The sequence below is a fragment of the Chloroflexus islandicus genome, assembly GCF_001650695.1.
Taxonomy (GTDB): domain Bacteria; phylum Chloroflexota; class Chloroflexia; order Chloroflexales; family Chloroflexaceae; genus Chloroflexus; species Chloroflexus islandicus.
Genome location: NZ_LWQS01000060.1, coordinates 1 through 57,671, shown reverse-complemented (window position 1 = coordinate 57,671; position 57,671 = coordinate 1). Strand labels below are relative to the sequence as shown.

Here is a 57,671-nt window from a genome sequence, read left to right as displayed (position 1 = left end):
AGCGTGTGCGTCCGTTGCAACTACACAATAGTACGAGGTCTGAGGAGCTAAGGCATGAGTGAAGCCGACAAGATTCGAGTCATGATCGTTGATGATGTCATCGACACGCGCGATCAGCTCGAGAAGCTGCTCTTCTTTGAAAAAGATATCGAAGTTGTTGCGAAAGCGAGCAATGGGCGCGAGGCGATTGCTTTCGCTCGCCAGTACCGTCCGCAGGTCATTTTGATGGATATCAATATGCCCGATATGGACGGGATCGCTGCTACCGAAGCGATTCTGACCCAAGATCCGGGTATTCAAGTCATCATTATGAGCGTGCAGGGCGAGACTGATTACATCCGGCGGGCGATGTTGGCCGGCGCGCGCGAGTTTCTGATCAAGCCGATTAGCGCCGATGACCTCTACCGTTCCATCCGGCATGTTGCTAAACTGGCGGCGATGCGTCCGGTGGTAGCGGTTGCCGGCGGCGCAGCGGCTGGCGCAGCAACAGACGGCAAACCTTCGGTTGATGGTCAGATCTTTGCCGTGTTTAGCCCGAAAGGCGGGGTGGGTGTCTCGTCGATTGCTGCTAATTTGGCGATCGCGATCCGGCAGCAAACCAATAAGAAGGTTGCCCTCGTTGACGGGAATGTGATCTTTGGCGATCTGAGCGTTATTCTTAATCTGCGCGCTGATAAGACAATTGTTGACGTCGCGGCGCGGATCGAAGGCCTTGATCGCGATTTGCTCAACGATGTGATGGCCACCCATCCCACCCAAGTGAAGGTGCTGCTGGCTCCACCCGACCCGCAACGCGGCGAAATGGTGACGGCTGATCATATCCGTGCCATTCTTGAGGTGTTGCGGCAAGAGTATGATTACGTCGTAGTTGATACACCGGCCTCGTTTCAAGACCGCTCGCTGGCCGCGCTCGATATGGCCCAGCGTATCGTGACCCTGATGACGCTTGAGATGCATTGCATCCGCAATGTCAAGCTCTTTCTGGAAGTGGCTGATTTGTTGAGTTACCCTTCCGAAAAGGTGATGTTGGTCTTGAATAAGGCGACTAATCGCACCGGGATTCGCGCTGATGAGGTAGAGAAGCATCTACAACGCAAGTTGGCGTTGCAGATTGGTGATGCAGCGCAGGACATGACACTGGCGATCAATCAGGGAGCGCCAATCGTGATGGCGAAACCTAACCATCAAGTGGCGAAGGATATAATGAATCTGGCGCGCGAATTGGTCGCGAAAGCGAGCAAAGAGGCGACTGCCGAGAGTGGGGCGAAGTCGCGCAGTTTGTTTGGTGGTCTGATCCCCCGCCGCTGATGCGTGTGGCATTGACTGGTGGTTGCGGTACCGATAAGGGAGGTGAGCGCGATGTCGTTGCTGAAGCGAATTGGTGGGAACGTCCCTACCCCGGTCGAACCGGCGGCGTCGCGTGCGCCGATGCGGCCTGATACGACCGGCCGGTTGCCGGCGGTTGGTGCGCCAAGTACAGAGGAGACGTTCCGTGAGCTGCGTTCGCGCGTGCAGGATCGCCTCATTAACGAGTTGAATCCGCAAATGGATCTCAACAATCCGGCTAAGGTGCGCAAGCAGGTCGAAGAGATCTTTAACGCGATTCTCGATAGCGAGAGCATCGTGTTGTCACGCGCCGAGCGCCAGCGTCTGTTTGAGAGCATTACCGCTGATATCATCGGCTTGGGGCCGATTGAGCCGTTGCTCGCCGATGAAGATGTCAGTGAGATTATGGTCAACGGCCCGAAACAGGTCTATATCGAAAAGAAGGGCAAGTTGATCAAAACCGATATTACCTTCGCCGATGATGACCACGTGATGCGGATTATCGATCGAATCGTGGCGCCGCTGGGCCGGCGCGTCGATGAGTCGTCACCGATGGTTGATGCCCGCCTCAAAGATGGGTCGCGCGTGAATGTGGTGATCCGCCCCTTGGCGCTGAATGGGCCAACCATTACCATTCGCAAGTTCCGCAAAGATAAGCTGACGGTGCAAGATCTGGTGCGCTTTGGCTCGATGTCGCAAGATATGGCCGATTTTCTGGCGGCATGCGTCAAGGCGCGGCTGAATATTGTGGTGGCCGGCGGTACCGGTTCAGGCAAGACGACGTTGCTCAACGTGCTATCGTCGTTTATTCCAGAAGACGAGCGGATTATTACCGTCGAAAACGCTGCTGAGTTGCAACTACGACAGGATCACGTTGTAACGCTCGAATCACGTCCGCCAAACGTCGAAGGCAAGGGTGAGGTGACGATCCGTGATCTGGTGATTAACTGTCTCCGTATGCGCCCCGAACGAATTATCGTTGGTGAGTGCCGTGGCGGCGAGACGCTCGATATGTTGCAGGCGATGAATACCGGCCACGATGGCTCGATGACGACGATTCACGCCAATACGCCGCGTGATGCCATCAGCCGTATTGAAACGATGTGTTTGATGGCAGGCATGGATCTGCCCGCGCGCGCTATCCGTGAGCAAATCGCGTCTGCTATTCACGTCTTCGTGCAACAGTCGCGTCTCAAAGACGGTTCGCGCAAAGTGACCCAAATCACTGAAGTTGCTGGGATGGAAGGCGACGTGGTCGTCTTGCAGGATATTTTCGTCTTTGAACAGACTGGTATGGATGAGAAGGGCAAGATTGTGGGCCAATTGCGCCCCACTGGGGTGCGACCGCGATTCCTCGAGAAGTTCGAGGCGCTTAACATCTTCTTGCCGCCAACCATCTTTGGTTCGTCGGAGCGTTTCAGCTTCTAAGCATCCCGCCCACCGCCGGCGCTAGAGGGAGGCGTCGATCCTATGGATGTCTTGTTCTCACCGGAGATGATGCCGGTTACGTTAGGCGTATTAGGCCTCTTGCTGGTCGTGCTGCTGGCCGTGGTGGTGGCGCTGATGCGGCAGTCGGCCACGGTTGATGTGGCGCAGCGCCTTGAGACGTATGCCGGCGGCAAAGCGCAAGAACGGCCCAATGAGCCTGTCACGCGCCAAGCGATTGAACGGATTGATGCCGTTGTTTCGCGGAGTAAACAGGGCAGCTCGATCAAGAACGAGCTGGCGCGGGCCGATCTGAAACTTACTGTGGCTGAATTTATTGGCCTGAAGCTGGGGGCGGCACTGCTTGGCGTGGTGTTTGGCTTTATTCTTGGCCGGGCTAATTTTCTGGCCCAAGTCGCGGCAGCCATCGTGTTCGCAGTGGTTTTCTCCTTTCTGCCCAACCTGTATGTGAATCTTCGTGCCGCCCAGCGCGTGAAAGCCTTCAATAACCAGTTGGGCGATGTGATTACAATGATGGCGAATGCCCTGCGCGGCGGCTATAGCTTCTTGCAGACGCTCGATATGGTCTCGCGCGAGGCGCCTGCCCCCGCTTCGACCGAGTTTCGCCGGGTGGTGCAAGAAGTTGGGCTCGGTCGCTCTACCGAGGAGGCGTTGCAAAACCTGCTCCGGCGCGTTCCCTCTGATGACCTCGATCTCTTGATTACCGCCGTCAGTATCCAGATGGAGGTTGGTGGGAATTTGGCCCAAGTTCTTGATACTATCGGTCATACGATCCGGGAACGTGTTCGTATCAAGGGTGAGATTTCTACCCTCACTGCGCAAGGCCGGATTTCGTCATGGATTATTACCGGTCTGCCGGTGGGACTAGCGATGTTTATCACCGTCGTTAATCCTGATTATATGGCTCCCTTGTTCACATTCGGGATGCCGCCGCAGGCGTGGTGCTGCATGCCGGTGACGTCGTTGGCGATGATCGCAATGGGATATTTTGCGATCCAGAAAATTATCGATATCGAAGTGTGAGGTGCAGCAATGATCGATATCTTGATTATCGCCGGGATCGTATTGGTCGGAGCTGCGCTGATCATCGTTGCGGTTCGCCAGATGAATCAGTCGCGGGCAATCAGCGAACGTCTCGATCAGTATACCGATGTGTCGTTATCACTCGAAGAGCTTGAGCTGCAGCAGCCATTTCGTGAACGGGTGCTCATCCCGATGTTTCGCGCTCTCCTGAATACGCTAGGCCGGTTTGGTCTTAAGCAGAATCAGGAACGGTTGAGGACGAATCTGCAATTGGCTGGCAATCCCGGTAATATCTCGCCCAATATGTTCATCGGCTTGCGCATGGCGCTGGCAATCGTGTTGATGATGTTGATTGGGCTCTTGGTGATAGGCCGTATGCCGTTCATGCAAGCCTTGATGGGGACTCTGATCGCAGCGGCGATTGGGTATATCTTGCCCGGTATTTGGCTCGACCGCAAGATTAAGCAACGGAAGAAGAATATTCTGAAGGCGTTGCCCGATGCGCTCGACCTGCTGTGTATCAGCGTCGAAGCGGGATTGGCCTTTGATTTGGCCTTGCAGCGGGTAGCGCAGAAGTGGGATAACGAATTGTCGCATGAATTCCAGCGCGTTTTGCAAGATATCCGTCTGGGCCGTACCCGTCGCGAGGCGTTGCGCGATCTGGCTGCACGTACTGGCGTCGATGATGTGCAGACCTTTGTTTCAGCGGTGATACAGGCTGATCAGTTGGGTGTGTCGATGTCGAAGATCCTGCGCATCCAGTCTGATCAGTTGCGCGTGCGCCGCCGCCAACGCGCGGAAGAGGCAGCGCAGAAGGCTCCGGTGAAAATGTTGATCCCAATGGTGTTTTTGATCTTCCCTGCACTCTTTGTCGTCATCCTTGGCCCGGCGGTGCCGAGAATTATGACGGCATTAGGGGTGATGAACAGTGGGGCAGGTAATTAGGCGGTGATGGTGCAGATCGTGAATCAATCTCGGCGCGCTGTCCTTGCCCGTCAATGCGAAGTGGCGCGCACGTTTCTCAGCCGTGGCCGCGGTTTACTTGGCCGATCATCATTGCCGCCGGGCAGCGGTCTGTTGATTGAACCGTGTAATAGCATTCATATGCTCTTTATGCGGTTTCCAATCGATGCCATCTTCGTTGATCGGCAGGGGCAGGTCGTGGCGCTCTATCCGTCATTGCCGCCATGGCGGCTCTATGCTGGCCACCGGCGCGCTCGCTATGTGCTTGAACTACCGGTGGGGGTGATTGGCGCAACTCAAACCGCCATCGGTGATCAGATTGTGGTGCAACCGGCAGAATAAAGTTCTGTTGCGTTATGGCATCGGTTAGCGGTGAAAAAGACCGATGCTGTTGCGGGGAACATGATCCGGTTCGTTTGGACTGGCCTCTCTCGTGTATGGAGTGCGGCAGTATCACTGCCGCACTCTGTATATCCTAAATCATAGCTTTGCTCGTGATGAGAGGTTGCCGGTATAGCGAAGTTAGCTCATCTGAACGTCACCCATGAACCATTCCCAGATGTATTCGCGCTGGCTGGCGCCGTTGCTCGGCGTCGTTTTTGTTGCCCTCTATCTGCTTACATTAACCAAGGTGCATACGTATGATGCCCTCTCGTATGTCCTTGATGTGGATCGTAAGCCATGGCCAGAGTTGTTTCATCCCCATCACCTCCTCTACGGTCCGCTGGGGGCGTTGATCCGGTGGCTGGCGACCGGCTTGGGTTGGCAGGGTAGCGCCGAGCTGTGGCTGCAAGCGGTGAATGCGCTTGCCGGTGCGGCCGGTGTAGTGTTGCTCTTTTTGCTTGGGCGCGCGGTGACTGGCTCGACCATTGCCGCGCTGGCGGCGGCGCTGAGCGTTGGCTGGAGTTATGCCTATTGGTATTACGCCGTTGAGGTAGAGGTCTACACCCTTGCCGCGGTTGCCCTGATCGCTGCGTTGTGGCTGCTGGCTGCCATTGCACGCCGGCCACGCTGGCAGACGGCCTTTTGGCTGGGGGTGGCGCACGGAGTGGCGGTGTTGGGCCACCAGACCAATGCCTTATTAGCGGTTCCGGCGCTGGTGACGCTTGGGTTGGCAGTGAGCGATCACCGTGACCGCCTGCGCTTGGCAATGGCCTATCTGCTGCCACTGGGGTTTATCGTGGGTGGCGCGTATCTGTGGGTGGCGTTTGGTGTAAGCGGGATGCGCCGTTGGGATGAGGTGTGGGCATGGTTGACCGGCTATGCCCGCACCGGATTTTGGGGGGGCGCGATTGATGGCGCGAAGTTGGCCGGTTTGGGCAAGGGTTGGAGTGAAACGCTGGCCATGAACGGCGGTGCGATCATAGGCGCGCTGGCATGCGCGCTGCTGCTGGCTGGGTGGCGAGGGATTGCCCGCTTGCCGCGCTCGTTGCTAGCCGGATTGTTAAGCTGGCTGCTGGTGTATGGCTTGTTCTTCCTCTGGTGGGAACCGGATAATATCGAGTTCTGGATCGCTAGCCTGCCGCCGCTGGCGGTGCTGCTCAGTGCAGCGTTGGCTACGCGCCATCCGCTCGATCGTTGGCGGGCAGGGTTGGCAGGTGGAGCTGGCGTTGCTCTGGCAGTGGTGTTGCTGGCGCTCAATTTGCCGGCGATTGTGGAACGGGGTGATGCCAATCGCGATCTGCAACGCCGGATTGCAGCAGCGCTCGCTGAGTTGAGCCAACCCGGCGATCTGATCATTGTGCCTGACGGCGTGCTCGAACTCTATCTGCCGCATTACTGGGGGCGCGATACCGTCTATGGCCTTAATCAGGCAATGACTGCGAGCGGCGGCGATTGGCCGGCGGCTTGCACCCTCATCCACCAACGGGTCGAGACTGCCTTGGCGAGCGGCTATGCGGTACTGATTGCCGATGAAGCGCAGCATCCGGCGCCTGCCCCACCCGGCCAACCGCCAACTCCGGCTGAGCGGTTTGGCTTGACCGCCGAGCAGGTAGCGGCTTGCTACGCCCCCCTCCAAGCCAAGTTACGACCGGTGGCGTTGGCCGCCGATCTGCCGTCGTATCGCATGATCCCGCGTGCGAATGCGTTATTGTGGACGGATGGCTGGGATTTTCGCGCCGGACGCTGGGGTTGGCGCGCTACCGGCGTAGTGGCTGAAGCCATGACGGCTGCCGGTTGGCAGGTGAAGCCGGCCTTCGATCCGGCGCTGATCAGTCCGCCGTTGCTGTTCTCGCTGGCTGATGTAGCGGCGATTGAGGTGCGTTTGGCGGCGACAACCACTGCGCGCGATGCCCAACTCTTTCTCCTTGACCCAGCCGGCCAGACCAGCGAAGCGTATTCGCTCCGCTTTACCCTCACGCAGGGGCCGGCGGTGGCTACTTACCGGCTCGATGTCACCGCCTTGGCCGATCGGCTTGATCTGGTGGGCGGGTTGCGCTTCGATCCGGTCAGCGCCGGTGATGGCGGCACGGTGATTGTGGAGTCGATCCGGCTGGTGCGGCGACCGGTAGGAGGCGGTGAATGATAGGTACCCGCTCATCTTGGCGCTTTGCTGCTCTGTTCCCTATTTTGCCCGCTGAGCAGCAGGTATGCGTAGAGGAGGATGCCTGAACTGATCGAGACGAACAGTTTTAGGGCCAGCGGGAGGGTAGTGGGTGAAATAAAGGCTTCGATCAGACCGGCGGCAACCAAGATCAAGGCGCAACCGATCAGCAACACTACGGCGCGCCGGGCAGCTACGACTAGGGCGCCGCGCCGGCTCAACGTGCCGGGCCGGAGAATCGCCCAACCAAGTTGCAGGCCAGCGCCGCCGGCGATAAAAATGGCACTGAGTTCGAGGGTGGCATGCGCGGCGACAAAGCCCCAGAGGTTGGCCGCAAAATCGAAACGTTGGGCAATGCCGGCAATCGTGCCCAATAGCAAGCCGTTTACGAGCAACACGTAGAGGGTGTACAATCCTAACGTGACCCCGCCGGCAAACGCTCTGATCGCCACTGTGATATTGTTGGTCATAATCTCGGCTGAAGCGGCAGCAGGGCCTTCATTGATCCGCAACCACCACTCTTCACCGTTGCGAATCTGATTGACGATGAAATCAACGCCGGGCACGAAGGTTTCACCCAAGGCGGGATCGCGGAAGGCAGCGATAAACGAGGCGATCGCCGGCAACAGAAACACCAGCGCTGCGGTCAACGTCATCGGCCACGTGGCGCGGAAGGTGTGCGGCAAGGTATAGCGGAAGAACGTGACGACCCGATTGGGTTCGGCAGCGCTATAGCGATAGATCACCCCGTGAGCGCGCGTCACGAGCTGGTTGAGGTAGTTGGTAAGGGTATGATCGGGATAATCGCGGCGGGCAATGGCGAGATCGGTGCAAACTTGCCGGTACAGTTGGCCCAGCTCGCGCAATTCGTCCGCCGGTAATTGGCCGATTCCGCCGTTAGCGCGGGCAATCAGCTCCTCAAGGCGTTTCCACGCCTTATGGCGCTGGCGAATCTGGTGTTCAGGCGTGGTCATTGCCGGATACATGTGCCACTGGCGAGCGGTTGGCCAAGCAATGCCGCGGTCAACAAGGCGGGTTGCGGCCCGATGAGGTAGACTTCTAAGCCGGGCACGGTCTCGACCAAGCGCCACATCAACTCAAGCTTGCTCCGCATGCCACCGGTGACATCAGCGGCGCGCGATTCGCCGGCGCCGGCCAACACCTGCCCAATATTGGCGCGATTGATCAATGGAATTGGCTGGGCCGACGGGTCACGGTGCGGATCAGCGGTGTAGACCGCCGCCTCACCGACCAGCACGATCCGGCGCGGTTGCAGCGGACTGCGGAGCGCCAGAAAGCTCAGCAGTGCTTCGGTAGAGATGATCGCGGTGCCTTGAGCCGTATCAAAAGCGACATCGCCGTGGATCACTGGCACCAACCGGCGCTTGAGCGCCTCGCTGATCGGCGTCGTTTCCCAATCGGTAATCTGGCCATTGGCGCTGCGCAGCGCAGCCGACGGTTGCAAGCTAACCGCCGGCACGCCAGCGGCGAGCAAGGCGTCAACCACGATCCGGTTGAGGCGCAGTGCCGCGGCGGCGGTGAGGGCAAAGCCGGTATGATCGGCGTCGAGCGGCGTGCCGCGATGGACGCCGTAGCGCGCCGCGTAGTGGTGGCCAAACGAACCGCTGCCATGGCCGAGCACTAACGCCAGCGATGGATCGGCAGCGCGGGCCGCCGCGACTGCACTAGCCAGCGCCTCGATCACAGGCACATCAGCCGCTTCGCGTCCAGTCTTATCGGTAATGACCGAACCACCAAATTTGACGAAGGTATACACGGCAGTTACGACGGAAAGATGATCAAAACACCCAACACGGTCAGACCCCACAAGATAATGCTCAGCGCCAGCGGGCGATCTTGCAGCACCAATTCTTCGGGCGCGCCGCCGCCATCGCGTTGATAGATCAGGTACAGATAGCGGAAAATAGCATAGACCACAAACGGGATGGTGATCATCAGCATGGGAAACGGCTTTTGTGGCGCAACCGGCGCCGAGAAGGCCGTCATACTGTACGCCATCACGATGCTGGCGGTAACAATCGCCTGCATCTGATCGAGCAAGGGGATCGAGTACTCTTCGAGGATGCGCCGGTGGTTGCCGGCCCCGTCTTCGAGCAGTTTCAACTCGTGGCGACGCTTGCCGATGCCAAGGAAGAGCGCCAACAACCCCATACAGACGATCAGCCATGGTGTGATCACAATATCGATCACCGCCGCACCGGCAACGGCGCGCAAGATAAAACCGGCGGCAATAATGAGAATGTCGAAAATCACGACATTCTTGAGCCAATAGCTGTAGAGAAAACCCTGCACCACCACGTAGATGGCCAGCACCAGTGCAAAATCAAGATCGCCATCAAGCCAGACCGCAAACGGAAAGACTGAAACGATCAAAACCGCTGCGGTCACGGCTGCGACAGTGGGGCTCAGCAACCCAGCCGCTAACGGGCGATGCCGTTTTTTCGGATGCGCCCGATCTTTCTCGATATCAACCAGATCGTTGATCAGATAGATGGCGCTAGCCGCCATGCTAAATGCAACAAACGCCCCGATCACGCGCAGGAGTTCAAGCGGTTGATGATACCAGAGACGTCCTTCGGAAAAGGCGATCGCGGCAAAGACGAAAACATTCTTGATCCATTGCCGCGGGCGCATCGTGCGCACGAGGGCGCGCAACGAACGGATGCTGAGCGGTGCGGCGCGTTCGATTGATTGAGTCCCGGAAAGATTGTTCATGCCTGCCTGTCAATGCCTTGGTACGATTCACTTGTCTTGATTGTACTCGACAAGGGCGACAATCGTCAACGAATGAGGGAGTAGGGATAGTGGGCTCAGCGTATTACAGCGCTTCTTCCCTGCCTGCCTATTCCCTAGTGCCTGCTCTGTACCTTGGTTGCCCGCGCCTCTACATTCGTGTACAATGACTGCCAGCTTTAGCGTGGGCATCCCGACGAACAACGTTATGCACGAATTACTTATCGCCACCCACAATCCGGGCAAATTGCGCGAACTTGCCGCGATCTTCGCTGATCTCAACCTGCGCCTCTATTCGTTGGCCGATCTCGGCATTACGACGGTAGTGGATGAGACCGGGCAAACCTTTGCCGAGAATGCGCGGCTGAAAGCCGAGGGGTACTGCGCACTCAGCGGGTTGCCAACCTTGGCCGACGATAGCGGTTTAGAAGTAGCGGCGCTCGGTGGCGCGCCGGGGGTGCATTCGGCCCGGTATGGCGGCGTGACCGGCCCGGCCCAGTTGCAGTATCTGCTCGACCAGATGCGCGATGTACCGTGGCATCAACGGTTGGCCCGCTTTGTGTGCGTGATTGCGCTCGCCCATCCCAATCGTCCGACCGAGCTGGTTGAAGGGACGTTGCCCGGCGTGATCGAATTTGCCCCGCGCGGTAGCGGTGGGTTTGGCTATGACCCGCTCTTCTACGTGCTTGATGAAGATGCGACCTTGGCCGAGCTGAGCGCCGAGCGCAAGAATCAGATCAGCCATCGGGCGCAAGCGGCGCGGGCCGCGCGCGAGGTGTTGGCGCGCTGGCTGCATGCATCACCATAGCACGACCATGCTCGGCATAGCGGAGTGAATGATGAGGACGATATTGCCGGCGCAAAGAATTGGGAAAGCGGGTTGGAGGATCGTGTGCTGGTCGCGTCGTTAGCTTCAGGCAGCGCCGGCAATGCGCTGTTGGTGCAGGCGGGTGATGAGGCGTTGCTGGTCGATGCCGGCATCTCACTGCGCTCACTCGAACGATTGCTTGCCGCGCGCGGTGTTGCTCCCGCACAGGTGCGAGCTGTGCTGCTGACCCACGAGCACGACGATCATGCCCTAAGTGCAGTAGCGTTCGCTCGCCGGTACGGCGTTCCGGTGGTGGCCAATGCGCCGACGTTGGCGGCGCTCGGTGACACGGCGACGACGGCGCCAGTCGCGGCTTTGCCCGTTGGCGAACGGGGCGCGATCGGCGCATTTAGCGTCGAGAGTTTTCGCGTGCCGCACGATGCTGCCGACCCGGTTGGGTATCGCGTACAGGCGGCAGGTGTGACGATTGCGGTGGCCGTTGATTTGGGCAGTTGGGATGCGACGACGGTAGCCGCGCTCAGCGCGGCGGATCTGATTGTGATCGAAGCGAACCATGACCGCGAGTTATTGCCGTCTGCGCCGTATCCGCCGGCGGTACGCCGGCGAATCAGCGGGCCGCGCGGCCATCTCGATAACACGCAATGCGGCCAGTTGCTAGCCCAAATTGTTGCTACCGGCGCGCCGAGCGATGTCTGGCTAGCCCACCTCTCGCGCCATGCCAACACGCCGCAGGCGGCAGTGGCCGGGGTCGGGCGGACGTTACGGCAGGCTGGCGTGCAACGGATCCCGCGCTTACACCCTCTGCCGGCGCGCGCGCAGCCGATCGCGGGCGGCATCCCGATCTGGCGCGCCGGTGAACGATGGCAGCAACCGCATCTGTTTGCGTTTGATGAATCATGAGCTTGAATACCAGCAAAGGAGACGATCAATGCCGATCCAAAAAATGGATTACATCTGGTTCAATGGTGAGTTGGTGGAATGGGATAAAGCGACGATCCATGTGATGTCGCACGTCGTTCATTATGGCACCAGCTTCTTCGAGGGCATCCGTTGTTATGAGACGCCGCAAGGCCCGGCGATCTTTCGCTTGACCCCGCACATGCAACGGTTGATCGACTCGGCTAAGATTTATCGTACCACCATCCCCTACACCCTCGATCAATTGGTGGCGGCGGTCAAAGAGACGGTGCGCGCTAACCGGCTGCGTTCCGGCTACATTAGGCCGGTTGTCTTCCGCGGCTATGGCGAAATTGGCGTCAACCCGCAGAATAATCCGGTCGAAGTGGCGATTGCCACGATTGAATGGGGCAAGTACCTCGGCGCCGAAGCGATGGAGCAAGGGGTTGATGTGTGCATCTCGTCGTGGAATCGCTTTGCGCCGAATACGATGCCGGCGTTGGCCAAAGCGGGCGGCAATTACATGAACTCGCAGTTGATCAAGATGGAGGCGCTGGCGAACGGCTATGCCGAAGGCATTGCGCTCGACGCCGACGGCCACGTGAGCGAAGGCAGCGGCGAAAACCTGTTTTTGGTGCGCAATGGGGTGGTGTACACACCGCCATTGACGTCCTCGATCCTCAGCGGGATTACCCGCGATACGGTGATGACCCTCCTGCGCGAGATGGGGGTCGAGGTGCGCGAGCAGATCTTGCCGCGCGAGATGCTCTATTTAGCTGATGAACTCTTCTTTACCGGCACTGCCGCCGAGGTCACGCCGATCCGCTCGGTGGATCGCATTCCGGTGGGCGCTGGTCGCCGCGGCCCGATCACGGCTGCTGTGCAAGAGGCCTTCTTTGGCATTGTGCAAGGCGAGCGGCCCGATCGCTACGGCTGGCTTGAATACGCCTAGGATGAATCGCGTTGGCGCCGGTAGCGCATCGTTTCTCATTCCCCCTGTGGAGTGCGGCAGTCCCCCTGCCGCACTTCTTACCTAAGACACATAGCGTCATTACGCAATGCGTTTGCCATTCTCACTATGGAGTGCGGCGGTTCCACTGCCGCACTTCTTACCTAAGCCAGCGCAGTGCTATGACACAATGCGTTGCATGTTCTGGGCAACATGCCGTATAATACTACTATATTTGTGCAAAACGTTGCGATAGGCAATGCAAATGCTTGACAAAACTGTCATCCGGTGCGAGCAGGTCACGAAATCATACCTTGAGGGTGATCAACAGCGCACCGTGTTGCACGATATTACGATCACTGTCGCTGCCGGCGAATTTGTGGTATTGCTTGGCAAAAGCGGGAGCGGCAAGAGCACGCTGCTCAATCTGGTCAGCGGGATTGACACGCCGAGTTCGGGCGCGATCTGGGTGGCTGGCCAGCGGCTTGACCAACTGAGCGAACGGGAACGCACGCTCTTTCGCCGCCGGTCGATCGGGTTTGTGTTCCAGTTCTACAACCTTGCGCCAACGTTGACGGCGCTAGAAAATGTGCTGTTGCCGCTCGAGTTAAACGGCCAGCGCGGGCCGGCGGCGCGCGCAATGGCGTTAGAGATGCTGGCGGCGGTAGGGTTAGCCGATCGCGCCAACACCTATCCTGATCGGCTCAGCGGCGGCGAACAGCAGCGGGTCGCGATTGCTCGCGCCCTAGTCCATAACCCCGATCTCGTGTTGGCCGATGAGCCGACCGGCAATCTTGATAGCGATACCGGCGCGCAGGTGCTTGATCTGCTCGACCGTCTCACCCGGCAGGTGGGCAAAACGCTGCTAATGGTGACGCATAGCCGCGAGATGATCGGTGTTGCCGATCGGGTGTTCCAATTGCGCAATGGCCGGATCAGCGAAGAAACCGTGCTGGCAACGCGATGAGCAGGTTGTTAGCCGCGAGTGACGCTTTATTCAGCCGGTCGCAAGAACAAGTTGTTACACTTGACTTGTGACTGGCATCTATAAGATAGTGGAGTTGTGTCTTACTTGATTGATGAGGAGGTAGACGAAGCATGATGCAAACCAATCACCATGCAACCCCCAAGGCGCCGCGCTGGATCAAGACCGCTGCCGGACAGTGGGCGTGGGCTATGAATGAAGAGTGGCGCCGCTTTGCCGATCGGGCGCTGAGCGTCAGCGAGCGCCAGCAATTGTTGGCCGAAGCTGAACGGTTGCATGCCCAATACGCACCGACCGCTGACCACGCCTAAGCGGCGCGTTCTAGCGTTCAATGATTGCGGGTGGCAATGACGCCACCCGCGTTGTTGTTTTTTGAATGAAGTTGTGGCGCGCTGAAGAGTAGGGGCATCGCAGCGCTATGCCCCTACTCTTCGGCGCGCACGCCTAACACGATGCTGCTGCCGCGAGGGATGTAATCGCCGTTATTGATTCCGATCACCTCATTGTTGCCGACGACCCGCGCAGCGCTGACCACTTCGTTGGGCGCGTAGCGGTCGAAATTGGGCAACCGGTCGCGGCCCTGCACATCAACAAACACGAGCGTTAATCCCGGCGTATTGGCCAAGATGGCTTCGGCCTCGGCGCGGCTGCGTCCAATCACCTCAGGGAAGCGCACGACATCGCCAAGACTGACGTAAATCGTCACCGTATCGCCTTGCGGGATGCGCAGCGTTGCGCTTGGCGATTGGCGGATCACAAAACCTTCATCAACCCGCTGGCTCGGCTCTTCCACCACGTTCACCACCAGACCGGCGGCAGCCAGTTGGTTGCGGGCAATATCTTGGCGCGTACCAGTAACATTCGGCACTTCCACCAATAATGGCCCTAGGCTCACGGTATACGAAACCGGGCTATTCTCTTCGACGATCGTGCCGGGTGGAATGGCCTGCGTGATGACGATCCCCTGTGGCACGGTGCGGTTATGCTCGCTGCTAGGCATGGGAACAAGCTTATTTTGCTGCAACAACGAGCGCGCTTCGCCATCGCTGCGGCCCACGAGTTCGGGTACCGTAACGGTTGCCACCACGGTCGGCGACGGCGCGACCTCGGTGCTCTGGCCATTGGGCAGTTGGGTGGTTGGTGGCCGTGAGGGGTTGCCGAAGAGATTGTTCAGCATTCCACTGCTAACGACAAACACGACCGCCAGTACGCCGGCCAGCGTTAGCATCCCGACCAGAAAGACACCGCACCCCAAGCCTTCTTGCCGCGGGGCGCGGGCAGTGGTTGGGCGTGGGCTTGGGATTGCCGCCGGACGGCTCGCCGTGACTTGAGCGGGGCGTGGCGGCGCGGCGGGCCGCCCCTGCGCCGGTGGCTCGACGCCGGGATTGACCACCGTAGCTTGGGTCACTAGTTGCTCATACGAACGCAACTCCTCGGCCAATTCAAGCGCGCTGCGCTGGCGCAGGGCCGGATCTTTAGCCAGCGCGCGGAGGATGATCGCCTCAAGTGCAGCCGGGATATGCGGGTTGTAGCGGCGCGGCGGCGGCGGCGGTTCACTAATATGCTTCATTGCCACCGCGACTGGTGTGTCGCCGGTAAAGGGCAGCCGGCCAGTGAGCATCTCGTACAAAACGACCCCCAGCGCGTAGATGTCAGATTGCGGTGTCGCCGGGCGGCCCTGTGCCTGTTCGGGGGCGATATAGTCAACGGTGCCGAGCGTGATGCCGGTTTCGGTCATCGCGGTGGAAAGATGGCTCTTGGCGACGCCGAAATCGGTAATCCGCACCTGACCGTCATCGGTAACGATAATATTTTGCGGCTTAATATCGCGGTGGATCAACCCGGCGCGGTGGGCGGCATGTAAGCCGCGCGCAATCTGCTCGCCGATTCGTACTGCGCGCGGGATGGCAAACGGCGCTTCGCGGTTGATCAATTGTTTCAGCGTTGACCCCGCGACATACTCCATCACGATATAGTGCTGGTCGCCATCTTGGCCGACATCGTAGACATCGACCAGATTGGGGTGGCTCACCATCGCCGCCGCGTGCGCTTCGTGGCGAAAGCGGGCCAGAAAGTCGGGATCGGTCATCAAATGGGGATGGGGAATCTTAATCGCTACCGGGCGATTCAGCCGCAGATCGCGCCCCAAATAGACGCGGGCCATGCCGCCATCGCCGAGCAATCGTTCAATTTGGTAGCGACCGTCAAGTAGTTGTGGTTGCATTGGTAAGCGATCTTGCACAGGCATCCAAATCAGTGACGAGTTACCACAATTTCACCGTGCGGGCGGGATTGGCCAACAGCGGGCCATTCGCATCAAGAATGGCTTCCAGCAACGCCAAATTCACCACATCATCGCGGTTGTAATCCAGCAAGGTTTGCAAGGCGGCGTGATCGGCATACTGCTCGTAGCGATCCCACAGCCGTGGCGCGTCACGCCCGCTGAGGCCGGCAGAGGCGCGGGCAATGCCAAGTTTTTCTTCCACGCCTTTCAGACCGCCGCGCAATCCGCGCCGGCGGCATTCGTGCAACAAATCGCGATGGGCGAATTCGGCGCGCAGATCGGCGTGCAACTGGCGCTTGATCACCGGCAGATCAAAACTGCTGCCGTTAAACGTAACAATGGTCGTCACATGTTCCAACGCATCGTACAGCGCAATATCACTTATCCCGCCGCCGACCAACTGAATAATGCCCCGGTCTTGCCGGTAGATTCCCAGCACGCTCATGACGCCGTTATAGGCCGTTTCGATATCGAGATAGGCGCGCATGCCAACTCCTCTTGCAGCCGTCTCGCGCTCATTATGGCACGCCCCTTGCAGGGCGTCAATGCGCGCTACATCCTATGCTATAGTAATCAACGTTTCAGTAGTGCGATTTGTTTCTGATTAAGGAGTCGCTATGAGTGCCTCGCCCCACCGCATCATTCTTGATACCGATCCCGGTATTGATGATGCGTTAGCTATTTTACTCGCGCTTGCTTCACCCGAAATCGAACTGGCCGATTTGAGCGTGGTGCATGGCAACTGCACCTTAGCCGAAGCGGTGGCGAATGGTTTAGCCGTGCTCGAATTGGGTGGCGGCCAGCAGGTGCCGTTGTTTGTGGGTTGCGACCGGCCGCTGCTGCGGCCGCTGACCACGGCTCACGACACCCACGGCCAGCGTGGATTAGGCTATGCGCGGCTGCCGGCAGCGCAGATTCAGCCAGCGAATGAGCATGCGGTTGATTTTATCATTCGCACCGTGATGGCTGCACCCGGCGAAGTGACGTTAGTCGCCGTCGGGCCGCTGACCAATGTGGCGTTGGCGCTCCGCAAAGAGCCGCGGTTGGCCGGTGCGTTGCGTGCGATCGTCATGATGGGTGGTGCGTTGCGGGCCGATGGCAATGTGACGCCACGCGCCGAGTTTAATGTGTATGCCGACCCGCATGCGGCCCAGATTGTCTTCTCCTCGGGTGCGCCGCTGGTGATTATGCCGTGGGATATCACCCGGCTGGTGCGGCTGCACGAGAGTGAGGTCAACCGGTTGGCGCAGGCCGGCAAGCCAATCGGGCGCTTTATCGCCGATGCGACCCGTTTTTACATCGAGTTTCACCAGCGGTACTTCGGTTACGACGGGTGTGCGATCAACGATCCGGCGGCGCTGGCGTTGGTCTTTCTGCCCGATCTGGCCACGTATGCCGATGTGCATGTCACCGTCGAGACGTGCAGCCCGCTGACGATGGGTTTCACTGTGGCTGATTTCATGCTCCAAGATGGCCGCCAACCGAACGCGCGGGCAGTCGTAGCGTTTGATACGCCGCGCTTCCTATCACTCTTCGTCGAGCGGATGCAGGCGCTTGAGGAACGGTTGTACGGGACGTCATAGCGCCAGTGCTCTCCCCTATGACGACGGCGTCCGCCCCAACCGCGCCCGGATGATGTTGAGCAAAAAGGTTGCCGCTTCCAGTCGCAAGGCGATGGCGAGGAGCGTATAGATCGCGATGCCGGCGCTGCCCGCCACCGCCACCTGCGCGAGTGGCGGCCAGCTCTGGCCCAGTGCGGCAATGCCGCTCACGGCCAGCGCCATGATGCCGCTGGCGATAACGCCTTTCATCGTTGCTTCACCCAGCCGCAAGCCACCCAACGGCAACGATCGCTGCAACAGCCATGCGGTAATGATTGCATGGCCGATCCATTGAGCCGAATTACCCAGCACTAACCCCAAGAAGCCAAGCGATGTCCCTTCAGCGAGCGGCACAGCAACTGCCAAATAGCAGAGAATGGCTGCTCCTTGGATCAAGTTGGGGGTGAGAGTGTTTTTGCGCGCGTAGAAGGCAAACAACAGCATCTGATCGATCGCGGCTGCCGGCAATCCCGGCAGATAACCAAGGAGCGCGAGCGCGGTGATAGCCGTATCTTCGGCGCCAAACGCGCCGCGCTCGAAGAGGGTGGCGGTAATCGGCTGGCTGAGCGCGGCCAGACCGGCGGTGGCTGGCAGGATCAACAGCAACACAATCTTAAGACCCATCGCCAATGTGGCCCGAAACGCCGGCTCATCACCAGCGGCGCTCTGGCGTGACAGGGTTGGCAAGACGGCCAGCGCCACCGCCGAAGCGACTAACCCCAACGGAAACTGGATCAAGGTGGTGGCAAAACGCATGGTCGAAAGCGCCGCCGGGAATCCTGACGCCAGCCAGCGGTCGATCACCGCGCCGATCAGCGAAAAACCGATCCCAAGCGTAACCGGCGCATAGAGGCGCAAAATGCGCCGCACAGCCGGATGGCGCAGATCGAACCGGATGCGCAATTTGGCGTCGCGCAAGCCCGGCAACTGGATCAGGAGTTGGGCGCTGGCCCCCAACAATGTGCCGGCGGCGAGACTCTTGATTCCCACCAGCGGCGCTAGCGTCACAATCCCGATAATCATGCCGGTGTTAAAAGCAGCCGCCACAAAAGCGGGCAACAAAAACCGGCGTTGGGCATGCAGCACAGCGGTAACGATCCCCGAAATCCCCATGAGCGTCACCGCTGGCAGTAGCCAACCAACCAAGGCTACGGCTTCAGCCTGCAACACTGACTCGGTGGGGCGAGCGAGCAGCGCCACCGCAAGCGGCGCCTGCCATGCCAGCAGTGCGCTGGCGATGACCAGCATCGTAAACGCGAGGGTGATGACCGTGGAAACGACGCGCCAGAACTCGTCGCGGTCACGTTCGGCGTATTCGCTAAACACCGGCACCAGCGCTGCACTGACCGCGCCGCTGATCAGCAGCTCGTAGAGGGCATTGGGCAGCGTCCACGCCAAGGTAAACGCATCAACTTCCAGACCGCGGCTGAAGTAGGCGGCGATAATCGGCTCGCGCACCAACCCCAACACGCGGCTGGCGACGTTGCCAAGACTAATCAGCAACGCCGCCAGCGCAATGCTGCGAAAGACGCTGGTCGAAGCGGAAGGCTCGGTCACAGGAATGCACTACTCGCCGCCAGCCGTTGAAACGGCTTCACCGGTGAACTGGGCGACAATCCGCCGTAATGCTTGTGGTTGGACGCGGAAGGTTGCGCCGCCGCCAAGTTCGACAATCGATGACGAGTCAATCGCGTAGCGCAGAATGTTCTCGCTATCAATTGTGCGGGCAAAGCTGGCAAGTTCGAGCATCGTGCGGCGGCTGAGATCCGTGGTCACGTAACCGCGCAGGGCGCCGGTATAGTCATCGAGGCTGGTCAATTGCTGGAGTAGCCCCCGGTCGCGGATACGGTGGAAAATAGCCATCAACACCTGCTGCTGGCGCTGATTGCGGCCAAAATCACTATCGGCGTGGCGAGTGCGAGCATAAATCAGCGCGCGCTCGCTATCCATCCACTGGCGACCAGCCTTGAAAGAGACCTCGATGGTGCCGTAGTCTTCGGTGGGGTAGGCCGGATCGTAGATGGCGCGGGGAACGTCGATCTCAATCCCGCCAATGAGATCGATGATCTTCTTGAACCCTTCAAAATTGATCAAGATGAAATGATCAACCGGCAACCCCAACAGCTTGCTCACCGTCGATTTGGCCAGCGCCGCGCCGCCGCCGGGGCCGAAGCGATTCTCGCCAATCGCATAGGCGGCATTGATCCGGCCTTCGCCGCCGGTGGGGTAACTCACCCAGAGGTCGCGCGGAATCGACAGCATGCTAACGCGCCCGGTATCGCGGGCGATATGCACCAGCACGATCGCGTCAGTGCGGGTGGGGCCGGTATCATCAGGCCGGGCGTCGGTGCCCAACAAGAGAATGTTCATTTCGGGCCGGCTGAGCCGCAGCGCTTCAGCGGTTGCCGTTGCTGCCGGCGGGTTATCAACCGGTGGCGGCGGGACTACGGTTGGCTGCACCGCTAGAGGGGCCGGTGGCGGGCCATAGATCTCGCTGGTAGAGGTGATCGATTGGGGAGTTGGCGCAACGCTCGCTTCAGTGGGCAACGTTACCGGCGTGACAATCATTGCGTCAATATCAGCCAGCGCCTGACGCCATTCAAAGGCAATGCGCAGCATCATGGCTACGGCAATCAGACTTATGATGAAAGCGGCGCTGGTCAGAATGCGCCTGCGCAAAGCCAACATAACCTCCTGCTCCGAATTTCAGATGCCGTTCGCTGTAGCTGTGCGACGTGACAACACAGAACCCACCCCACTTGTTTGTCACCGTCGCGCATTGCGGCGATCGGACGCGGATCGGGCATCTTTGTGATAATCTTCCGCACCGAATGTTACTATACCATATCACGCCAAATACGTGAACAACCGTTAAAATGATGTAGGGCTGAAAAATGGCTGATGTGAGCGCGAATCCAGAGCGGCAGTACGTTTATTGCGGTTGCATTGTGGGATCGATCGGTTAGTCTCGTTTTGAAGACGTCAGTTTGGCTGCTAACCGCCAATCAAGCCTACATCGCCGCTCTCGACCACGCTGACTGCGCCGGAGGGTTCGCGCACGAGCAACGCACCGCTGCGCGTGACATCTACTGCCTTGCCGTGGATCGTGCCACTACCGGTCGCGATCGTGACCATCTGGCCAAGGGTGAGCAACCGGCTGCGCCACACCTCCCACAGCCGATCGCTGTCGCCGGCTTGCAACTGGCGGAACCAGAAGTCATACCGGCGCAGCAATGCCTGCAACAGCCTGAGCCGGTCAACGTCCGGCGCACCAGCAATTGTTAAGGCCGTTGTGGGGTAAAGGGTGGTTTGTGGGTCAGGCGCGGCGCTCACGTTGATCCCGCAGCCAATAATGGCCCACGCCAGCGTGCCGTTATCCCACCCGCCTTCGAGCAGGATGCCGGCGGTTTTCGCCCAGCCGGCCGGTGTTTGCACTAACACGTCATTCGGCCATTTCAACCCAACGCGCAGCGGCGTTTCTGCTTCGATCGTTTCGAGTAACGCTACGGCTGCCAGCCAAATCAAGGCGGTGGGTGTCGTCGTGACGGCAGCCGGTGGGCGGAGGCCAAGCGAAAAGAGCAGCGCGCTGCCCGGTGGGGCGACCCAACGCCGGCCAAGCCGGCCCCGGCCCGCCGTTTGCTCTTCAGCGACGATCAATACCGGCAGGGCGCTTGGTGGCAGGGTCGCGATGGCCGTACGCGCCAGATCCATCGTCGAGCCAACCTGTTCGTAACAGTGAATGGTGGCCGGCAGGGTTGCGCCGGGAGCTAAACCGGCCCGAATAGCGTCCGCATCCAGCATACGTTGCTCTTGCCCGTGATGGCGAAAATGAAAAATCGCTAAAAATCCACCAAATGGTATGGACGTGGTAACAATTTTTCGTTATACTACTCACTACTGAAGCTATGTACGTACCCCTGCGGGTGCTCACCTCTTCGCAGCGGAAAGGATTCGCGTATGACCACACTCATCCTACTGGCGGCATTCATCCTCATAGCCGGAGGATTGTTCATTTCGCTGCGTCGGGTGCAGCCTGAGCCGATCCGGGTTCGGGTCCGCGATCGCAATCTGCCGCGCCGTCTGCGCCGCTAGCCGTTCCCTATTGTACCGCAGCTTTGCGCGCCGCGCCTCCCCTCGCGCTGAGGGTTGGCGTGGTTGTGTTTTTAGGGAACTTTTTCCTTACCGGGAACGTCCTTGAACCGGAATGCCAGTGCAGGTGTTGCTGGAGGGAGGATGCCGCATGCAGACCAAGCGTGCATGGCGTTGGCTCGTAATGGTGATGGTTCTAGCGGTGATAGGGCCGGTGTGGCTGGCGCCAGTGGCTGCCCAGAATGCCGATGTAACGCTGACTGTGCGGCCCGCATTTCAAGGCTTTGCGCGCGCTGGCACATGGCTGCCGGTTGTGATCGAGGTGACCAATAATGGGGTTGATCGCACGGCGGAAATTGTGGCCGGCACTCCGAATGGGCCATTCCACAGCGCTATCGTTGATTTACCCGGCGGCAGCCGGAAAGGATTGACGCTCTATATCCACATACAGGGTGCGCCGCGCCAATTGGGGGTGCGCGTACTGGTCAATGGCGAAGAGATCGCCACGGCTTCAGCGCGCTTGCAACCGGTCAGTGAAGGATTATTGGTAGGTGTGGTTGGCGAGCGGGACGTGCGTCTCCCGGTTCTATTTACCGATGGGATAAAGGTCACGAGTGTAGCGTTTGCGCTAGCCGATATTCCGGCAGAGGGGTTAGGCTTATCGCCGTTTGATGCGCTGATCTTGACCGATGTCGCAGCCGCTGAATTGGCGCCGGCGCAGCGCAGCGCCTTGCAAGCATGGGTCTTGCGCGGCGGCACCTTAATTGTGAATGGTGATGCCGGTATCAGTCGCACACTGGCTTCGTTGCCGGCTGAGCTCGTTCCGGTGACGCCGGGCAATCTCTTGCCGTCGATCAGCGATCCGCCACTTACGCCACTGGCGCTCACGCCACGCAATGATGAGCAGCACCACGTTTATCCACTCACCCTGCCAATGCTTGATAGCCCAACACCGCTGGCTTTTGGCCAACGGTACGGCGACGGCAATGTCGTTGCGATCGCGTTCGATCTGGCGACGCCGGAATTGAGCAATTGGCCCGGTTGGCGTGAACTTTGGCAAACCCTCTTGCCATCGCCAGCGTTCATTCCGTCGGGGATGGCGCTCGGTGCGAAGCTCTACGGGGCGTTTGTCGAAGAGAATCTGGCAAGCGCATTGACGAGCTTGCCGGCGCTTGATCTGCCTTCCATGAACCTGCTTGCCTTGCTGCTCGGATGCTATCTCATCATGGTAGGGCCGGTCACCTATCTCGTTTTGCGCCGGTTCGATCGGCTGGCGCTCGGTTGGGTGGTGGTGCCGGCGATGACGGTGATCTTTGCCGCAATTGCCTATGGCGCTGGCTTCAACTTGCGCGGTGGTGATGTGATCGTCAGCCAAATCTCGTTGATTGATGCCGCTGAGCCGGGCTTGGCGCGCGAGCGTGATTTTATTGGCATCTTTTCGCCCGATCGTTCCACCTACCGGTTGCGCGCGGTTGGTGAAGCGCCGTTGGTGCGTCCGATTACCGTACAGGGGCCGTGGAGTCCGGGGCCGACGGTTAATGGCCGCTATGTTCAGATAGCGCCTGATGGCCGGGTGGTAGAAGGGTTGAATGTGGCGCAATGGTCGTTGCAATCCGTGATGCTGGATCAGATCGTGCCTTCACCCGGTCTCCAAGCGCAGATTACCGTCAATGGCGATCAGGTGCAGGGTGAAGTCATTAACCGCAGCGGCCAAACGCTCGCAGATGTGGTCGTAGTGTATAACGATTATCTGGCGCTGATCGAGACGCTTGCGCCGGATGAACAACGTACAGTGCAGCTCGAGCGGCCTAAGCATACTTTTGAAGGCATCATGTTGGGCTATCTCATTTATGGCCCGAAATTTGAAGAGAGCGGGCGGATGGGCCAACCGATCCCGCCGGAGTTGCAACTGCGTGGCCGCATCCTTGATGCGTTGTATGGGTATGGCACGGGTACGCGCGGCGCGCAGCCGTTGGTGCTAGGTTGGTACAGTGACCAAAGAGCGCAGCTCGAACTAGTTGATCGACGCGCAACGATACAGCGGCTGGCACTGGTGCGCGGTATTGCCCAGCTCCAGATCGTAGGCGAGTTCACGTTGCGCAGTGGCTTTGCTGCTACGATCGAGCAGATGAGTAATATGAATAGTCCCTGCTATGCTGGTAATCAAATTGGCGTGATGCCTGATATGCAACCGGCAGTGATACGCTTTACCTTGCCGCGATCGTTACAGGGCTTGCAAGTCAATAGTTTGCAGGTTGCTGTCCGTTCCGATGTCTTCTGGAATGGCCGGATCGAAGTGTACGATTGGAGTCAGGGCCAGTGGGAGGCGTTGTCGATCGATCCGATGATTCAAAACCTGTCCGCTGGCCTTGAGCAACCAGCGCGTTTTCTCAACGGTAATGGGGTGATGCGGGTTCGTCTGCAACGGCTCGATCAAGGTCAGAGCTTTTCGTGTGTCTATGTTGATCCGGTCATACAGGGGCGAATGCCATGACGCTAGCGATCGAGACGATTGATCTCACGCACCGCTACAACAAAAAGCTGGTTGCACTCGACCGGCTCAACTTGCGGGTGGAACAGGGCTGCATCTACGGCTTTATTGGCCCTAACGGCGCCGGCAAGACCACCACGCTGCGCATTTTGGCCGGCTTGTTGTCCCCAACCAAAGGCGAGGTGCGCCTGCTGGGCGAGCGGTTGACGACGCGCGCCGCGCAACGGCTGGTCGGCTATATGCCTGACTTCTTTGGCGTCTACGACGATCTGCGGGTGTGGGAATATCTCGACTTCTTTGCCCGTTGTTACGGGTTGCGTGGTGCGCGGCTGCGGCAGGTGGTTGATGAGTTGCTCGATCTGGTCGATCTGGCCGGCAAACGTGATGCTTTTGTGCAGACCCTATCACGCGGGATGCAGCAGCGGCTCTGTCTAGCCCATGCACTGGTGCATGATCCACCGGTCTTGCTGCTCGACGAACCGGCCAGTGGGCTTGATCCGCGGGCGCGGGTGGAGTTACGCGAACTGCTGCGCACCTTGCGCGATATGGGCAAGACGATTATGCTCAGCTCGCACATTCTTAGCGAATTAGCCGAGGTATGCGACGCGATCGGGATCATTGATCACGGACGGATGATCATCAGCGGGCCGTTGGCCGAGGTGCAGCAGCAGTTAGCGACCGGTGCGCGGGCGCGGTTGCGCATTGCCCGCGAGAGCGATGTGGTCTTGGCGCTGGCGCTGCTGCAACGCCACCCGCTGGTGAGCGCCGCCAGCGCTGCCGCCGCCGATCCGCGGGCGCTGATGATCGACTTCAGCGAGCCGCTCAATGAAGAGCAGTGTGCTGCGATCCTCGCTGAGTTGGTCAATGCCGGCGTCGCGGTCAGCGAATTCAGCGCACGCAGCGAAAATCTGGAAGAACTCTTCTTGCGCTTAACGGCCACCACGGGCCAAACCAACAGTTAAAGCCGGAGATAAGTATGCCGGCAAGACCACTCTGCACCATTGCAGCAGGTAACGGCATCGCTGCCCTTGAGGCGTTTGTCATCATGAGCTACTGGTGAGAATGCGTATGGCAACCCACATTCGCCGGCCACTGCTCAATCCGATACTGGTGCGGGAAGCGCGCACACGCATGCGCGGGTTTCGCCCGTATCTGATCCTGACCGTCTTTTTATTGTTGCTGATCCTCAGTGCATTTGGCATCTACCAGTATATGGTATTTCAGGCCCGCACCGGCATGGTAGTGCTCAGCTCGCACATTGGGCAGGCGCTCTTTAAGGGGTTGGCGTTTACCGAGATGCTCTTTATCGTCTTGGTGGCGCCGATCCTCACCAGCGGCGCGATCAGCAGTGAGCGGGAACGGTTGACCTATGATATGCTGCTCGCCACCCCGCTCAAACCCGGCCAACTGCTGGCGGGCAAGCTGATTGGCGCGCTCAGCTATCTCTTGCTGTTGATTGTGGCGTCCATTCCGGTGTTTAGCACGGTGTTAATCTTCGGCGGGATCGAGCTGCGCACGTTGATTTGGGTGGTGTTGCTGTTAGGCAGTGCTGCGCTCTTTTTCGGCACGATCGGGCTCTTCTGTTCATCGCTGTTTGGCCGGACGACGCCGGCAACGATTGCGAGTTATACGCTGGTGCTGATCTTGTGCGGGGTACCGTTGCTGGTGGCGTCAATTTGGCCGCAATTCAGCAACCCGATGGGGCAAAGCCCGCCGCCGTGGCTGCTCTACCTCAATCCGTTTAGCGCAATTGTAGCAGTGACAACCGTAACTCCAGCCGCCTTTCAGCCCGATGTGCCGTTTTTTAGCGTGAACGATCCCTTTATGGTTGTGCCCTTCTTGTCGCAGTTTAGTGTTGGTATTATCCGGTATGCGCAAGAGGGGCCGGTGCTCATGCCGGTCTATCGGGCCACCTTGTTAGGTTTCTGGCTGGGCACCTTTATCTTGCTCTGGCTTAGCTCACACCTTGCCTTGCCGGCGCGGCGCTGGCGACCACGCTGGAGCGATCTGGGATTTGTGGCGGCGGTAGGGGCGATTGCACTGTTGATCTGGATGCGGATTGACTGGTGGTGGATTGTGCCGCCGGTGGATCCGTGGCTGATGCCGGTCGAACCGGTACCGATGCCGGTGCCGATCGATCCAGCGCCGGTGCCGTAGCGGATGTGGTCGAGATAGGATGACGTACAGGCGGGTGGTACGGGCGGGTGGTGACGTAAGGGCGGGTTTCAAACCCGCCCTTACGCCCTTACAAGATCCAACCCTGACGCACTCTCGGATCTGCTGGCGTACGCCGTGTATGTGCTTACTCGCACTGTGATAAGCCGCGCGGCAGTGTGGCTTATCAGTGGGGACGAGTAGGCTACACCAGACTGCGCAACACGCCGATCACGCGACCTTGGATGCGCACATTATTGGGTGCGGTATAGATCGGCTGCATCGTCGAGTTGGCTGGTTGGAGGCGAATGCGGCCATCTTCGCGATAAAACTTCTTGAGCGTGACCGCATTTTCGTCGATCAACCATGCCGCAACCATCTGGCCGTTTTCGGCCGTCTCTTGCCGGCGCAGCAACACAATATCACCATCGTCGATCAAGGCATCGATCATTGATTGGCCGCGCACCTTCAGCGCATAAACCCCGTCGAGACGGGTGGGTGGCACCACGTCGGCCGGAACCACGATCTGCTCGGCGCGGCTGTGGTCAATCTCTTCGGGGTCGGGCAGGGGCGAACCGGCGGTAATGGTTCCCAGCAAGGGCACGCGCCCAATCTCTTGGCTCAACAGCGCCGGTGACAAACCCGGAATGCTGATCCCGCGCGAGATCTTGTCGTTGCGCACGATCTTGCCCAACTTTTCAAGCACGTCGAGATTGTAGGAAACGACCGAGGTCGATGAGATGTTCAGATCGTGCTGAATATCACGGATCGATGGCGAGATGCCGCGCGCTTTGATGAAGTTGACGATGTATTCGTAAATATCCGCTTGTCGATCAGACATCTCGCGTCTTCTCATGGCCGCTATCCTTTCATTAGGCCGCGGCCCCGGCGGACTGCGGCAGACAAAACTAGAACTGATGTAGCAATTATAGCTTCCGAACACTTGTTTTGTCAAGTACGTTTGTTCAAGTTTTTGCGATCCGGCTGGTATGAGGACGCTTGCCGGCAGGCAGGTCGCTTCGAGTATAATGCACGGTATGGGAACAACAACTGTGCCAGATGATCGATTAGTTGCTCAACGCCGCACCCTCCGCATTGCGTGGCTGACCTTGTTTGCGTTTTTGGGGTTGTTTCTGGCCCTTGTCACGCTGGTAGCGCTGAGTGTGCGGCAGTGGTACCTTGCGGCGACTGATACGCAGAAGGCGACATTGGTCGTGCGGAGTCTGAATGAGAGTATTGTATGGCAGCCGGCAGGCCGGACGATCTTTCAGGGTACGCGCGATCAGCAAGAGCTTGGCGAAGGCGATGTGTTGCGCGCCTTGCCGAATGCCGGGTATGGGCAAGTGGCCTCGTTGCGCCTCTTTGAAGGCAGCCAGCTCGATTTGTGGGCTGGCGCTGAATTGCGCTTGATCGAACTGCGCACCACCCGCTGGCATAGCGGCGTCTTGCAGGTCACGCTGGAACAGACCGGCGGGTATGTGCGGTACGACTTGCGCGCCGATCAGCCGTTTCAAACAGTGCGCTTTACCGTGTTGGTTGGCGATGCGCGGGTTGAGTTCACTCCCGGCGGCAGTTATAGCATTGGCCTGTACCCGCCGGAACGGCGCGTTATCCGCAGCGATGGCCGGCCAGCCCTGATCGCCGATATTGCGGTGCGTACCGGCAGCGCGATCGTGCATGGGGTGGTTGGCCAGCCAGTACGGATAGCTTCCGGCCAGCGCGTTGAGGTCGATCCGGCGGGCTTGCCCGGTCTGCCGGTGCCGGCGCGCTGGGAGTTGATCCGTGATGGCGGGTTTTCCCTCTTTTCCGAGGCGGAATATAACAATACCACTCGCACCGATGATCCGACATTACCACGCGCGACAACATGGCAAGTCTCAGGGACGCCGAACCTGCCGTTGCCCGAACGGGGCTTTTTCCGCTTGGCGACGATTTGCCGGCCACCGAATCCAACCCTCACCTGCCCGCTGGAAGACCGGCGTACCGCGGCGTGGTTTTACCGGACGGGCGGGCAAGTCAACGGGTTTGTGACCAGTATTCGCCAGTCGTTGGGGGTGAATGGCGCCGGTGTTGATGTGTCTGAGTTCCGCTCGCTGGTCTTTTCACTCTGGGGGCGAATTGATTATCAATCCTTGTTGGCCGCCGGCGATCGCGGCACCGAATGCCCGATTATGATCCGGATTGTGGCCCGCCGCAGTAGTCCCACTGACCCTGACGAAGAGCGGGTGGTGTGTCTCTACACGGCAGCCAGTGATCAGGAGTTGCGGGTGCGCGCCGATGGCGTCTTTTATCAGCGGGTTGATCCAGCAACGTGGACGCGCTTCCGGGTCGATCTGCGCGATGAGGGGTGGTTGCCCGATTACCGCTATTTGCGCAGCGTTGAAATTTATGCCAATGGGCATGATTACGATGCGCGGGTGGTCGATGTGTCGTTGGTCGGGACGCAATAACGCAAGATGATGCTCTATCACGGCGTTGATGTGGTTGAAGTGGCGCGCATCCGGCAAGCGGCGCTGCGCTATGGCCAGCGCTTTCTCGCTCGCGTCTATACGGTCGCCGAGCAGGCCGATTGTGTGTCCGTTGATGGCACGCTGCGTTTTGAGGCGCTGGCGGCGCGGTGGGCAGCCAAGGAAGCGTGTGCTAAGGCCCTAGGAATCGGCCTGCGTGGCTTAGGCGCGCTAGCCGTTGCCGATCGTCCGCGTGCTGGGTTGCTTGAGATTGAGGTCGTGCGTGAGGCGGCGGGACGGCCTGCGTTACGGCTGACGGGGATCGCGGCGCAGACGGCGGCTGACCTGCGGATTGAAACGCTGGCGGTGAGCCTGTCGCATACCGGTGATCTGGCGCTGGCTAGCGTGGTCGCATGGGGTTTGTAGCGAGACCTGTGTGGTGGAGTGGCGCATGGAATCTGCTTCGCCGTTTGTGGTGACAGCGGCCCAGATGCGCGCCGCCGAGGAAGCGGCGGTGGCCGCCGGCAGTGATTGGGCCGTATTGATGGAGCGTGCCGGTACCGGGGTGGCGGAGGCTGCGCTTGCTCATTTCGCGCCGTTGGCCGGGCGCACCGTGCTGGCGCTGGTTGGCCCCGGCAACAACGGTGGCGATGCGCTGGTTGCCGCTCGCCATTTGGCCGATGCCGGCGCGCAGGTGACGCTCTATTGCTGGCGGCGCAACCGGGTTGATGATAACCTGCTGGCATGCCGCGCGCGCGGCATCCGCGAAGTACACGCCGCTGACGATGCGGATGGGGCGTTGCTGAGGGCTATGCTTGCCGAAGCAACACTCGTCATCGATGGTCTGCTCGGCACCGGCGCTCGTCCGCCGGCAGACGATCTGGCCGCGATCATTGCTGCTGCCAACACTGCCCGCGCGCAGCGCGCTGATCTGCGCGTTGTAGCGATCGATTTGCCGAGCGGTGTGGCTGCCGATGATGGGCAGGTGGCAACCGTCGCCATCCGGGCCGATCTGACGGTGGCGACCGGCTTGCTCAAGCGTGGTTTGTTGCTCTGGCCCGGAAGAGGCTATGCCGGCACGATCGTGGTCGCGCCAATTGGTTTAGGCTCATTAGATGAGGCATTGACAATGAGTGAATTGTTAACGGCAACGCAAGCCCGCGCATTTCTGCCGGCGCGTCCGGCTGATGCGCACAAGGGCGTGTTTGGCAAGGTGCTGGTGCTGGCTGGTTCGATCAATTACCCCGGCGCCGCGGCGCTCGCATGCGCCGGCGCGCAACGTTCGGGCGCCGGTCTCGTTACCTTGGCGACTGGGCGCAATGTGTTGGCGCTGGCCAAGGTGCCGCCGGAAGTGACGTTGCTGCCGGTGGCCGAAGGCGATTGGGGGGCGATCGGGCCGGCGGCGGTCGATGAGCTGGCCGACGATTTGCCGCGGTATCAGGCGTTGTTGATCGGGCCGGGCTTGGGCCAAGCTGAGGCGACCCGCCAGTTGGTGTTGCGCCTGTTTGGTCTCGATCAGGTACGCAGCCGGGCGCGGGTGGGGTTTGTCGCGGTGGGGGATGCGATAGCGCATGTGCCGCAGAAAACCGTCGAATTGCCGCCGACGGTGATCGATGCCGATGGTCTCAATCTACTGGCGAGCGCCAGTGGCTGGTTCGAGCGGTTATCTCCCGAACGCTGTGTGTTGACGCCGCACCCCGGCGAGATGCGCCGGTTGCTTGGTGTGACCGAGTTGCCGCCGGATGCGGTGGCGGTGGCAACGGAGGCGGCCCAACGCTGGCGGCAGACGGTGGTGCTGAAGGGGGCGACAACGGTGATCGCGGCGCCTGATGGCCATACCCTGATTCACGATGGCGCTAATCCGGCTTTGGCGACCGCCGGTTCGGGCGATGTATTGGCCGGTATCATCGCCGGGTTGATGGCGCAGGGGTGTGCGCCATTTGCGGCTGCGGCGTTGGGTGTCTATCTGCATGGCGCTGCTGGGGCCAAGGCCCGCGCAGCTATGGGTGATGCCGGCGTGGTGGCCGGCGATCTGTTACCATTGGTGCCACAGGCGATCCGCGAGTTGCGCGCAGGTTGAAGCGCTGCGCAAGGTGGGAAAGGAATGGCCGCGATGCGCATGGTTGATATTATTGCCGCCAAACGTGACGGCAGAGCATTGACGACGGCTGAAATTGATTGGGTTGTCAAAGGATATGCTGCCGGCGAGATTCCCGACTATCAGATGGCGGCGCTAGCGATGGCAATTGTGCTGCGCGGCATGGACGATCGCGAGACGGCTGATCTGACCATGGCCATGGCTCGCAGCGGCGATATGCTCGATCTACACGATATTGCTCCGCTGACCGTCGATAAGCATTCGACCGGCGGCGTCGGCGATAAGACCACGCTGGTGCTGGCGCCGTTGGTGGCGGCAGTGGGGTTGCCGGTGACCAAGATGAGCGGGCGCGGCCTCGGGTTTAGCGGCGGCACCATTGATAAACTAGAGAGCATTCCCGGCTTTCGCACCAACCTGAGCGCCGAAGAATTTCGCCGCGCCGTGCGCGAGTTGGGTTTGGTCGTTGCTGCGCAGAGCGGCGATTTGGCCCCGGCGGATAAGAAACTCTACGCTTTGCGCGATGTAACCGCCACGGTTGAGTCGATCCCGCTGATTGCTGCCAGCGTGATGAGCAAGAAGCTGGCGGCCGGCGCCGATTGCATTGTGCTTGACGTCAAATATGGGCAAGGCGCATTTATGCGCACGCTCGATGATGCGCGCCGGCTGGCGCAGACCATGGTGGCGATTGGCCGCCACGCCGGGCGCAAGGTGGCCGCCGTGCTGAGCAGCATGCAGCAACCGCTCGGCTTTGCGGTCGGCAATGCGCTCGAAGTGCGCGAAGCCGTCGCCGCGCTGCGCGGGACGGGGCCGGATGATCTGGTTGAGTTGTGTCTGGTGTTGGGTAGCGAGCTGGTGCAGATGGCTGGGGTGCGGTCCGATGCTGATGCAGCGCGGACAATGCTCGTCGAAGCGTTGCGCAGTGGTGCGGCGTGGGCGAAGTTTCGGGCCATGGTGGTTAATCAGGGTGGCGATCCGGCGGTGCTTGACGAGCCGGAGCGGCTGCCTACGGCGCCAGTGCAGGTCGAGCTGCCGGCGCCACGGGCTGGGTTTGTTGCCGCTATTGACGGGCAGGCGTTGGGGTTGGCGGTGAATGCGCTCGGCGGTGGCCGGTCGCGCAAAGAAGATACGATCGATCATGCGGTTGGGTTGGTCTTGTGGGCGAAGGTCGGAACGCGCGTCGCTGCCGGTGATCCGCTTCTCACCATTCATGCGGCGCGCCAAAGCGATGTTGAGGCAGTTGCCGATCAGTTGCGCACCGCCTATACTATTCATGACGCGCCGCCGCCGCCATTGCCGTTGGTTGAAGCGATTATTCGCTAAGGTTATGGTTTAGCAACGGATGTTTGAAACCGGGATAGGCTATAATTTGAGCAGTTTGTCGAGGACAATGCTCATGTCATTGCGAGGGCGCGGAGCGCCCGAAGCAATCCCCTGCTTCTACGGGAAGTATGCCTGTGCGCATCCCTCCCGCTGACGCGGGAGATTGCTGCGCCGCCTGCGGCGGCTCGCAATGACAAGCGGGAAGCGGCGAGTGCGGTGAGGGGGCGATCCCGCTGACGCAGGAGATTGCTGCGCCGCCTGCGGCGGCTGGCAATGGCAGGTGGAATGTCGAGCACAACCGTTGATCGTTGTGCGATGCCTGAGGGCTTGGTGCTGCGCTCCCCTCTCCCGCGTCAGTGGGAGAGGGGCTGGGGGGTGAGGGCCAGCAGCCCGCGCAGCGGGCTTGGTACCCTAGCCCGGCCCTTCAGGGCCGGGGGCCGGATCAGATGGTCTATCCGTCCTTGATCCCGCTGTCGCAGGAGATTGCTTCGCCGCCTGCGGCGGCTGGCAATGACATATCTATCACGAGGTTGGCTATGCCGATCTATGAATACTTCTGCCCGGCCTGCAATGGCCAATTCCAAAAGTTAGTGCGCGGCTTTAGCGATCCACCCGGTTTGGCTTGCCCGCGCTGCGGCAATACCGAGGTTCGCCGCGCCATTTCGCGCTTTGCTACCCTGAAGTCGGAAGATGACCGGATCGAGTCGTTAGCCGATCCATCTAACTTTATGGGGCTAGACGAGAGCGATCCGCGTTCGATTGCCCGCTGGGCCAAGCGCTTGGGCAAAGAGCTAGGCGAAGACGCCGGTGAAGATTGGGATGAAATGGTCGATCAGATGCTCGAAGAGGAGCTGAGCGGCAAACAGGACGATGAGGAGGGTCGTTCGCCAGCGAAGCCTGATGATCTCGGTTGGGCGTGACCATCCATTTGCATAAAAGACAATCTAACGGTATTATAAAGCAAAGTCGCTTCTAGAATGAACGGTCGAGTATGCGCATCCTCTTCTACACCGGCAAGGGCGGCGTCGGCAAAACCAGTGTGGCAGCGGCTAGTGCCCTCCGCTGCGCCCAACTTGGGTATCGGACTATCGTGCTCTCGACCGATGCGGCCCACTCGCTGGGCGATTCGCTCGGGGTTGATTTGCGCGCCGAACCGATTCAGGTGGCGCCGAATCTGTGGGCGCAAGAGATTAACGCCCTCCACGAGCTTGAGTCGAGCTGGGGGGTGGTGTCTCGCTATTTAGCCGATCTGCTTGCGTGGCAGGGGGTCGAAACGATCGCCCAAGGCGAGCTGTCGGTTATTCCCGGCACCGAAGAACTCTTCAGCCTGCTTCAGATTAAGCGCCATTACGATGAAGGCAAGTATGACGTGATCGTGGTCGATGCCGCTCCCACCGGCGAGACGCTACGTTTGTTGTCATTGCCCGATGTGATGCGATGGTGGATTGCTCGCCTCTTCCCGATTGCGCGGGCGCTGCTGCGGGTGGTGCGTCCGGTGGCGCGGCGAGTGACCGATATGCCGATCGCCGATGACGATGTGCTCGCATCGGCGCAGCAGGCGATCGATGCGCTGATCGATGTGCGCCAGTTGTTGACGAACCAGCAGATTTGCACGGCGCGGATCGTGATGAACCTCGAAAAGATGGTGATCCGCGAGGCGCAACGTTCGCTAACCTACCTGAGCCTGTTCGGCTATGCGGTTGATGCGATTGTCGTCAACCGGATTCTGCCGCCCGAAGTGGATACTCACTTTGGCCAGTGGCGAGCGATGCAGCAGCAATACGCGCCAATGGTCGAGGAGATGTTCGAGCCGTTGCCGATCTTGCGCGCGCCCCATTTCTCGCAAGAGATTGTCGGGGTTGAGTTGCTTTCGCAGTTGGCCGACCATCTTTTTGGCAAGCACGATCCGGCGGCCTTCCTCTATCAAGGCCCCACCCAACGGCTGGAAAAGACTCCCGATGGCTACGATTTGATCGTGCCGCTGCCGTTTGCCTCTGAGGATCAAGTCCATCTGGCCCAGAGCGATGACGAGCTGCTGATTTCGGTTGGCTGGCACCGCCATCGCATTGTGTTGCCGCAATCGTTGGCTCGTTTGCGCGCCCAAGATGCCTTCTTTGAGGATTCGTCGCTCCGGGTGATCTTCCGGCGCGAGGCGGCGGCGTAGAAAGGGGTTAGCCTCGCTAAACCCCTCCTATGCCGCGGTGTAAGTTGCTCGCATGCCGTTGGTATGGTATACTAACCGCTAGTGCGCCCCAAGGGCGCAATTTCGTGTGTAGTTCTGGGAAGAGGGATCACTATGGCCAGCAAGAAGGGTAACCGCATCGTGATCAAGCTGAAGAGCACCGAGAGCGGCCATACCTATACGACCGAGAAGAACCGGCGCAACGATCCGAGCCGTCTCGAGTTGCGCAAGTATGATCCGATTGTCCGCCGTCACGTGGTGTACCGCGAGACCAAGTAGGGGCAGAGTAGCGCTCTGCGAACAAGCTGGGCAGAGTAGCGCTCTGCCAATAAGCTGGGCAGAACAGCATTCTGCGAACAAGATGGGCAGAGCACTGCTCTGCGAACAAGATGGGCAGAGCACTGCTCTGCCCATACACATTTACGTTTACATCCATGATCCGCCTGTTGCGTATTGTTCTCCTTGCCGCCTTTGAAACGACACTGGTCGCGTTATCGTTGCTGGTGCTGGCAGCGCTCACGTTGCCGTGGCCGGGGTTGTTTAGCGCCGTGCTGCTTGGTTGGCTAGCCGATGGCGCGGCCCGCCGGCTGCGCCGTCCATTCCACTATCTGCCGCTGGCGCTGGCGCCGCTGCTTGCCGCCACCGGCTTGCTGTGGCTGGTGATTGGCGGTGATCCGCTGGCGCTGTGGCCAGCCTTGCTGCCGGGCCAACCCCAAAGCGGTCTTGCATACATAGCGACACTGGTTGCGTTTTTTCTGACGTGGCGGGGAGCCGGCTTGGAGAGCCACGATAGCGCCACCATTCTCACCCTTGCCGGCAGAGGGATGGCTGCCGTGATCGCGTCGCTGCTGGTTGGCCCGCTGCTGCGCGCCGGCGCTGCCTTGCCCGATGATCTCCTATTCTCGTATGTCGCAGTCGCGATCGGCTCAGGCTTAGGATCGCTGGCGCTAGCCCACCTCGTCGAAACGGCGGCTGATCGCGCGCGGGTGTTCGATCTGCGCTGGACGCTCTTGCTCTTGGGGGTGATCGGCGGCGTGTTGGCGATTGGGGCGGCGCTGACTGCGCTGCTCAGCGGTGAAGCGGCGCTCGATGGCGTGGTCAATCTGCTGCGCTTCTTGCTGTTGCCGTTGGCGCTGATTGGAGCGGCGCTGGTCTATCTCTTCACCGTGATCTTTGGTGATCTGATCCGGGCGCTCTTGGCGCTGTTGGGGCAGGCGCTGGCCCAGATGAACCTTCGCCCTGAACCGCCGCCAGTGACCGATACGGCGCCGATCGACGATGCCGCCGTTGAGACAGTGATCGCTTTGGCGCAACAGGCAACCTTCTGGCTGGCGTTGATCCCGCTGGCGGTGTTGCTGGTCTTGTTGGTCTGGTGGCGGCGGCGCGCGCGCCGGGTTGCAACTGATGAAGAGCGCGAGTCGCTCGATGTCGGTCAAAGTCTTCTGGCCGATGTGCGTGATCTGCTCGGTGCGCTCCGCAATCCGTTTCAGCGCCGGTTGAGCGGGTTGCAAGCGGCGCTGGCAGCTCTGCGCGGCGCCGACCCAGTGACGCGAGTGCGCCGCGCCTATATTCAGGCGCTGCTGGCGCTGGAGGAGCGCGGCTTACGCCGGCCTCCAGCCCAGACACCCGCCGAGTGGTATGCGACGGTAGCACCCACTTTGCCCGACCCCGCGCCGTTTGCCGAGCTTACCGCCATCTACGAGCGGGCCCGGTACCAACCCGCCGGTGTCGAACCAGCCGAGGCCGCCATCGCCGAACAAGCTTCCCAGACGGTACGCCCATCGTCGTAGGGGCGCACTACTGTGCGCCCCTTGCCTCCTTGGTTATTCCACCGTCACGCTTTTCGCGAGGTTACGCGGTTGATCAACGTCGCATCCGCGCAATACTGCAACGTGATAAGCGAAGATTTGCAACGGGATCACGTTCAGCACCGGTTGCAAGAGCGGCAGGGTCGCAGGGACGCCGATCATGTGATTGGCCTTTTCGGCCAGCAGCGTATCGCCGGCGTGACCGATCGCGATCACCTGCCCGTGGCGGGCGCGCACCTGCTCGACGTTGCTGATCATCTTTTCGTAGATGTGGTCACGCGGCGCAATGCAGATCACCGGCATGTTCTCGTCGATCAGCGCGATCGGGCCGTGTTTCATCTCGCCCGCCGGGTAGCCCTCGGCGTGGATGTAGCTAATCTCTTTCAACTTAAGCGCGCCCTCAAGCGCGATCGGATAGTTGATCTGGCGGCCAAGGAAGAGCGCGTTGCCGGCCCGGTGATAACGTTCGGCCAGCTCGATGCAGATCGGCGTCGCCAGCTCGATCGTCTGCGCCGCCTTGCCGGGCAGCTCGATCAACGCCTGAATATGCTCGCGGATCTGGGCCGGCGTGAGCGTGCCTCGCGCTTGCGCCAGCCGCAGTGCGAACAGGTAGGCAACGACCAGCATTGAGGTAAAGGCTTTGGTCGAAGCCACCCCAATCTCAGGGCCGGCATGCAGGTAGAGCGGGCCGCCGTCGGCCACGCGGGCCGCTTGGCTGCCGATCGCATTGACAATCGCCACGCTCGGCGCACCCTGTGCGCGCGCCTCTTCCATCGCCGCCAGCGTATCAACCGTCTCGCCGCTTTGGGTGAACGCCAGCAATAAGGCATCGCGCTCACCATCACTCTGCAAGATCGGCCCGCGATACCGGAACTCGCTAGCGTAATCGACTTCAACCCGCACCCCGGCGAGATTCTCAATCAAAAATTTCGCCACCAGCGCCGCATGCCACGCCGTACCGCAGGCGGTAGCGTAGATCCGGCGCACCCGGCGCAGATCGTCATCGCTCAGGCGCAGATCCTCGAGCTCGATCCGGCCTCGCTCTTGGTCGATCCGTCCGCGCAGCGCATCCATCAACGCGCGCGGCTGCTCGGCAATCTCCTTTTGCATAAAGTGGCGATAATCGCCCTTGGCCGCCGCCACCGGATCCCACGCGATCGTATGGGTGGGGCGCTCGACGGGGGCGCCGTCAAGCCGGGTGATCGTGACACTGTGGCGGCGCACGACGGCGACATCGCGATCTTCGAGGAAGATCAAGGTGCGGGTATAGTCAAGGATCGCTGGAATATCCGAGGCGATAAACTGTTCATCCTCGCCGAGGCCGATCGCCACGCCGCCGGCATTGCCAAGTCGTGCCGCCACCAGCGTATCAGGTTCGTGGATCGAGAAGGCCACAATCGCGTTGCCGCCGCGCAGCTCGCTGAGCGTTTGGCGCACCGCCGTAACCAGATCGCGGCTATCGCGGTAGTAATGGCCGATCAGCTTCGCGATCACCTCGGTGTCGGTTTGCGACTCAAACTGGTAGCCGAGTTCGAGCAACCGCCCCTTGAGGCTGAGATAATTCTCGACAATGCCATTTTGGATGACGACAATCGCGCCGCTGTCGTCACGGTGGGGGTGAGCGTTGAACTCGGTCACGCCGCCGTGGGTGGCCCAGCGAGTATGGCCGATCCCGATCTGGCCGCGGGTTGGTTCGGCGGCCAGCCGCTGTTGCAAATTGCTCAGCTTGCCGACGCTGCGGCGCAATTGCAAGCCGAGATCAGGGTCATAGATCGCGATGCCGGCGGAATCATACCCGCGATATTCAAGCCGTTGCAACCCATTGATCACGACGGTGGTCGCTTCGCGGGGCCCAATATACCCAACAATACCGCACATACTGAAAACTCCTCATCATTCATGGCAGCGCCAACCAGCAGGCGCGCAGCCAACTGCTGCATAGGGTGCAGCAGAAAGCGCGAGCAAGCGCCTGCGGTCAAGCAGCGTGAACAGGATCATTCAGATCGGGTTGTGGGGGAAAAGCATGTGGCGGGTCGCTGCCGACGGCTCTGCCCTTGCCCGTCACCGGGAGGTGTTGCCCCATCGGCTCGCCGGTGGCGCCCTGCACCGGGGAGGCTTCCGCTGATCACTCGATGTTCCGGGCGGCTTGCGCCCGTTAGCTCCGGCTCGCGCCGGGAACCTCCGTCCTCGTCAACTTCGCCGGTAGGCGAAGCCCATGCGCTTCATCGTCTCAATCCGTGGTGTCGCGTTCCTCCCGGCTGCGCCCCCGCGCAGCCCTAGCCAGCCAGTATTGATGCCCGGAGTATACCACACTCCGGGCAGTTAGGTAATGACAGTTTGCTTATAGAGGGGCTAACGATTAGATCATCATCCCCAAGCCGATAAAGAGCGCGGCGGTACCGAGGACGATCACCGTCGCCGTGATACGGGCAGGGCGGCCACAGGCTGGTGGCGTTTCGGCCAGCGCCAGATTAGCCATCATCACGCTAATGATGCTAAAGGCTACCAGCGCCAGAAACGGAATCTTCACAAAGCTCAGCGCGCCGGGAATATTGATGTAATCGAACGCGCAAGGCACCGCGCCGGCGCAAGGGGCAGGAGGGATAATCAGCATCACCATCAGATAATGGTAAAGCGAAACGGCGATACCGGCCAGCGCCAACGGTAGCGCATAGAGGTAGACCTTGCGATCATCGCGCCAAATCCCGACAAAGAGCAGAACAACCAGCGGGTACATCAAAATCCGCTGATACCAACACAATTCGCAGGGAATCCAGCGCAAGACTTCGCTAAAAAAGAGACTGCCGGCAGTCGCAATCATGGCAGCAAGCAAGGCGATATGCCGGCAACTCAGGCTCAACCAGTCAAGCAGGCCGAGCTTCGTCGTTGCAGTGGTGATTGGCATCGATTGGGCGCGTTCCATAACAGCGTGCTCCACCTCGTTTAGTTTATGAATCAATTGCATTGTATCACGAGATATTGCTTGAAGCGGCGCTTAAGCAAGTGTATACTAAAAAATAATCCTGCGAGATGGCGGGCGGGTTGTTGATGTATTACTACATATATTCGGCGTGATCACATGGATGAACGCTGGACCGCCGCACAAACCCGTTTGCTCGCCGATGTAGGCGTCTTGTTCGTCTCACTCAACCAACTTGAGGCGTTTCAGCAGGTTGCCCGCCGGTTAGTGCCACTATTAGGCGATTGGTGCGCCATCATCATTCGCGACGAACATCAGCAGGCGCGCCGAGTGGCGATGGCCTGTGCCGATCCCCGCCAACAGCCGCTCGCCGAACAGCTTGTCCAAGCCGATCCGTTGGTTGATCCAGCCTCTGCCCCGGCCCACGTGCTGCGGAGCGGGCAGCTTGTTTTGCTGGCCGATCTTCCCGACGAGTACAGCGAACAACCGGCATTTTCGCCAGCGTACCGGGCAATTATGGGGCAAGTCCGGCCCCGCCACCTGCTCTGTGTGCCAATGCGGGCGCGCGATCAGGTCAATGGGGTGTTGGTCTTGAATTTCACCGACGCTTCGGACCGCCGCTTTACGCCAGCCGATATTGAGTTTGCGACAGAACTAGCTCAGCGCATGGCGCTGGCGGTCGAAAATGTCATCCTCTATCGCACCATGCAACGCCGGCTCAACCAGTTGTTGCTGGTGCAGCGGGTGGCCGGCCTCGTCAATTCGGCGTTGCAAACCGAGATGCTCTGCCAACTCGTGGTGCGCCAATTGCATTCTGTGTTCGGGTATCAGTTGGTCAGCATTTATTTATTGCAAGATGGCGCATTGCGTTTGCAATCAGTTGTTGGCTATGATCAGGTGTTGCAGACGATCCATTTGCACGAGGGTGTGGCGGGGCGGGTGATGCGTACTGGCAAGGCCGAGTTTGTGCGCGATGCCAGCCTTGATCCTGATTTTCTCGAGGTGCGGCCGGGTACGACCCAGTGCATTATTGTGCCTTTGCGTTATGCTGAAGGCACGCCGGCCGGCGTGATTATTGTTGAGTCAACTGGCAATCCCCCGCTTGATGATGAAGATTTTTTCTTGTTATCGCTGCTCGCCGATCAAGTCAGTGTTGCGTTATTAAACTCGTTTCTCTTTGCCCGTATGCTCGAAACCTTTGAGCGATTTCGCTCGTTGATCGAATTGGCCGGCAATGTGATTATCTGCCTCAGCCCTAATTTGCGCATCACCGAATTCAACCGTATGGCCGAGCAGGTCTTTGGCCGCACGCGCGGCGAGATGATCGGAGCTGATTATCCGTCTGCGTTGCTGTCAGAAGCGGAACGGCCATTGTTTGCGGCGCTGGTGCGTGAGGTGATGAGCAGCGGTAATAGCCGCTCGTTTGAAACGACGCTAATGGTGCAGGGGCGTAAGCGGTGGTTATTCTGGACGATCACGTGCCGGCGGCAGTTGAATGGCGACGTGGCCGAACTATTGCTGGTGTGCCAAGATTTGACTGAGCAGCGTGAACAGTCGATTGCGTTGCTGAACTCTGAGCGGCGGCTGCAAGCGCTCGAGCGGCTAGAGAGTATGGGGGTGATGGCGAGCGGGATCGCCCACGATTTCAATAATCTGATCAATATTATCATCGGCAATGCTCATCTATTGCAGACGGCATACACCACTGAATCATTTGCCCAGCAGAGTCTGCGCCATCTGTTGAGCGCTGCCCACCAAGCCGGTGATCTCGCGCAGCAACTGCTGAATTTTGCCGGCGAAGATCGCCTACAAGTCCAGCCTCTGCAACTCAATCAATTGATTGAAGCAACCTTACCGATGTTGCAGTCGTCGCTGGGAGCACGGGTGGACGTGCGGCTTGATTTGGCGCCGGAGTTGCCGGACGTTATGGCTGATCCAGTGCAACTCCGGCAGGTGTTGATGAATCTGGTGATGAATGCCTACGAAGCATTGCCGGAGCACAGCGGCTGTATTTGCATTCAGACCGAGCAACGCGCGCTTGATACCGATACTTCCCATCGCTTACTTCAACCACACCAGTTGTTGCCCGGCGAGTATGTGGTGATGTCGGTACGCGATAACGGGATTGGCATTGATCTAGCGATTCGCCAGCGCATTTGTGACCCCTTCTTCACCACCAAAACGCATGGTCATGGTCTCGGTTTGGCGGGTGTACTCAACATTGTCCGCCGGCACGGGGGTGCATTAGAGGTTGAAAGCCAGCTCGGTCGCGGTAGCACCTTTACTGTTTGGCTTGCGCCGCAACCGGCTGCGGTAACGGAGCGTTCCCCGTTCCCTGCTGAAAGCGATGCCGGGCCGTTGGTGCTGGTGATTGATGACAACGACGAAGTGCGCTTGTTGATCGAACGGATGCTGGCGCATGCCGGGTATCAGGTGAAAGCGGTGGCCAGCGGCGGCGAAGCGCTCCAACTCGTGGGGGGCGATAGCGGGATTGCGTGTGCGCTGGTTGACCTGACGTTAGCCGATACCAATGGGTACGATCTCTGTCGCCGGATCGCGGCGCGTGATGCGCGCATTCCGTTGGCCCTGATCAGCGGCTACCCAGTTGATGCGAGCCAGTTAGGGGATGTGCCGGTGGTGGCTACGCTGCAAAAGCCATTCCGGGCCGAGGCTTTGCTTGAGTTGGTACAGAGACTGATCCGGATGCGCGAGACGTCGTTGTCTTGAACCAAACGCCAGCTATTTGTCAGCTTTGATTTATTGACATGCCGCTCTAGCAACGGTATAGTAAGTTGTCAGACAAAATGATGTGGTGGTGAGGAGGTTCTGGTGTCGGCCCAGCATTCGCAGCCTTTCAATCCAGCTCACGATCGCCCGGTAGATGATACATTTGCGCCGTCGTTGCCCGGCGCAGTTGATTGGCCAGATCAAACCGTGCCACAACCGGCGGCGCAGCGTGGCCCGGTTCGGCGAACCCGGCGCCGGTCGCGGCGTGGATGGTGGTGGCTGTTGCTGATACTGCTCGCCAGCGTTGGTCTTGTTGCTGGCGTGCTCGTGTATCTGGAACAGAGCTATGCAGGCCGGATTTTGCCCAATGTCAGCGTGCGTGGCGTGCCAGTGGGCAACCTGAGCCGTGATGATGCCCGCGCCGCGATCGAGGCGACGTTTGCCCCCTTTCTGGCCCAACCGGTGGTCTTGACGTACAGCGGCCGTTCGTGGACGCCGACCCTTGCTGAATTAGGGGTGACGCTCGAGATTGATGAAGCGCTGGATGCCGCGCTGGCCGTTGGCCGGGGCAATGATCTCTTCACCAATCTGCAACAGATCGGGGCCGTGTGGCAGTATGGGGTTGAGCTGCCGCTGCGGCTTTCGATCGATCAAGATGCCATGCAGCGTTACTTGCTGGCGCGGGTTGCCGAAGTCGAACGGCCAGCGGTTGATGCCCGGCTGGTGCTGAATGGCACCACGGTGCAAGTTGAGCCAAGCGCGACTGGTCGCCAAGTGCTGGTGACGGAAACGCTCCACGAGATTCTAGCCGCCATTCAGGACTTAAATCCCGATACGGTAGCCTTGCGCACGCGCGCGCTCGAACCGGCGTTGCGCGATGATGCGGCGTTCGTGGCCCAAGATCAGATCGCAGCGATGCTGGCCGGGCCAATTACCCTGCTGGTTGATAACCGGCCGTTTGTGTGGTCGCTCGATGAATTGGCCCGTATGATCCGGGTCGAGCGCGTGGCCGATCCAGCCGGCGACCGGTTGGTGGTGAGCATCGATCGCGAGATGATCATGGAGCGCTTGATCGCGCTTGGTGACTCAACTGAGGTGAAAGGTACCTATCCGCGCTTGAATTGGAACGATGGCCGGCTCGAAATTTTCCAAGAGGGCAAACCGGGGCGGCGGATTGATGAAGCGCAGGCGCTCGATGCGGTGTTGGCAGCCTTGACCAAACCCGCCGACCAGCGCACCGTAGCGGTCAGCTTCCGCGAGATCCCGCCGCCGATCAATGCAGCGAACCTCGATCAATTGGGCATTACGACCCTAATTGGGGTTGGGCGGAGCGACTTTACCGGCTCGGCGCCGTACCGCGTGACCAATATTCAAGCCGGCATGCGCTTGCTGCACGGTGTGCTGATCGCTCCCGGCGAAGAGTTTTCCTTCAATCAGACCATTGGCCGGATTGATGGCTCAAACGGTTTTGTTGAGGGGTACGCGATTATTCAGAATCGCACCCAGTTGGAGTGGGGCGGCGGGATTTGCCAAGATAGCACGACGGTGTTCCGCGCTGCGTTTTGGGCTGGCCTGCCGATCACCGAACGCTGGGGGCATTCGTTTTACATCAACTGGTACGATCGGTACGGCTTTGGTCCTTATGGCGACGGGCCGGGGATGGATGCGACGATCTTTACCGGCGGTCCTGATTTGAAGTTTCTCAACGATACCGGTGGCTGGATTTTGATGCAGACACTGGTGGATACCCGGCGTAATTTGGCCGAAGTCCGGCTCTATGGCCCTGAGACTGGCCGGAAAGTGTTGCTGGAAGGGCCGGTGATTACCAACCGCACGCCAGCCCCGACCGAGCCGGTCTACGTGGCGGTGCCGGATCGGCCCGTGGGCCAGCCGCGCCAGAGCGATAAGGCCCGTGGCGGGATGGATATTCTCTTTACCCGGATTGTGCTCGGCCCTGATGGGAAAGAGATTGAACGGCGCGAGTTTGTCACGCGCTTCAAGCCATGGCCTGATATCTTTGAGTATAATCCGGCTGACCTCGGCCCCGATGGCAAACCGTTGCCAACCCCCACACCGCCGCCTGAACCAGCGCCGGCTGAACCAGCGCAGGATGCGACGGGGTGATAAGGTAAGGGCGACCCCAACGTCGCCCTTATAGCCCTTACGAGGGTATTTCAACCCCAATTAACGGCAAGGCCTCTCCCCATACGTTGGCAAGGGCCGGTGCAATGGCTTGCGGGTCGCCAGTGGTGTAGCAGCGCAGCGCACCGCTGCCATCTGGCAACCCGATTCGCTCGGCGACACGCGCGGTTTGGGCCGCAACTGCCGGCCCGGTGTCGATAATTGTGACCGCTGGCCCAGCGCAGGCACTGATGAGCGGGGTGAGGGGTGGGAAATGCGTACACCCCAGCACAATCACATCGGCGTCGGGTGCGGCGGCGAGATGGCCGGCGATAAGCATCCGGGTTTGCTCATCACTGATGGCGCCGGCTTCAACTTGCTCAACTAAATCGGGGCAGGCCAGCGCATAGACTTCAACATCAGCAGCGTAGGCATTCACGAGCGCGCGGAAGCGATCGCTCGCGAGCGTACCACTAGTCGCCATCACCGCCACTTTGCCGCGGCGGGTGGCGGCTACCGCCGGCTTCACTCCCGGTTCCATCCCCACGACCGGTACTGGCAATTCGCGGCGCAGCAATTCAATCGCGGCAGCCGTCGCGGTATTGCACGCGACCACGACGATACGCGCACCTTGATCAACCAGCCACCGCCCGCAAGCCAGTGCGCGCGCGCGGATCTCTTCAACCGGTCGCGGGCCGTAAGGGCAATAGGCGCTATCAGCAAGGTAGATCAGATCAGCGTGGGGCATCCGGTCATGGATGGCGCGCGTGACCGTCAGCCCGCCCAATCCGGAATCGAAAATGCCAATCATAATGAGGTTGGGTTATCGGTGTCACAGCAAACGATTGGTACAGGCATAGCATAGCAGAGGCAGAGCAGCGCGCTACCCGTACTTTGGGGAGCAGGTCGAGCGCCGCGCTGCCCCTACTATGGCCGGCATGCGGCGATAAAATCGGCGAACAACGCCTGCCAGCGCGGTTCGCTGCTATCCCAAAGGTGTTCAGGGTGGCATTGGACGGCCAGCAGGTAGTGATCGCCAGTGGTCTCAAACGCCTCGATAATGCCATCGGGAGCGTAGGCGACCGGACGTAAGCCGGGAGCGAGGATTTTAATCGCCTGATGGTGCATTGTGTTGCACCCGATCTGTTCAGCCGCCAAGACCGTCGCCAAGCGCGAACTGGCGGTGATCGTCAGCGGATGGGTCAGTTCCGTCCATGCACGGGTGCGGGTATTGGCGCGATGGTCAATGGTCGTCTCGAATTGGGAAGGAATATCTTGATAGAGCGACCCGCCAAGTGCGACATTGATCACTTGCAACCCGCGACAAATCCCGAGCAGCGGTTTGCCATCGGCGGCAGCCCAGCGCGCTAACGCTATCTCAACCGCATCGCGTTGCGGATCGACCGGGCCGAGCTGCGGGTGCGGCGCTTCGCCGTAATAGGCCGGATCAACATCATCGCCGCCGGGCAAGAGGATGCCGGCGCACCGGTCATACAGCGCACGCACGGCGCTGAGATCATCGGTCAGATAGATGATCAGCGGGATGCCGCCGGCAGCTTCGATGGCGCGCAGATAGGTAGGCCGCACTGCCTGCAACTCGCGGCCATCGGCGCTGGCGCCGCTATGCATCGCAGTGATGCCGATCAGGGGACGAGCGTGATCAGTCATAGCATTTCTATGGTACGGCAGACTAAGCGGCGCGGCTTTGGCGGCGCGTGTCGTGGCAACTCTCGACAAAGGCGGCAAATAGACCTTGCCAGCGCGGATCGGCTGCTTCCTGCAACGCTTCAGGATGGCATTGCACGCCCACGATAAAGGTGTGATCCTCGCTTTCGAGCGCTTCGATCACGCCATCGGGCGCCCATGCCACCGCGCGCAAGCCGGGAGCCACACGGCGCACCGCTTGGTGATGCAACGAATTGATCATGAGGTCAGTCGTGCCAAGCGAGCGGGCCAAGCGCGAGTCAGGCGCGATGGTGATCGGATGGGCAAGGAACGTCCAATCTTCGCGCGCATAGGAAGCGTTATGATCGATCGGCGAGCCAAGTTGAGAGGGAATATCTTGGTAGAGCGAGCCGCCGAGGGCGACATTAATCATCTGCACACCGCGGCAAATGCCGAGCAGTGGTTTGCCATCGGCGGCAGCCCAGCGCGCGAGGCGTAGTTCGGCCATATCGCGCGGCGGGTCAATCATGCCAAGGCGCTCGTGGGGTTGGTCGCCGTAGTGGCTGGGCGAAATATCGCCGCCGCCGGCGAGCACCAAGCCGTCGAGCTGGTCGTAAATCGCGCGCAGCGCAGTGGCGTCGAGCAGGGGCGGGATCAGCAGCGGTGCGCCGCCGGCCCGCAGCACGGCATCAACATAGGTTTGGCGATGGCCGTATGAAGGAGGGCACCAATCGCGGTCGCGGAAGGTGCCGCAGGAGATTCCGATCAGAGGCGTCATGCGCGCTTCCTCCATGGTCGGTAATGCCGATATTATGAGTGCGCATTATAACATACTATCCTAGTGAATCATCAGCCATGGGAATGATCGCGATCGAGCAGGTTTTGCGTCTTTGGGGTGGCCAAGTCTGTGAAACGGTTACGCGCGGTCGTGAGCGACGGGCAGGGCAATAAAGAACGTGCTGCCTTCGCCGACCGTGCTCTCAACCCAGATTCGCCCGCCGAGCAATTCGACCAACGGTTTCACAATCGACAACCCGAGACCGGTGCCGCCCGCTTCCACCTTGAGCGGGTTATCGGTGCGGAAGAAGCGGTCGAAGATGCGGGGCAGATCTTCGGGCTTGATACCGACGCCAGTATCGCTAATGCTAAGCATTAGATAGCGGCGACTATCGCTCAGTGTGCTGCGCACCGGTTCGGGCAGATCGACATTGAGGGTCTCGCGAGCGGCAATGGTGATGTTGCCGCCGGGGGGAGTATACTTGATGGCATTGAGCAGCACGTGATAGAGGATCTGGTGCAAGCGCATCGAATCAGCCCGAATCAGCGGCAGGCCGGGCGGGATCGAAATCGTCAATTGATGCTGGCGTTGCGCGATCTGCGGTTGCAACTCGGCGATCACACCGCTGAGGGCCTCGGCGAGGTGGAGCGAGCGCCATTCGAGATCAATGCTGCCGGACTCGATCTTGGTAATTTCGAGCACATCGTTAATGAGATTAATCATGCGCTCGGTATTGCTATAAATGGTATTGACAAACTCGCGTTGGGTATCGTTCAATTGCCCCAACCCACCCATCGCCAGCAATTGGGTAAAACCCTTGATCGCAGTCATCGGCGTACGCAATTCATGCGACATCGTGCCGATAAACTCATTCTTCATGCGATCGGCTTCAACTTCGCGGGTAATATCGCGCAGCACCAACAAAGCGCCGATGAGTTCATCCTCATCTTCTTCATCTTCGTTTTCATCTGCCTTGAGCACGGGGCTCAGGGAGACATTGATCGTCCGGCCATTGATCACAGCCGTGGTCGAAAACGTCCGCGCTTCACCGGTGACGCTGAGCGGCCGGCGCAGCAGATCATCAAGCGGTAATTCGGCGGCGTGATTACCCAGATACCGTTGAATAATATCGTGGAGATTCCAGAGCAAGAGTTCTTCGAGGGGGCGGTGGAGAATGCGGCTAGCGGCTTGATTGACGCTCAACACGCTGCCGTAGAGATCACACACGATCACGCCATCGAGCAAGCTTTGCAGAATAGCGGCGATCTGGCTGGTCTCTTTCTGTTGGCGATCGAGCAATTCGTAGCGCCGTTCAGCTTCGGCGCTAATCATGCGGAACAGATTCGCATTATTAATACCGATGGCGATTGCGCCAGCGCAGGCATTGAGCAGGCGGACATGGCCTTCGTTGAAGAAATGGGTGCGCGAATGCGAAAGGGTCATAACCCCAATCACCTCGCCTTGCACAAAGAGCGGCACCGAGATCATCGAACCTTCGCGCTTGCGGGTGCTGCCGGGGATCGATATCCAGCGCTCATCTTGCGAGACATCATTGACCAGCACGGTTTGGCCATGCTGAGCCGCCCAACCGGCGATGCCTTGACCAATCGCAAAGCGCACCACATTATCATGGGTAAGTTTTGCGCCCAAAATAGCCCGCGTGACCAGCAAGCTTGGGTTATCTTCTTCGGCCAGCAAGATCGAGGCGTGTTCAGCCTGCACAATCCGGGCCAACATCTCAAGCGAGTTGTTGAGAATCTGATCGAGATCAAGCGTCTGATTGACCTGTGAGGCGATGGCATGCAGGGTCGCGAGCCGATCCTTCTCTTCTTCCAGCTCGCGGGTACGCTCAATCACCCGTTGTTCAAGGTCGGCATTAAGGGTGCGAATCGTATGGTACAGGTCAGCATTTTGCAAGGCAATCGTCGCTTGGCTGACGATGCTCTGAGCCAGATCTTGCATAAAGCGAAGATCGAGCGGATTATTGCGTTCTTGCAGCGTCACGGCGCCGATCAAACGTTCACCGCCGATCATCGGGAGCACCATCACGCTGCAACCGGCAATCAACCAGTCGTGGTCAGGATCAACTGGCGCTGCCGGCCAAAACGTGCTGCCGGCGTGGGTAAATGCAGCTTGAATCACGGGGTTGGCAGGCGGCAAGCAATACCCAACCGGCGGGCCGTCGGCGCTGCCCCGGCTAGCGACAACGCGGAGCTGGTTGGTAGGGTCAGTCAACCAGACTGCGACGTGGTAGGCGTCGGTCAAGCGATGCAGACTATCGATCACGATCTCAAGCAGCTCATCGCGGTCGAGGGTAGCTGAGAGGCGTTGCGAAATATCGTTGAGCGCCTTCAGTTGCAGCGCGCGCTGGTCGGCTGCCGCCGAGGCGGCATCAAGACTAGCAGCAATAAATTCGCGCTCGTGGATCAACTGGTTGGTATGTTCGGCCCAAATATCGACTAAGGTCGCAATGATCTGATCGAACAATTCAGCCAGCGTATCGATCAGAGCAAGATCAGGTGTATCGTGGAGCAATGCGGCGCGGGTGGCGCGATGCACCTGATTGAGGTTACGCACCAGCGCGGGCAAATCGGCGCCGGGTTCGGCAGCGGCCAATTCGCTAAACAGCTCACGCAGCGGTTGATCGTCACCGTTGGCGACAGCAGCCAGTGCGAGTGCAAAGCGTTGCAGATCGAGCTGAACTTGGGTCGCGACCGGCCCCGTGGTCGTGTCGCGCAAATCATTCCACTGTTGCAGCAGGGCAGCCTGCTGGTTTTGCAGCCAATGGCTCAGCACAGGCTTCATACAGGCGATCGGCGGCTTTCTTTATTCACTGCGCACGACGACAACCGTTGCGTCATCGTTGTCTTTGCCGAAGCGGGCTAAAATCTCATCAGCAATCTGCTGCGGCGAACGGTGCAGATCGGGCGGCGATTCGGTTGTGAACCGGCTCGAAATGCCGTCACTGTATAAAACGAAGGTATCGCCAGAATTGTAGGTATAGGAAAGGCGCAAGAGTTGGGGCAACCGATACCCGACGATGCCATTTTTCGAGATCGGTTTAATCAGCACGTCGCTATACACTTGCGCGCCGATATTGCCGACGCCGACGAACTCAGCGGTGCGCATCCGGGCATCAAGTCGAAGCAAGGCCATCACTGCGCCGCGGCTGCCGACGAGCGCGCGGTCAGCGCGGCGCATCAAATCCATTAAATCGCCAGCCGGATCGCTTTCAAGGACGGCGACGGCGCGACGGGCGGCTTCGGCAGCGGCATCGCCACCGCCAAGCCCATCAATGACCGCAGCCAGCAACCGGTCATCATCGTATGGCAACACCACATAGGCATCGCCGCTGACACTCTGGCCGAGCTTGGGCCGTAGTGCTGCTCCCCACACAAGCTTCATACTGCCTCGTTATCTGCGGATAGTACGCCACTTCACAGCGCGTACTGTCGTTCCCACGCCGGGGGTGGAATGGATGTGGAACTCATCCATCAGCCGGCGCACGCCGGGCAAACCGGCGCCGAGCGAATGGGTCGTGCTATAGCCGTCGCGCAGGGCCAATTCGACATCAGGAATGCCGGGGCCGTGATCGCGAGCTTCAACGGCCAAACCGGCCATACCCTGTGGATGGTGAACGGGGCTGATTTCGATCTCACCACCACCCGCGTGCCGGATCAAATTGTGGCCCAACTCAAGAATGCAAATCTCAATCCGTGTGCGATCCGTTTCAGTAAACTGCAATTCACCGGCCAACCGGCGGCCGGCGCTTAGAGCGACATAAATATCGGCTTCACGCTGAATGCGTACAATCGTCGCTTCCATACCTCGTATTATACCTGAAGGGGATTAACGAAGTGCGACCGTCTAGCTAGATTGAACGGCGCGGCAAGCGTAATTCAGCGCTATCCATCACGATCGTCACTGGGCCATCATTAATCAGCGCCACTTGCATCATTGCGCCAAAGACGCCAGTGGCGACAGGGATGGCGCGGGCGCGGAGCGCAGCGGCGAAGGCATCAACCAGCGGCGCAGCGATCTCAGGGCGAGCGGCGGTGGTAAAGCTCGGTCGGCGGCCCTTGCGGGTGTCAGCATAGAGGGTAAATTGCGAGACCACTAACGCAGCGCCGCCAACATCGAGCAGTGAGCGATTGAACTTTCCTTCGTGGTCGCCGAAAATGCGCAGATGTGCGATCTTCTCGGCCAGCAGATCAACATCGTCAAGGGTATCGGTTTGGTTGACGCCAAGCAAAATCAACAAGCCGTGGCCAATGGCGCCAACGACCGCCCCATCAACGGTCACTGACGCTTCGCTGACACGCTGAATCACTGCGCGCATTACGCCTCCTCGGCTGGAATAGCAAAGATCAAGCGACCGGTTTGGGTCTGGTGAATGCGCGTCACGACCACTTCAATGGTTTGCCCGATAAGATGGCGGGCGTTCTCGACGATCACCGGCGTGCCGTCATCGAGATATCCTACCCCTTGTTGGCGGGTATTCCCTTCGTTACGGATCAAAATGTGCAACCGCTGATCCTGCATCACCGGCGGGCGGAGGGCATCGCTGAGCTGATTGATGCTGAGCACGGTAATCCCTTGTAATCCAGCGACTCGATTGAGATTGTAATCATTGGTAATGATCGGGCAATGATGCTGGCGAGCTAGTTCGATCAGCTTATCGTCAACGCGCAGCACATCAGGCAGATCGTGATTAAGAATCTCGATCGGCAATGGTGAAGACTGCTGCATCTGGTTGAGCAATTCGAGGCCGCGCCGGCCCTTTTGGCGGCGCAAATCATCGTTCGAGTCAGCTAACATCTGCAATTCAGCCAGCACAAAGGAAGGGATCAGCAACGTTCCCTCCATAAAACCGGTACGGACAACCGCGGCGATCCGGCCATCGATAATCGCGCTTGTATCAATCAGATAGCGACGACCGGTTGCTGGCGCAGGGGTTGTTTCGCTGGCTGGTGAGGCAGACGGAGTGAGTTGGGCCCGTTGTTGGCGCCACAGGTTGATCAATTCGATCAGATCGCGTTTGCGCAGATACAAGATCGACGCGCTAAAGTAGACCAAAATAGCCGTTGCAATAATCGGAAGCAGGTTCCCATACGGCGCCGGCAGCATTGCCAGCGGCACGGTGAGCAGCACGCCGGCAAAGAGACCGATGAGGATCCCAATTGCCGCTAACATCACATCACTGAGCGGGATGACACGCGCCTGTCGAAAGAGCGAGCGCAATGGATCGACAATCAAACGTGGCGCAAGGATGAGACCAAGGCCGCCGCCAGCGAGCATGAGTAATGCGGTGGCAAGGATTTGGTCAGGTGTCGGATTTGGCCCTGACAGGGAACGGCCTAGCCATAAACCGAGATAAGCCATCCAGCCAAAGCCGATGAGGCGCACGATAAAATCGAGACTTGGTCTCATGTCTCACCCTTGTTGGAGGTCAGACGGTGATGATCGCACATTGCGGGTGAGGAGTTCAACTGCTTCCGCCAACGAACGCACTGGCGTAACGGCCAAGTTGGGTGGCGCTTCCGGGGTCGTATGGGCCGGAATAACCGCTTGGCGAAACCCCAGCTTTGCCGCTTCGCTCAAGCGCCGGTCGAGCTGGCTCACGCTGCGCAATTCGCCCGACAGGCCAATTTCACCGAGACAGACCACATCAGGCGCAATGCGCTGGTTACGGTAGGACGAGGCAATGGCCAGCGCGACGGCCAAATCAACCGCCGGCTCGCCGATGCGCAACCCGCCTACGATATTCACATACAAGTCTTGATTAAACAGGGGCAATCCAACTCGTTTCGACAGCACCGCGGTCAGCATCAACAAGCGGTTGAGGTCAAACCCGTTGGTGGTGCGGCGCGGTTGGGCGTTACCGGTATGCGACGTGAGGGCCTGTACCTCAACCAGCAGCGGGCGAGTGCCTTCAAGGGTCACGGCGACGGTCGAACCGGGGCTGTGGGTGTTGCGTTCGGCGAGGAAGACCTGTGACGGATTCCGTACCTCACGCAACCCATCGCCGGCCATTTCAAACACGCCGACCTCGTTGGTGCTGCCGAAGCGATTCTTGACCCCGCGCAGCAGGCGAAACTGGTGAAAGCGATCGCCTTCGAGATAGAGCACGACATCGACAATGTGTTCGAGCACGCGCGGGCCAGCGATCGCACCTTCTTTGGTGACGTGACCAACCAGCACGATCGGAATGGCCGTTTCTTTGGCCAATTGCATCAGGCGGAGCGCACCCTCGCGTACTTGGGAGACGCTGCCGGCGGCGCTGGTTAATTCGGGCAGATAGACCGTCTGAATCGAATCGACGATCACCAAACGCGGGCGAAGGGTGCGAATATGCTCAATAATCAAGTCGAGCGATGTTTCAGCGAGCACAAACAGATCATCAGCGGCGAGGCCAAGCCGCTCGGCGCGCAGCCGGATCTGTTGGGCTGATTCTTCGGCGCTGACGTAGAGAGCCGGGCCAACGCTGGCGGCAAAATGGGCGGCCACTTGGCCGAGCAAGGTTGATTTGCCAACGCCGGGATCGCCGCCGATCAGCACGACGGAACCGGGGACGAGGCCGCCGCCAAGCACGCGGGAAAATTCCTCGGCATAGACCGGTAGCCGCTGGAAATCGGCCAGCGGCACATCGCGCAAGCGGACGGGCTGATTTGGGCTGAGTGCGGCAGGCCGGCTGGCGCCGGAGGGCCGGGCGGGAGCAATCAGTTGCTCGACCAGACTATCCCATGCGCCACACTCAGGACACTTCCCCATCCAACGGCTCTGTTGGGCGCCACATTGTTGGCAGACGAAAAGGGTGCGTGTTTTTGCCATAGCTGCATTATACCACTGCAACCGTAGCCGATGAATCGGGGGTCTTGAAAAGAAGAATTATCAACTAAAGTTGACTATAGGTATATGAAAATAGAAACCTTCGTGGATGATCGATAAACAAGTAGGTAAACAGTACTAACGACGCCTAGGAAGGGCTGGCAGTTGCGAAGCTGCGCTACAGCCCTCTATACTCCCCCTACATTTGCTTGGTTCATTACGAAGGTTTTGACCATGGTAGCCGGTATTGCATTGCTTGTTGAGAGTAATCCATATCGTCGCAGCAGGTTGATGAGAGCGCTGAACGCCTATCATTGGGCGGTCATCGCTGTAGGTGATATCAGCGTTGCCTATAACTGTCTCGTGCAGGCAGTCTTCGATGTGATGATATTAAGTTTTGACTTTTGGTTATTAGCCGAAACCGGTGTAGTTATTGATTTTTTTGTGCAAAATACAAACTCTTTAGTGATTTTATACAGCGCAGAGTTTGATATTTTAACGGTTTATTCGGGCGCTGCTGAAAATAACATTCGATTACGGGTATTATTAAGCGTACAGCGTGCGCTTGATCAGGTATGGCGGCGTTATCAACGGGTGCCGTTCATTATGAGCCGCCGGCGCATACGGAAGCCAACCACGCTTATATCACCGCTTTCACCATCAATGCTGGTTGATCCATGTCAGCGTCACGTCATTATCGCGGGACGGTTGATCAAATTGAGCACAGGTGAAATGAAGCTGTTGCAGCATCTTATTCAATCGCCTCAACAGATGGCTTCATTCAAAGAGCTAGCAGGTGTGCTCTACGAACAAGATTTCTCTCATATCGAGGCGCGCGAATTGATCAAAATGCGGATTCACCGGCTACGCCAGAAGCTTGAAAGCGAACCAGACTCGCCGAACATTATTTGTAGTGTCCGTGGCTACGGCTTTATGCTGTGTTCAGTGGTGACGCTCGTCCAAGAAACGAGCAGCCAGATCGCGCCCAATGCAGCTTTGCCCAGCAACGGCGAGCAGCTATCGGGATTGGCCATGGGGCAGGCGGTATCCGGTACATGCGGCCAACAACCAGAATGCGACAGCTATGTCGGGCCAAAAGTAGAATGCGTCGACCAACCCATGCACCAGCGCGCCAGCTATCGTAGCGGCAGCGCCGATCGCCAAGGCAGAATGGGGTTGCGCCGATGGCGCACGCACGATGCGCCACGTCGCCCAAGCCAAGCCGAGCAGCAGCAGTAGCCCGCCGCGCAGCCACAGATCAAGGATCACGTTGTGGGGATGGGCCGTATAGATTTCATTGGTGTCGCGGAGCGCTGGATCGATGTAGCGTTGATAGACAATCAGGAACTGGTCGAGGCCAATGCCGAGCGGGTGATCGAGCAGCATCGCCAGCGCCGCGCGCCACGTTGCTAAGCGGATTGCGCTGCTGCCAGTGAGGAAGCTGAGCCGTTCGATGCCGAGCGTGGTGATGGCCCCTGCAACCAGTGCCACACCAACGCCGCCGCCGATGAGGAGCAACCGGCGATAACGTGGCGCCACGGTGAAAGAGATCAAAACACCGGCAGCGACCAACGCACCCAGATACGCGCCACGTGAGAACGACACCCCCAACGCAGCTAGCGCCAGCGTGGCGCAGAGGGTGAAGGCAAGCGCGACCCAATGCTGCTGTTGCCGCCATGCGGCCCAAGCCAATACCGCCGCTAATGGCCAAACCCGCCCCATTGCCAGCCCTAGATTGTTGGGGTGGCCGTAGAACCCAGTGACGCGCACGACACCTTCTGTTGCGACCAGATCTTCGCCGTGCCCGATTTTAGTGCCAAACAGCGGCACGAGGTTGATCCCGCCTGCTTGGGCCAGCGCCACGATAGCAGAGACGGTACCGGCAGCGATCCAACCGATTAGCGTTGGCATGAGCGTGGGGCGGCCTTGCCGCTCGTGCCACCAGAGCAGGGCAGCGAACAGCAACGGTTCGACGATCATCCAACGCAGTTCGCGCACGGCCGGGCCGCGCACTTCGGCGATCAGCACACCCCAAAGGCCGCCGAGTAAAACGAATGCAGCCGGGGCAAGGGTGATCACCGTCGAAGCGCGCAGACGCAACGATCGCGGCAGCAAGCGCCAATCACGGAGCAGGGTTGCGAAGGCGGCGATCAGCAACACCACTTCGTGCAACGGCAGATAGATGCCGCTCTCGCGAATGCCGAAGCGGGCATCGAACAAGCCTTTCGGCAAAAAGTAGAGTGGCACCGTGATAGCTACCCAGCGGACAGCGAGATCAGGCCGGGCAATGGCAAGACCGATAAAGGGCACTAGGCCAAGCAGCGTGAGCGGCAGTTGGGCCGAGGCGCGGTAGGCGATAGCAAGCGTGATGCCTTGAAGTGCGAAGATAACCCACTCGCGGCGATGAGCATCGATCCGTTGCCAGCGGGCCAGCAGATGATCGAGCAGCGGCAATGCAGCGCGCATCGTGAAGGCGCTACTGATGACCAATGCGACCACCAGCAGTAGGGGGCCATAATCGCCAAGCGGTCGCCACGGCAGATGGCGCGCCACAGCAAACTCGGCAGGAGGCGCGCCGCCACGTAGTTCGAGGGTATGCACCGCATCGGGCAAACCGTGCAGAGCGTTGTCTGCTAGCGCGACCGGCGCGCCATCGAGCAACACCGCCGCCGGTGCGCCGCCGCGCAACTCAATGCCGGTGCCAGCAAACCGCACCTGCCAGCCATCGGCAGTAACCGTCACGGCGGGGTGATCCCAGCGATGCACGCCAACGGCAGCAATCGCGGGTGATTTGACATAATCGCGTAAAATGGTATATGAAGGAAGTGGCTGCCAATCGCGGCTAACTAGGGCAAAGTACGGAGTCGGGTCATCAGGATGTGGCTCGGCATAGCCGCCATAGCGCAACATCCAGACATTCATCACTCCCATCCACGGCCACTCGCGGCGAGCGCGCTCGATTTGGGCCGCGAGATACGCACCCTTGGTCGCTTCATCAACCGGCGGCCCCCAGACAAAGCGACGCTCGGGCGGAATCCGATCCGGTGCAGCGTTATAGCCAAACTCCGTCACCCAGACCGGCGTCGCCAGATCACCGTGACGCTCCATCACCTCGCGCAGCAGCACTACCCGGCTGACATCGTTGCGGGTATCGATGGGCCGATCCCACCGCCAATTGTCGCGTCCGCGCAAAAAGACGTAGCGATGCTCGGAGGGGGGTTGGCCGAGGCCGTAATTCTGGGCCGACATAATATCGAAATAAGCCGCACCGCCAAGGGAGTAAATTGCATCGAGGTATTCCAGTTCGGTCATCGGCGCGCGCGGATCGAGGCCGTCGGTCGGGGCCAAACCGGGGAAGAGCACCACCGCATCGGGATTCGCCCGCTTCACCGCTTCATAGCCCACCCGCAGCAGAGCCAGAAAATCAGCCGGCTTTGGCTCTTGCCACCCCCACTCATTCATGAGGTTCGGCTCGTTCCAAATCTGAAAAAAACGCACTTGGCCGCGGTAGCGTTCGGCCAGTATGGCGATAAACCGGCCATAATCGGCCAGATCATCGGGCGGGGCCATCGAATTGCCATCAATCGCCAAGCCGGCCTGAAATTCCGGCGTCGCACAGCCGAGGGCGCAAGCCCATTGCGGTGGGCGATCGACGCGCATAATCAACTCGATGCCGTGGGCCACCGCCGAAGCGACGATCCGGTCATACTTCGCCCAACTCGACACCTCGCCGATCGTCGCTGCATTGCGGCGGTCGCTAAAATCACCGCGGCCATGGATCTCGATGTCGTCCCATGGCACCTGCATGCGGGCATAGCGCGCGCCGAGATCGCGGGCAAGGGCGAAGGTGCGGTCAACTGCGGCGGGGTCAGGCTCAAGGTGGAGGTTAAAGACGTTCACCCCTAGCGCCGGGCCATCGCTATAGGGGAAGGGTTGATTGACCGGCGGGTATTGGGCGATGCCGCGGAAAGCGGCGTTATCGAGCCAGACGGCAACGCCGAGCGCAGCGACAAGCAGCGCGTTAAGGAGGGCCAGCCAGCTAAAGCGGGTCAGTGCAGTACGCATAGCGGAGAGAGTATAGACGGCGGGCGGAGCGGTGTCAAGGCGGGACGCTATGGCTGAGAGGCATCGGTTCCGCTGAAGGGGGGGATTGCTGCGGTCGGGCGGCGCCAGCTCCGCTGGATGCCGCCGCTCCCGCGCAATGACATGAGGGGTGGCGCACCGCTCGCAATGATATTGGGATGGCGCCTCCTCTCAATAGTTTAAGAGCGGACGGAGTCTAAACCGGAACCCGGCCCTAAAGGGCCGGGTTAGGGGTACGAAGCCCGCTGCGCGGGCTGCTGGCCCTCACCCCCAGCCCCTCAACTGGCGCGGGTTCACGGGCGAACAGAACATCCGTCCAGAACCCGGCCCTAAAGGGCCGGGCTATAGGGGTACGAAG

47 protein-coding genes and 1 pseudogene are annotated in these 57,671 nt (G+C 59.7%); 27 read left to right on the top strand and 21 right to left on the bottom strand.

Features of this window, described 5'->3' with window-relative positions:
- Positions 1-54: 54 nt before the first annotated feature.
- The 6 genes from A6A03_RS11745 to A6A03_RS11720 all read left to right on the top strand — a co-directional run bounded on the left by A6A03_RS11745 (position 55) and on the right by A6A03_RS11720 (position 7,285).
- A complete protein-coding gene (locus tag A6A03_RS11745) occupies positions 55-1,308 on the top strand; it encodes a CpaE/TadZ family protein (RefSeq protein WP_066788316.1) in 1,254 nt (417 codons plus the stop codon).
- A 51-nt stretch (positions 1,309-1,359) separates the two neighbouring features.
- Positions 1,360-2,754 carry a TadA family conjugal transfer-associated ATPase gene (locus A6A03_RS11740; RefSeq protein ID WP_066788306.1) on the top strand — a complete coding sequence of 465 codons (1,395 nt, stop codon included), beginning with the start codon at positions 1,360-1,362 and terminating at the stop codon, positions 2,752-2,754.
- Between the two features lie 42 nt (positions 2,755-2,796).
- Entirely contained in the window at positions 2,797-3,795 is a 999-nt protein-coding gene (locus A6A03_RS11735; protein WP_082908963.1) for a type II secretion system F family protein, read from the top strand.
- Positions 3,796-3,804: 9 nt separating this feature from the next.
- Positions 3,805-4,740 (top strand): type II secretion system F family protein, encoded by a 936-nt coding sequence (locus A6A03_RS11730; RefSeq protein WP_066788304.1) that lies wholly within the window; start codon positions 3,805-3,807, stop codon positions 4,738-4,740.
- Between the two features lie 18 nt (positions 4,741-4,758).
- Positions 4,759-5,100, top strand: a complete 342-nt coding sequence (locus A6A03_RS11725; protein ID WP_425394380.1) for a DUF192 domain-containing protein — start codon at positions 4,759-4,761, stop codon at positions 5,098-5,100.
- A 202-nt stretch (positions 5,101-5,302) separates the two neighbouring features.
- A complete protein-coding gene (locus tag A6A03_RS11720; protein ID WP_066788298.1) occupies positions 5,303-7,285 on the top strand; it encodes a glycosyltransferase family 39 protein in 1,983 nt (660 codons plus the stop codon).
- Positions 7,286-7,296: 11 nt separating this feature from the next.
- Here A6A03_RS11720 and A6A03_RS11715 read toward each other — a convergent pair whose 3' ends face one another.
- The 3 genes from A6A03_RS11715 to A6A03_RS11705 are packed head-to-tail and all read right to left on the bottom strand — an operon-like array spanning position 7,297 to position 10,039.
- Positions 7,297-8,277 carry a stage II sporulation protein M gene (locus tag A6A03_RS11715; protein ID WP_066788294.1) on the bottom strand — a complete coding sequence of 327 codons (981 nt, stop codon included), beginning with the start codon at positions 8,275-8,277 and terminating at the stop codon, positions 7,297-7,299.
- Entirely contained in the window at positions 8,274-9,131 is an 858-nt protein-coding gene (locus tag A6A03_RS11710; protein WP_245668965.1) for an isopentenyl phosphate kinase, read from the bottom strand. The genes A6A03_RS11715 and A6A03_RS11710 overlap by 4 nt, the downstream gene beginning before the upstream one ends.
- On the bottom strand, positions 9,086-10,039 hold the full coding sequence (locus A6A03_RS11705) for a decaprenyl-phosphate phosphoribosyltransferase (protein WP_066788288.1): 954 nt from the start codon (positions 10,037-10,039) through the stop codon (positions 9,086-9,088). The genes A6A03_RS11710 and A6A03_RS11705 overlap by 46 nt, the downstream gene beginning before the upstream one ends.
- A gap of 226 nt (positions 10,040-10,265) precedes the next feature.
- Here A6A03_RS11705 and rdgB point away from each other — a divergent pair, with 226 nt between their 5' ends.
- From rdgB to A6A03_RS11680, 5 genes are all read left to right on the top strand, one after another.
- On the top strand, positions 10,266-10,865 hold the full coding sequence (rdgB, locus tag A6A03_RS11700) for an RdgB/HAM1 family non-canonical purine NTP pyrophosphatase (RefSeq protein WP_066788286.1): 600 nt from the start codon (positions 10,266-10,268) through the stop codon (positions 10,863-10,865).
- Between the two features lie 24 nt (positions 10,866-10,889).
- Positions 10,890-11,786 (top strand): MBL fold metallo-hydrolase, encoded by an 897-nt coding sequence (locus A6A03_RS11695; RefSeq protein ID WP_245668964.1) that lies wholly within the window; start codon positions 10,890-10,892, stop codon positions 11,784-11,786.
- 28 nt (positions 11,787-11,814) lie between these two features.
- The gene (locus A6A03_RS11690) at positions 11,815-12,735 is read left to right on the top strand and encodes a branched-chain amino acid transaminase (RefSeq protein WP_066788283.1); all 921 of its coding nucleotides are present in this window, start codon (positions 11,815-11,817) and stop codon (positions 12,733-12,735) included.
- A 262-nt stretch (positions 12,736-12,997) separates the two neighbouring features.
- Positions 12,998-13,699 (top strand): ABC transporter ATP-binding protein, encoded by a 702-nt coding sequence (locus A6A03_RS11685; protein ID WP_245668963.1) that lies wholly within the window; start codon positions 12,998-13,000, stop codon positions 13,697-13,699.
- A gap of 131 nt (positions 13,700-13,830) precedes the next feature.
- Positions 13,831-14,028 (top strand): hypothetical protein, encoded by a 198-nt coding sequence (locus A6A03_RS11680; RefSeq protein WP_066788278.1) that lies wholly within the window; start codon positions 13,831-13,833, stop codon positions 14,026-14,028.
- A 113-nt stretch (positions 14,029-14,141) separates the two neighbouring features.
- Here the strand turns inward: A6A03_RS11680 and pknB are convergent, their stop codons facing one another.
- Positions 14,142-15,941 (bottom strand): Stk1 family PASTA domain-containing Ser/Thr kinase, encoded by a 1,800-nt coding sequence (pknB, locus tag A6A03_RS11675; RefSeq protein WP_066788597.1) that lies wholly within the window; start codon positions 15,939-15,941, stop codon positions 14,142-14,144.
- A gap of 40 nt (positions 15,942-15,981) precedes the next feature.
- Positions 15,982-16,488 (bottom strand): ribonuclease H-like domain-containing protein, encoded by a 507-nt coding sequence (locus A6A03_RS11670; RefSeq protein WP_066788274.1) that lies wholly within the window; start codon positions 16,486-16,488, stop codon positions 15,982-15,984.
- A 130-nt stretch (positions 16,489-16,618) separates the two neighbouring features.
- On the opposite strand from A6A03_RS11670, the gene A6A03_RS11665 reads away from it, so the two are divergent.
- A complete protein-coding gene (locus tag A6A03_RS11665; RefSeq protein ID WP_066788271.1) occupies positions 16,619-17,584 on the top strand; it encodes a nucleoside hydrolase in 966 nt (321 codons plus the stop codon).
- A 15-nt stretch (positions 17,585-17,599) separates the two neighbouring features.
- Here the strand turns inward: A6A03_RS11665 and murJ are convergent, their stop codons facing one another.
- The 3 genes from murJ to A6A03_RS11650 form a co-directional block, all read right to left on the bottom strand.
- Positions 17,600-19,159 carry a murein biosynthesis integral membrane protein MurJ gene (murJ, locus tag A6A03_RS11660; protein ID WP_066788269.1) on the bottom strand — a complete coding sequence of 520 codons (1,560 nt, stop codon included), beginning with the start codon at positions 19,157-19,159 and terminating at the stop codon, positions 17,600-17,602.
- A gap of 9 nt (positions 19,160-19,168) precedes the next feature.
- Positions 19,169-20,290 carry an LCP family protein gene (locus A6A03_RS11655; RefSeq protein WP_066788267.1) on the bottom strand — a complete coding sequence of 374 codons (1,122 nt, stop codon included), beginning with the start codon at positions 20,288-20,290 and terminating at the stop codon, positions 19,169-19,171.
- 306 nt (positions 20,291-20,596) lie between these two features.
- On the bottom strand, positions 20,597-21,403 hold the full coding sequence (locus A6A03_RS11650) for a biotin--[acetyl-CoA-carboxylase] ligase (RefSeq protein WP_066788265.1): 807 nt from the start codon (positions 21,401-21,403) through the stop codon (positions 20,597-20,599).
- Between the two features lie 156 nt (positions 21,404-21,559).
- Here A6A03_RS11650 and A6A03_RS20995 point away from each other — a divergent pair, with 156 nt between their 5' ends.
- From A6A03_RS20995 to A6A03_RS11635, 4 genes are all read left to right on the top strand, one after another.
- Complete coding sequence (locus tag A6A03_RS20995) at positions 21,560-21,694, top strand: hypothetical protein (protein WP_281181285.1); 135 nt, start codon at positions 21,560-21,562, stop codon at positions 21,692-21,694.
- 148 nt (positions 21,695-21,842) lie between these two features.
- Positions 21,843-24,185 carry a hypothetical protein gene (locus A6A03_RS11645; RefSeq protein ID WP_066788263.1) on the top strand — a complete coding sequence of 781 codons (2,343 nt, stop codon included), beginning with the start codon at positions 21,843-21,845 and terminating at the stop codon, positions 24,183-24,185.
- On the top strand, positions 24,182-25,144 hold the full coding sequence (locus tag A6A03_RS11640; protein ID WP_066788259.1) for an ABC transporter ATP-binding protein: 963 nt from the start codon (positions 24,182-24,184) through the stop codon (positions 25,142-25,144). Before A6A03_RS11645 ends, A6A03_RS11640 begins: the two co-directional genes overlap by 4 nt.
- A 106-nt stretch (positions 25,145-25,250) precedes the next feature.
- Positions 25,251-26,339: an ABC transporter permease gene (locus tag A6A03_RS11635; protein ID WP_066788256.1), complete on the top strand. Its 1,089-nt coding sequence runs from the start codon at positions 25,251-25,253 to the stop codon at positions 26,337-26,339.
- A 202-nt stretch (positions 26,340-26,541) separates the two neighbouring features.
- On the opposite strand, the gene lexA is transcribed toward A6A03_RS11635, so the two are convergent.
- Positions 26,542-27,177: a transcriptional repressor LexA gene (gene lexA / locus A6A03_RS11630; protein ID WP_245668962.1), complete on the bottom strand. Its 636-nt coding sequence runs from the start codon at positions 27,175-27,177 to the stop codon at positions 26,542-26,544.
- A 211-nt stretch (positions 27,178-27,388) separates the two neighbouring features.
- On the opposite strand from lexA, the gene A6A03_RS11625 reads away from it, so the two are divergent.
- The 8 genes from A6A03_RS11625 (at position 27,389) to A6A03_RS11590 (ending at position 36,173) form a co-directional block, all read left to right on the top strand.
- Positions 27,389-28,786: a hypothetical protein gene (locus A6A03_RS11625; RefSeq protein ID WP_245668961.1), complete on the top strand. Its 1,398-nt coding sequence runs from the start codon at positions 27,389-27,391 to the stop codon at positions 28,784-28,786.
- 9 nt (positions 28,787-28,795) lie between these two features.
- Entirely contained in the window at positions 28,796-29,209 is a 414-nt protein-coding gene (gene acpS / locus A6A03_RS11620; RefSeq protein ID WP_066788594.1) for a holo-ACP synthase, read from the top strand.
- Between the two features lie 25 nt (positions 29,210-29,234).
- On the top strand, positions 29,235-30,863 hold the full coding sequence (locus A6A03_RS11615; protein ID WP_066788250.1) for a bifunctional ADP-dependent NAD(P)H-hydrate dehydratase/NAD(P)H-hydrate epimerase: 1,629 nt from the start codon (positions 29,235-29,237) through the stop codon (positions 30,861-30,863).
- A 24-nt stretch (positions 30,864-30,887) separates the two neighbouring features.
- Entirely contained in the window at positions 30,888-32,201 is a 1,314-nt protein-coding gene (locus A6A03_RS11610; protein ID WP_066788247.1) for a pyrimidine-nucleoside phosphorylase, read from the top strand.
- 536 nt (positions 32,202-32,737) lie between these two features.
- The gene (locus A6A03_RS11605) at positions 32,738-33,121 is read left to right on the top strand and encodes an FmdB family zinc ribbon protein (RefSeq protein WP_066788244.1); all 384 of its coding nucleotides are present in this window, start codon (positions 32,738-32,740) and stop codon (positions 33,119-33,121) included.
- A 71-nt stretch (positions 33,122-33,192) separates the two neighbouring features.
- Positions 33,193-34,365, top strand: coding sequence for an ArsA family ATPase (locus A6A03_RS11600; RefSeq protein WP_066788241.1), 1,173 nt, complete (start codon positions 33,193-33,195; stop codon positions 34,363-34,365).
- Between the two features lie 132 nt (positions 34,366-34,497).
- The gene (gene rpmG / locus A6A03_RS11595; protein ID WP_066788233.1) at positions 34,498-34,662 is read left to right on the top strand and encodes a 50S ribosomal protein L33; all 165 of its coding nucleotides are present in this window, start codon (positions 34,498-34,500) and stop codon (positions 34,660-34,662) included.
- Between the two features lie 167 nt (positions 34,663-34,829).
- A complete protein-coding gene (locus A6A03_RS11590) occupies positions 34,830-36,173 on the top strand; it encodes a DUF4129 domain-containing protein (protein ID WP_245668960.1) in 1,344 nt (447 codons plus the stop codon).
- A gap of 33 nt (positions 36,174-36,206) precedes the next feature.
- Here the strand turns inward: A6A03_RS11590 and glmS are convergent, their stop codons facing one another.
- Together glmS and A6A03_RS11580 are read right to left on the bottom strand one after the other, a co-directional pair.
- Positions 36,207-38,069: a glutamine--fructose-6-phosphate transaminase (isomerizing) gene (gene glmS / locus A6A03_RS11585; protein ID WP_066788227.1), complete on the bottom strand. Its 1,863-nt coding sequence runs from the start codon at positions 38,067-38,069 to the stop codon at positions 36,207-36,209.
- Between the two features lie 481 nt (positions 38,070-38,550).
- Positions 38,551-39,114, bottom strand: coding sequence for a disulfide oxidoreductase (locus A6A03_RS11580; RefSeq protein ID WP_066788225.1), 564 nt, complete (start codon positions 39,112-39,114; stop codon positions 38,551-38,553).
- Between the two features lie 156 nt (positions 39,115-39,270).
- Here A6A03_RS11580 and A6A03_RS11575 point away from each other — a divergent pair, with 156 nt between their 5' ends.
- Together A6A03_RS11575 and A6A03_RS11570 are read left to right on the top strand one after the other, a co-directional pair.
- Entirely contained in the window at positions 39,271-41,838 is a 2,568-nt protein-coding gene (locus A6A03_RS11575; RefSeq protein ID WP_066788223.1) for a GAF domain-containing protein, read from the top strand.
- Between the two features lie 102 nt (positions 41,839-41,940).
- Positions 41,941-43,962 (top strand): VanW family protein, encoded by a 2,022-nt coding sequence (locus A6A03_RS11570; protein ID WP_066788220.1) that lies wholly within the window; start codon positions 41,941-41,943, stop codon positions 43,960-43,962.
- A gap of 37 nt (positions 43,963-43,999) precedes the next feature.
- On the opposite strand, the gene murI is transcribed toward A6A03_RS11570, so the two are convergent.
- The 9 genes from murI to radA form a co-directional block, all read right to left on the bottom strand.
- On the bottom strand, positions 44,000-44,770 hold the full coding sequence (murI, locus tag A6A03_RS11565) for a glutamate racemase (RefSeq protein ID WP_066788217.1): 771 nt from the start codon (positions 44,768-44,770) through the stop codon (positions 44,000-44,002).
- Positions 44,771-44,886: 116 nt separating this feature from the next.
- Entirely contained in the window at positions 44,887-45,627 is a 741-nt protein-coding gene (locus A6A03_RS11560; RefSeq protein ID WP_066788214.1) for a gamma-glutamyl-gamma-aminobutyrate hydrolase family protein, read from the bottom strand.
- 22 nt (positions 45,628-45,649) lie between these two features.
- A complete protein-coding gene (locus tag A6A03_RS11555; protein WP_066788212.1) occupies positions 45,650-46,402 on the bottom strand; it encodes a gamma-glutamyl-gamma-aminobutyrate hydrolase family protein in 753 nt (250 codons plus the stop codon).
- A gap of 138 nt (positions 46,403-46,540) precedes the next feature.
- A complete protein-coding gene (locus A6A03_RS11550) occupies positions 46,541-49,207 on the bottom strand; it encodes a GAF domain-containing protein (protein ID WP_066788210.1) in 2,667 nt (888 codons plus the stop codon).
- A gap of 21 nt (positions 49,208-49,228) precedes the next feature.
- Positions 49,229-49,807 carry a SpoIIE family protein phosphatase gene (locus tag A6A03_RS11545; protein WP_066788202.1) on the bottom strand — a complete coding sequence of 193 codons (579 nt, stop codon included), beginning with the start codon at positions 49,805-49,807 and terminating at the stop codon, positions 49,229-49,231.
- 9 nt (positions 49,808-49,816) lie between these two features.
- Positions 49,817-50,227, bottom strand: coding sequence for an anti-sigma regulatory factor (locus A6A03_RS11540; protein ID WP_066788198.1), 411 nt, complete (start codon positions 50,225-50,227; stop codon positions 49,817-49,819).
- A 46-nt stretch (positions 50,228-50,273) separates the two neighbouring features.
- Positions 50,274-50,741: a D-aminoacyl-tRNA deacylase gene (gene dtd / locus A6A03_RS11535; RefSeq protein ID WP_066788195.1), complete on the bottom strand. Its 468-nt coding sequence runs from the start codon at positions 50,739-50,741 to the stop codon at positions 50,274-50,276.
- Positions 50,741-51,832: a PIN/TRAM domain-containing protein gene (locus A6A03_RS11530; RefSeq protein ID WP_066788192.1), complete on the bottom strand. Its 1,092-nt coding sequence runs from the start codon at positions 51,830-51,832 to the stop codon at positions 50,741-50,743. The genes dtd and A6A03_RS11530 overlap by 1 nt, the downstream gene beginning before the upstream one ends.
- A gap of 3 nt (positions 51,833-51,835) precedes the next feature.
- Positions 51,836-53,233 carry a DNA repair protein RadA gene (gene radA, locus A6A03_RS11525; protein WP_066788189.1) on the bottom strand — a complete coding sequence of 466 codons (1,398 nt, stop codon included), beginning with the start codon at positions 53,231-53,233 and terminating at the stop codon, positions 51,836-51,838.
- Between the two features lie 231 nt (positions 53,234-53,464).
- Between radA and A6A03_RS21065 the strand changes: the two are divergent.
- Positions 53,465-54,157: pseudogene (locus A6A03_RS21065) on the top strand (winged helix-turn-helix domain-containing protein); the annotation flags it as partial.
- Positions 54,158-54,247: 90 nt separating this feature from the next.
- On the opposite strand, the gene A6A03_RS11520 reads toward A6A03_RS21065, so the two are convergent.
- A complete protein-coding gene (locus A6A03_RS11520; RefSeq protein WP_066788180.1) occupies positions 54,248-57,295 on the bottom strand; it encodes an O-antigen ligase family protein in 3,048 nt (1,015 codons plus the stop codon).
- Positions 57,296-57,671: the final 376 nt, after the last annotated feature.

What these genes read in the sequence shown, in the direction of transcription:
- A6A03_RS11655 (WP_066788267.1), bottom strand. Translation starts at nt 20,290, where the DNA reads ATGTTGGCTTTGCGCAGGCGCATTCTGACCAGCGCCGCTTTCATCATA.
- A6A03_RS11615 (WP_066788250.1), top strand. Translation starts at nt 29,235, where the DNA reads ATGGAATCTGCTTCGCCGTTTGTGGTGACAGCGGCCCAGATGCGCGCC.
- A6A03_RS11735 (WP_082908963.1), top strand. Translation starts at nt 2,797, where the DNA reads ATGGATGTCTTGTTCTCACCGGAGATGATGCCGGTTACGTTAGGCGTA.
- A6A03_RS11580 (WP_066788225.1), bottom strand. Translation starts at nt 39,114, where the DNA reads ATGGAACGCGCCCAATCGATGCCAATCACCACTGCAACGACGAAGCTC.
- A6A03_RS11645 (WP_066788263.1), top strand. Translation starts at nt 21,843, where the DNA reads ATGCAGACCAAGCGTGCATGGCGTTGGCTCGTAATGGTGATGGTTCTA.
- A6A03_RS11560 (WP_066788214.1), bottom strand. Translation starts at nt 45,627, where the DNA reads ATGACTGATCACGCTCGTCCCCTGATCGGCATCACTGCGATGCATAGC.
- A6A03_RS11745 (WP_066788316.1), top strand. Translation starts at nt 55, where the DNA reads ATGAGTGAAGCCGACAAGATTCGAGTCATGATCGTTGATGATGTCATC.
- rdgB (WP_066788286.1), top strand. Translation starts at nt 10,266, where the DNA reads ATGCACGAATTACTTATCGCCACCCACAATCCGGGCAAATTGCGCGAA.
- dtd (WP_066788195.1), bottom strand. Translation starts at nt 50,741, where the DNA reads ATGCGCGCAGTGATTCAGCGTGTCAGCGAAGCGTCAGTGACCGTTGAT.
- A6A03_RS11550 (WP_066788210.1), bottom strand. Translation starts at nt 49,207, where the DNA reads ATGAAGCCTGTGCTGAGCCATTGGCTGCAAAACCAGCAGGCTGCCCTG.
- radA (WP_066788189.1), bottom strand. Translation starts at nt 53,233, where the DNA reads ATGGCAAAAACACGCACCCTTTTCGTCTGCCAACAATGTGGCGCCCAA.
- A6A03_RS11730 (WP_066788304.1), top strand. Translation starts at nt 3,805, where the DNA reads ATGATCGATATCTTGATTATCGCCGGGATCGTATTGGTCGGAGCTGCG.
- A6A03_RS11690 (WP_066788283.1), top strand. Translation starts at nt 11,815, where the DNA reads ATGCCGATCCAAAAAATGGATTACATCTGGTTCAATGGTGAGTTGGTG.
- A6A03_RS11530 (WP_066788192.1), bottom strand. Translation starts at nt 51,832, where the DNA reads ATGAGACCAAGTCTCGATTTTATCGTGCGCCTCATCGGCTTTGGCTGG.
- A6A03_RS11520 (WP_066788180.1), bottom strand. Translation starts at nt 57,295, where the DNA reads ATGCGTACTGCACTGACCCGCTTTAGCTGGCTGGCCCTCCTTAACGCG.
- A6A03_RS11640 (WP_066788259.1), top strand. Translation starts at nt 24,182, where the DNA reads ATGACGCTAGCGATCGAGACGATTGATCTCACGCACCGCTACAACAAA.
- A6A03_RS11665 (WP_066788271.1), top strand. Translation starts at nt 16,619, where the DNA reads ATGAGTGCCTCGCCCCACCGCATCATTCTTGATACCGATCCCGGTATT.
- glmS (WP_066788227.1), bottom strand. Translation starts at nt 38,069, where the DNA reads ATGTGCGGTATTGTTGGGTATATTGGGCCCCGCGAAGCGACCACCGTC.
- A6A03_RS11610 (WP_066788247.1), top strand. Translation starts at nt 30,888, where the DNA reads ATGGCCGCGATGCGCATGGTTGATATTATTGCCGCCAAACGTGACGGC.
- A6A03_RS11740 (WP_066788306.1), top strand. Translation starts at nt 1,360, where the DNA reads ATGTCGTTGCTGAAGCGAATTGGTGGGAACGTCCCTACCCCGGTCGAA.
- A6A03_RS20995 (WP_281181285.1), top strand. Translation starts at nt 21,560, where the DNA reads ATGACCACACTCATCCTACTGGCGGCATTCATCCTCATAGCCGGAGGA.
- A6A03_RS11685 (WP_245668963.1), top strand. Translation starts at nt 12,998, where the DNA reads ATGCTTGACAAAACTGTCATCCGGTGCGAGCAGGTCACGAAATCATAC.
- A6A03_RS11650 (WP_066788265.1), bottom strand. Translation starts at nt 21,403, where the DNA reads ATGCTGGATGCGGACGCTATTCGGGCCGGTTTAGCTCCCGGCGCAACC.
- A6A03_RS11705 (WP_066788288.1), bottom strand. Translation starts at nt 10,039, where the DNA reads ATGAACAATCTTTCCGGGACTCAATCAATCGAACGCGCCGCACCGCTC.
- A6A03_RS11670 (WP_066788274.1), bottom strand. Translation starts at nt 16,488, where the DNA reads ATGCGCGCCTATCTCGATATCGAAACGGCCTATAACGGCGTCATGAGC.
- A6A03_RS11720 (WP_066788298.1), top strand. Translation starts at nt 5,303, where the DNA reads ATGAACCATTCCCAGATGTATTCGCGCTGGCTGGCGCCGTTGCTCGGC.
- A6A03_RS11680 (WP_066788278.1), top strand. Translation starts at nt 13,831, where the DNA reads ATGATGCAAACCAATCACCATGCAACCCCCAAGGCGCCGCGCTGGATC.
- A6A03_RS11575 (WP_066788223.1), top strand. Translation starts at nt 39,271, where the DNA reads ATGGATGAACGCTGGACCGCCGCACAAACCCGTTTGCTCGCCGATGTA.
- lexA (WP_245668962.1), bottom strand. Translation starts at nt 27,177, where the DNA reads ATGTCTGATCGACAAGCGGATATTTACGAATACATCGTCAACTTCATC.
- A6A03_RS11545 (WP_066788202.1), bottom strand. Translation starts at nt 49,807, where the DNA reads ATGAAGCTTGTGTGGGGAGCAGCACTACGGCCCAAGCTCGGCCAGAGT.
- A6A03_RS11635 (WP_066788256.1), top strand. Translation starts at nt 25,251, where the DNA reads ATGGCAACCCACATTCGCCGGCCACTGCTCAATCCGATACTGGTGCGG.
- A6A03_RS11540 (WP_066788198.1), bottom strand. Translation starts at nt 50,227, where the DNA reads ATGGAAGCGACGATTGTACGCATTCAGCGTGAAGCCGATATTTATGTC.
- A6A03_RS11555 (WP_066788212.1), bottom strand. Translation starts at nt 46,402, where the DNA reads ATGACGCCTCTGATCGGAATCTCCTGCGGCACCTTCCGCGACCGCGAT.
- A6A03_RS11600 (WP_066788241.1), top strand. Translation starts at nt 33,193, where the DNA reads ATGCGCATCCTCTTCTACACCGGCAAGGGCGGCGTCGGCAAAACCAGT.
- A6A03_RS11715 (WP_066788294.1), bottom strand. Translation starts at nt 8,277, where the DNA reads ATGACCACGCCTGAACACCAGATTCGCCAGCGCCATAAGGCGTGGAAA.
- acpS (WP_066788594.1), top strand. Translation starts at nt 28,796, where the DNA reads ATGCTCTATCACGGCGTTGATGTGGTTGAAGTGGCGCGCATCCGGCAA.
- pknB (WP_066788597.1), bottom strand. Translation starts at nt 15,941, where the DNA reads ATGCAACCACAACTACTTGACGGTCGCTACCAAATTGAACGATTGCTC.
- rpmG (WP_066788233.1), top strand. Translation starts at nt 34,498, where the DNA reads ATGGCCAGCAAGAAGGGTAACCGCATCGTGATCAAGCTGAAGAGCACC.
- A6A03_RS11605 (WP_066788244.1), top strand. Translation starts at nt 32,738, where the DNA reads ATGCCGATCTATGAATACTTCTGCCCGGCCTGCAATGGCCAATTCCAA.
- murI (WP_066788217.1), bottom strand. Translation starts at nt 44,770, where the DNA reads ATGATTGGCATTTTCGATTCCGGATTGGGCGGGCTGACGGTCACGCGC.